Origin of the sequence: Thalassolituus sp. UBA3500 (assembly GCF_002377545.1) — a bacterium.
Classification (GTDB): domain Bacteria; phylum Pseudomonadota; class Gammaproteobacteria; order Pseudomonadales; family Oceanobacteraceae; genus Thalassolituus.
Window position 1 is genome coordinate 86,030 of record NZ_DFQB01000058.1, and the last position, 54,525, is coordinate 140,554.

Here is a 54,525-nt window from a genome sequence, read left to right on the forward strand (position 1 = left end):
CACCCAAAGCTCATGGCCACAAGGCTCGTAAGCGCTTTGGCCAGAACTTTCTGCATGACCAACACGTAATCGGGAAAATCGTCAAAGCGATCAGCCCGAAAACAACCGACTGTCTGGTCGAAATCGGCCCCGGTATGGGGGCAATTACTGAACCTTTGCTCGAAGCCTCTGGTAAGTTGGATGTGGTTGAGCTGGACCGGGATCTGATTCCGATTCTGCGCACTAAGTTTTTTAATTATCCCGACTTTCGCATTCACGAAGGCGATGCACTTAAATTCGACTTCAATACGATCCTTGAGCCGGGCCAGCGCCTGCGTATTGTCGGCAACCTGCCGTACAACATTTCAACGCCACTGATCTTCCACTTTCTGAGCCACCACAAGATGGTTCAGGACATGCATTTTATGCTGCAGAAGGAAGTCGTTGAACGCCTCGGGGCCGTCCCCGGCACAGGTGACTACGGTCGTCTGAGTATCATGGCGCAGTACTACTGCAAGGTAGAACCTCTGTTTATCGTCGGGCCCGGCGCATTTAATCCGCCGCCCAAAGTAGAGTCCGCCATTGTGCGCATGGAACCCTACGAAGAATTACCCTTCCCTGCCAAAGACCATAAGGTACTTGAACGCGTGGTGCGTGAAGCCTTCAGTATGCGCCGAAAAACTGTCCGCAATACATTGAAAAACCTGATCGATAGCGCCACCCTTGAAAGTATTGGTATCGATACTGGCCTGCGACCGGAGAATCTGACGCTGGAGCAATACGTCACCATTGCAGATAAGGTTGCAGAGCTACTGAAGGAGTCATCAGATGAAGCTTGAAGACACCGTCAATGTTGAGGTGGAAACAGAGTACCTTGAAGAGCAGTCATTGCCCGAAGATGATCGCTTCGTCTTTGCCTATCACATTCGCATCACCAACCGCGGCGACCAGGGGGCAACACTGCGCACGCGCCATTGGTTTATTGCTGACGGCAATGCCGACGTCCAGGAAGTCAAAGGCGAAGGCGTGATTGGTGAGCAACCGACCATTGAGCCCGGAGAGACCTATCGTTATTCATCAGGATCTGTCCTTCAGACCCGGGTTGGCAGCATGCGTGGCTACTACGTTATGGAAGCCGACGACGGCACCCTGTTTCACGCAAACATTCCTGTATTCACACTGGCTTTACCCAACGCACTGAACTGATGGCTACCTACGCAATAGGCGACTTACAGGGCTGCTTCGAGCCACTACAGCGCTTACTCAGTGAGATCCGCTTCGATCGCAATAGCGACCACCTGTGGTTCGCAGGCGATCTGGTAAACCGCGGCCCGGAGTCGCTTGAATGCCTGCGCTTTATTCAACAACTGGGCCACAGAGCCACCGTTGTACTCGGCAATCACGACTTACACATGCTGGCCTGCTACTACAGTGATCGCAAAACCAAAGGTGGCGATACACTAAAACACGTATTCGAGGCCCCCGATGCTGGTTATCTGATGGACTGGCTACGGCACCAGCCTCTGGTTCACTACGATGCTGCGCGCAATTGGTGCATGACGCACGCCGGCCTGCCACCCATGTGGTCAGCACGCAAAGCGCGGCGCCTGTCACAGGAAGTTGAGTACATACTTCAGAACGACTGCAAAACCTTCTTTCAAGGCATGTACGGCAATCAGCCCGACCTGTGGGACAAAAACCTGACAGGCATTGACAGAATGCGCCTGATCGTCAATTACTTAACACGCATGCGCTTTGTCGATAAGGATGGTCGCCTCGACCTGAAAACTAAAGAAGGGGCGGGAAGCTCTCCTCACGGGTTCCTGCCCTGGTTCCAGCATCCGCACCGCGAGTCCGAAGATACACGGCTTCTGTTCGGGCATTGGGCAGCACTTGAAGGGAATGCCAACGTGCGCAACGTCTGGGCTCTCGACACCGGTTGTGTCTGGGGAGGAGCCCTGACAGCATTGCGTCTTGATGATCAAAAACGATTCAGCGTGCCTGCACAAGCTGACAGCTAAGAGAGACCTCTATGACCTTTGAACGAATCAATATCGCAGAAGCCAAATCGCTACTTGATGAAGCTGATGTCCGGGTAGCCGACATCCGCGATGCCCAGAGTTTCAACGAGAATCATATTAAGGGTGCGGTGAACGTCGATAATGACAATCTGCCTGAATTTATGCAAAACACCCCGAAAGACGCGCCGCTGATTGTGTGCTGCTACCACGGCAACTCCAGTCAGGGAGCGGCACAGTTTTTTGCCGCTCAGGGCTACTCCCGCGTGTTCAGTCTTGATGGTGGTTTCGAGATGTGGAAACTGGCCGTTCCCGAATTATGCGCTCACTGAGCGCATTCTCTTTTTCCTTACTTACCGCTCTCCCCCTCTTCCAGCGACTTGCAAAAGCCGTAGACCGTTTTCAAAAGCTTGTGCATTTTTATCTGGCTTTTCTGTCAAATCGTGTCTTTGATCACATTGGTCAGCTAATAATGCTGCATGCCGGCACAAGCTGTGCATACTGAATATACGACGTCAAAGAAATATAAATTCTCTGGCCAACAACAATGAATAAGGGACATACTGGTCCCAGACATACCAATATTTTTACAGGGTTTTATGTAACGGAAACATTTATTCGGACAGACCGATAAGGGGTGAACCATGAGCGTATTCAGTCGTTTCCAGGAGCGCTATCGCGACACGCAGGAAGAGGTAATGAGCCTTCAGGACTACCTTGAACTGTGCAAACAGGATCCCACCGTTTATGCCTCAGCGGCAGAACGAATGTTAATGGCTATTGGTGAGCCAGAAATCATCGACACCTCCCGGGATCTTCGTCTGAGCCGGATTTTTTCCAACAAAGTCATTAAACGCTATCCTGCTTTCTCTGAGTTTTACGGCATGGAAGACGCCGTCGAAAACATCGTCTCCTATTTCCGCCATGCTGCGCAGGGGCTCGAAGAGCGTAAACAGATTCTGTATCTCCTCGGCCCGGTAGGTGGTGGTAAGTCATCACTCGCAGAACGTCTGAAAGAACTCATCCAACGCATTCCTTTCTACGCGATTAAGGGATCACCCGTATTTGAGTCCCCAATGGGGCTGTTTGACCCCAATGAAGATGGAGCGATTCTCGAAGAAGACTACGGAATCCCACGGCGCTATTTAGGCAAGGTCATGTCGCCATGGGCAGTAAAACGTCTGCATGAAATGGGCGGCGACATCAGTAAGTTTGAAGTCGTCAAACTTTATCCATCCATTCTTGATCAGACGGGTGTTGCTAAAACCGAACCCGGTGACGAGAACAACCAGGACATTTCTTCGCTGGTCGGCAAAGTCGATATCCGCAAGCTGGAAGATTACGCTCAGGATGACCCTGACGCCTATTCATACTCAGGTGCATTGTGCCGGGCCAACCAGGGCTTGATGGAGTTCGTCGAAATGTTCAAGGCGCCTATCAAGGTGCTGCATCCATTACTGACAGCGACTCAGGAAGGTAACTACAACGGCACAGAAGGCATGGGCGCGATTCCTTTCGAGGGCGTCATTCTTGCGCACTCGAACGAATCTGAGTGGCAGGCGTTCCGAAACAATAAGAACAATGAGGCCTTCCTCGATCGTGTCTATATTGTGAAGGTTCCCTACTGTCTGCGCGTTGACGAAGAAATAAACATCTACAAGAAACTGCTGGAGCACTCCTCGCTGGCGGAGTCGCCATGTGCGCCAGATACCCTGTCGATGTTGGCTCAGTTCACTGTGCTTTCACGCTTAAAAGTCCCCGAGAATTCCAGCGTTTACTCGAAGATGCGGATCTATAACGGCGAAAACCTGAAAGACACCGACCCAAAAGCTAAGTCGATTCAAGAGTACAAAGATGGCGCGGGCGTCGATGAGGGTATGAGCGGTATATCCACCCGTTTTGCGTTCAAAATTCTGTCTAAGGTATTTAACTTCGACTCTACGGAAGTTGCCGCAAACCCCGTACATCTTATGTACGTTCTGGAGCAGGCCATAGAGCAGGAGCAGTTCCCTGAAGAAACGCAGAACCGTTACCTGAACTACCTCAAAGAATATCTCGCTACCGAGTACGTCAATTTCATCGGCAAAGAAATCCAGACAGCCTATCTGGAATCGTACGCGGAGTATGGACAGAACATATTCGACCGCTATGTGACCTATGCCGATTTCTGGATTCAGGATCAGGAATACCGCGATCCGGAAACAGGCGAAATGCTCGATCGCGTTTCGATCAATGAAGAGCTCGAAAAAATCGAAAAATCCGCTGGCATCAGTAACCCGAAAGATTTCCGCAATGAAATCGTTAACTTCGTACTGCGTGCCCGTGCCAACAATAATGGTAATAACCCCAGCTGGCAGTCCTACGAGAAGATGCGCTCAGTTATCGAGAAGAAAATGTTCTCGAATACTGAAGATCTTCTGCCGGTCATATCCTTCTCAGCAAAATCTTCGAACGAAGATCAGAAGAAGCACGACGACTTCGTCGCACGTATGACCGAGCGCGGCTACACCGAGAAACAGGTTCGCCTGCTCTCTGAGTGGTATCTGCGCGTTCGTAAGTCACAGTAATTGTCTGCGGGCATCTGTTCACTGGGTGCCCGCTGAGAGAGGGTTGAATGTCATATATTATTGACCGACGCTTGAACGGAAAAAATAAAAGTATGGTCAACCGCCAGCGTTTCCTACGACGCTATCGCGGCCATATCAAAGACGCAGTACAGGATGCTGTAAACCGCCGCTCCATCACCGATATGGACCGCGGAGAGCAGATCAGCATCCCTACAAAAAACACCCACGAACCTCGAATTGGCCACGGTCAGGGCGGCCGGCAACACCGTGTATATCCGGGTAATAAAGAATTCAATACCGGTGATGAGCTGGAGAAGCCTCAAGGTGGAGGCGGCGGTCAGGGTAGCGGTCAGGCCAGCAACCAAGGAGAAGGCGAAGAAGACTTTACCTTTGCCATAACCCGCGAAGAATTCCTCAATTATCTGTTTGATGATCTCGCTTTGCCAAACATGGTCAAGCAGTCTTTAGCGCGAACCAAGAACTTCAAAACCCGTCGCGCTGGCTTTGTCTCTGAAGGCACCCCAAACAACCTCTCAGTGATAAAATCCATGCGCAACGCCCACGCCCGCCGCATCGGGATGGGCGCAGGTAAACGTCGTAAGTTAAAAGAGCTTTACGCAGCGTTGGCTGACGCAGAGAGTCGCGGCGATCCTGTTGCGGCTAATACATTGAAAACAGACATCGCAGACCTTGAGCGTCGCCTCAAGAAAATTCCTTTCCTGGACGATATCGACCTGCGCTACCGCAATCAGGTGAAAGTGCCCATGCCCACCAGCAAGGCCGTCATGTTTTGTCTGATGGATGTTTCCGGATCGATGACGCAAGACGTCAAAGACATGGCTAAGCGTTTTTATCTGCTGCTGTACCTCTTTCTGGAGCGCAATTACGAGCAGATTGAAATCGTATTTATTCGCCACCACACCAGTGCCAAAGAAGTGACCGAGGAAGAGTTTTTCTACTCACGGGAAACCGGCGGTACCATCGTCTCGAGTGCACTGAAACTGATGAACGAAATTGTGCAGTCACGCTACGACGAGAACGAATGGAATATCTACGCAGCCCAGGCATCTGATGGTGATAACTGGGACGACGACTCCCCTCAATGCGCTGAGATTCTGCGCAACGAACTGCTGCCGGTAGTTCAGTACTTTTCTTACATTGAGATTACGCCACACAATCACCAGGCACTGTGGGAAGCGTACCAGCAGGTAGGCAGTGAGTTTAAAAGCAGCTTCGCTATGGCGCAGATCCGGGGGCCGGAAGATATATTCCCGGTATTCCGTGAACTGTTCTCGAAAGAGCAGTATGAGGAGGCGATATGAGCAACTACATTTCCACCGATTCGGACTGGACCTTTGCTCTTCTGGAGGAGTACGACAGTGAAATAGCACGCGTCGCAGCCCACTATCGTCTTGATACCTACCCCAACCAGATCGAAGTTATCAGTGCTGAACAGATGATGGATGCATACTCATCCGTCGGTATGCCAATTGGCTACAATCACTGGTCATACGGCAAACAATTTCTAGCGACCCAGAAAGGCTATCAGCGCGGCCAGATGGGGCTGGCGTACGAGATTGTGATTAATTCGAATCCTTGTATTGCCTACCTGATGGAAGAAAACACACTGCCGATGCAGGCGCTGGTGATAGCGCACGCCTGCTACGGACATAATTCATTCTTCAAAAACAATTACTTGTTCCGCACCTGGACTGACGCCAGCTCTATCATTGATTATCTGGTATTCGCAAAAAACTATGTTCGCAAGTGCGAAGAGCGCTATGGTCAGGACGAGGTTGAACAGGTTCTGGATGCCTGCCACGCCCTCCAGAACTACGGCGTTGACCGCTACCGCAGACCAAAGCCGATCTCTGCAGCCGAAGAACGGATGCGACAGGAAGAACGTGAAGAAATCCGTCAGCAGCAGCTAAACGACCTGTGGCGAACATTACCTACCAAAAAGCAGAATGGCGATGCAGCCCAGAAGAAACGAAAATTTCCTTCAGAACCGCAAGAAAACATTCTGTACTTTATCGAAAAAAATGCGCCTTTATTACAGCCATGGCAGCGTGAGCTGGTTCGCATTGTCCGTAAAATATCTCAGTACTTCTATCCCCAACGCCAGACTCAGGTAATGAATGAAGGCTGGGCAACCTTCTGGCACTACACGCTGCTGAACCATCTTTACGACGAGGGGAAAGTTAACGATGGTTTTATGATGGAGTTTCTGACTTCACACACCAACGTGGTCTATCAGCCAGGATTTGACTCGCCCTATTTCAACGGTATTAACCCTTATGCACTGGGATTTAATATGTTCCAGGACATCAAGCGTATTTGCGAAGATCCTACCGATGAAGATCGTGAATGGTTCCCGGATATTGCCGGTAAAGACTGGCTTGATACATTGCACTTTGCGATGCGCGACTTTAAAGATGAGAGTTTTATTCAGCAATTCCTGTCACCTAAGCTGATGAGGGAGTTTCACTTATTCTCTATTTATGATGATGAAGCAGCCGACCATTATCGGGTTGATGCTATTCATAACGACAATGGCTTCCGCCGTATCCGGGAAACACTCGCCCGCCAGTACGATCTTTCGGTACGCGAACCGAATATCCAGATTACAAATGTTGATGTTGAAGGTGATCGCTCAGTTACCCTCCGGCACACACAACAGGATGGAATGCCTCTCGCGGGAGATACATACGAAGTCCTGAAACACATTCATTTACTGTGGGGCTTTGATGTTCATCTTGAAAGTTGGGATGGCGATAAGATGCTGAAACGGATGAGCTGCCCGTCGATATCAGTAGAACTTTGACTTAGCGCTTTGATTACGCGCTTTACTTCATTGTGCCGACTCGTCAGCCGATCATGTGAACGGGGAACGTATGAGGTAGCGGCTGTTGTTTACTCAACAGCCGAGATCATCACCTACCAGGCAATCACCATATCATCACGCTGAATCGCTAAACGTTCTGCGGGGCTACCCAGCTCTGCAATGACAAACTGTGGTTGCACCTGCTTCACAACCGCCTCGGCCGCCATGTCGGTCAACTCAGTGCGAGGCTCCAGGTCCAGGTTATACAGCGTGCCAGTACGATATACTTTCAGCGTATCTCCAGGCCGAAGACCCGCAGCGGCGCTTGCCTCTATGTGCAAACGGTTTCCACGGGCCCTGACGATGCGGGCCATAAAAGGCTGACAACGTAGCATCTCATCGACATCGCCAGCAGCCCGTTTCAGAATATCTGCGACTTCGTTACCGTAAGAGGTCGCCCAGAACTGCGGCGTAGCAAAACCCGTTTTTTCATTTCTTGGCGCTTCCCACTGCCCCTCTGTGCGGTAAGAGCGCTGAAACAGCATGGCACCACTAAGGCCATCATGCACAAAGACATCCATCACGAAATCACGCGTCGGCGCTGAAGAGAACCCCATCAGTCGACTGGCAAATCCGGTTTTCTGTGGCGTGTGCAATGCCAGGTCGCGTACGACACCCGACACGACATACTGAGCACCCAGTTGCGTCGCCAGAGCAACGGATGTAGTCAGCCGCTGTTGAGCGGTCTCCGCCGATGGTGCGCGGCGGGGATCTTGATAAAGGCTGATCCGGGTTGCGTCGAGCGCATGTACTCCGCCCCCTGAATTAAGTTCAGCAGCGAGCCAGCGCGGTAAGCCCTGCTCAATGTTTTCTAATCGGCCCAACGTAGCCTGCTGCGGCTGTGCCAGTCCAAAACCGGCCACAGCCACGGCTTTGCGATAGCTCTGAACCGATGCTGGGCATAAAGCCGCCTCATCGACATCAGCACGAATTGTCACTTCGTACATACCGTTGACTGTATCTTCACGCAGAATCTCAACATCGCTGACCTGCGACCGGGTTGATACACGCACGGTATCGGTACTGACGACGCCTTTCTCCATCAACTGCATGCCGCTGATCTGTGCACCTGCCTGTAAGCTGGCCTGATGCAGCGCATCTTCCATTGCCTGTTCACGAGCATAAGACAGCGCGCCTTCAACCGGGGCACGCCCAGTCACCTGCACAACTTCTGCCTGCGCCTGGACGAACGGCAGAATCAGCAAACCAACGAACAACGAAGATAAACGAAAGCGTCTCATAGCAAAGTCCCTTACTCGATAAAGTAGAAGCCGCTCTCGGGCACTGAAGCTTCGCCCTGAACACGGTTACGCTGGCTAGCGGCAAACTGCTGAGCGTTGCGCCCACCCAGTGGCACCCGGCAATCCACATTGAAACGCTGGTTATCCATCGTCTGCAGACAGTTACGGAAGCCCTGATCAATGATCATCTCCAGAACGGTTTCTGCACTGCCGTCCGGCATCAGATCAGTTGAGACAACGCGTGCACCATGCATATAAGTCTCGACATAGCTGCGGAACCGGTCGTTCTGTACGACCATATCGCGCACGGTAGTGCTGCCCTGAACCGAAGTTCCGTATACCCGTTCCGCCATGGCCCTGTAAGCATCCATTTTGGATGCACGAATGGCCATCAGACGCTTCTGAACCGACGACTGCTTAGCGCCATCATCAACCGCACCATAACCCACAACACGAAGCACCATAGGTGCAACAGGGTCTATTTCCTGCTCAACAGGCTTAAAGAATTGCTCAGGTGGTGCACTGGCATTGCCCTGATCCAGAACAGGTCCGGCGCAGGCGGTTAACAATCCTACAGAAAGCACCAGGGCGCCTGCGGTTACACATTTCAGCTTCATATCTGACTCCATACCAGCAGTGGATGGCACTTCGACCACCCCTGACTTGTTTTGCTATAAGACGGCTATCGGCCGATATGAAGAAAAGTTAAGACGATTGACGCTCACTTTTTTGTACTGACTTTGTAACCGCAGGATAACGACCAGCCACAAGAGTTCTTAACCAACGATCAGGAGAGCGGTGCCATTGATAAACGGCTAACGATGCGAGGAGAATCCCAGCCCCGGCAAAACTCTCCCACTGCAGGCGTTCATCACGTAACAAGTAGCCCCAGAAAATTGCGAGAGCGGGAGCAACCAGAGTGATCAGCGTCACTCTGGAAGTCGGTAACTGGCGCAAAATATAAAAATAGAGAACAAAGGCCAGCAACGAACCACAGGTAATCAGGTAACCCAGCGCGGCAAAGGACACCACGTCTTTTTCTTGCGGAATATGCACCCCAAAGAAAGGCACAGTAAGAAGATACAGTATTCCTGAAACCCAGAGTGTGCCGCTGGTCTGGACCATAGGGTGGATGCCGGCTCCGACCTGTTTGACCCAAACCGCACTGCCTGCAAAACACAGGACCGAGACGACACTACCTACAATTCCGCGCCACGCCAGACCATCAACTGAAATGCGTGCGGATACCACCAGAGCAAGCCCGGCCAACGCCATCACCAGCGCAAATGACCGCACAGGAGTCAACTCCCGCTCGCGCAGAACCACGTATGCCAACGCACCAGACAGCATGGGGGAGAGCCCATAAATCACCGAAATCAAACCGGATGGAATATGCGCCGCGCCCCAGTACACCGACATCATCGCGCCATAGATACCAAGACTGCCGCCAAGGTAACTCAAAATAGCCTGCTTACTGAAAACGAGGCGCTGGCGCATCAACCAGACCAATGGTAAGGACAACAAAGCGCTGATCCACATACGAAGACTGACGGCCGTAAAAAAGTCGAGCCCGTTCTGACTGAATTGAATTGCCACGGGCGTGGTGGACCAGATCAGTACCACCAGAAGATACGCCACTATAATTTTCATACATCACCTGTGCTTGCCGGGCTCTCCCTTGAGCCCTGTGTATGTTTTGGCAACACAGCGACCAGAAACAAAAAAGGCCGCATAACGTGCGGCCTTTTGAGAATAATCCGTTATCAGTTAACTATTCCCCGGCCTCACTACTCGCACAATGGCGACACAACGCGCACGCACGACCATTCGCAGCGCTACTGGCGCCGCGAACATCTTCGCTGAGAAATGTGTCAATTGTGAAAACACGAGAGTTATTCCGAAAAATAATTAGCTGTTACGAAAGATTACGCACGACTTTTACGATTCGCAACCGATTTCTGAAATTGCATCTAGTATTAATTGCATCCGTACTCACGTATTCCTGAGGATGCCCACATGTTAAAACGCTCTCTTCTTGGCAGTGCCGTATTGCTGGCCAGCAGCTACGCCACAGCCACCCCTTTTATGCCGATGGATGCTCGTGGTCTGGCCATGGGTAATACCGGTGTTGCCAGTGCCAAGCTCGCACACGCCCCGGCTTATAACCCTTCACTGTTGTCACAGGCAGAAAGCAGCGATGATTTCGCGCTGCTCTTCCCGCAAATTGGGGTGAACGTGGCGGATGAAGCAGGCCTCGAAGATGAAGCCTCACGACTGGACGATGACATTATTCCGCGAATTGATGCTGCCTTCGAAGAGCGCGGTGCCGGCGATCCGGTGAACTTTAATAAAGCCGTTGAAAATATGACTGCCGCAGCTGAACAGCTGGGTGTTCAGATTGATTCAATGGATGATGTCGACGGCCGTACCAACGCTGAAAAAGCAGCCGACCTGCGCACCGACAACCAGGCGTTTGGTGATAGCATCGCAGCAACAAACACCGAACTTCAGGAAGTTGAATCTGCCACTGACGACATGATCGATAGCTTACGTACTATCTCCGGCGACCCTCTACGCGGACGCCTGGGTATTGGTGGCGCGGTCGCTATTCCGGGTAAAAAACTGGCAGCTGCCGTCAGCTTTAAAGCTGATGTAAACGCCTCTGCCCGTATTCTGTTCAGTGGCAACGACGCGAACCTGCTAGGCGCCTATGTGCCTGCTGCATCCGGCTATCTCGATGCTTCAAATGGTATTACTGACAGTGTGGATAGCCTGGCCGACGAGGTAGAAAGCGGCACAGCAACAACTGCAGATCTGAATAACACCAAGAGCGCCGTGGATGAAGTAAATACCTATACCTCCGACCCGGTACAAACCGCTGGCGGTAACATCAGCATCTTCGATAACGGTGAGATTTCGAATGCGGCATCCGACCCATCGTTTGACTCTCAATATGAAATCGTCGCCATTGGGATCGCCGAAGTGGGCCTGAGCCTGTCGCGTGAGTTTGTGATCGCCGACAAGCCTGTTGCCATTGGTATTACACCTAAGCTTCAGCAAGTGGCGACTTACCACTACGTTGGCCAGGTCGATGAAGAAGACAACGCACCGGACGTTGAACTGGAAGACTCTGAGCGCACCTCCAACCACATCAATCTGGATATCGGTACGTCTTTCTACGTTGATCCACAGGAGCGACTGCGTGTCGGTATCGTTATTCAGGATCTGATCAGTAAAGACTTTGAATACGCTGAGGTTGCAGTCGATGGCGATGCTGACGGTGAAGTAGCGGCTGGCGGTAAAGTAAGCCTGAAACCGAAACTGCGCGCCGGTGTTGCCTATACCCGTGACTGGTACAACCTGGCGGCAGACCTCGACCTGACAGAAAACGAAGCTCTGGCATTTGAAGATCCAACCCAGTACCTGTCAGTGGGCGGCGAAGTAGATCTGGCAGGCTGGGCTCAGCTGCGCGCCGGTTTACGCACAAACCTCGCCGGTGAAAGTAACGTCGTGTCGCTGGGTGCCGGTGTATCACCGTTTGGTATTCACTTTGACCTTGCCGCCATGATGGATGTATCTGACCCTGAAAAAGAACTGGGTCTGGCTCTGGAAACTGGCTTCTACTTCTAACACCAGCGACATCCCGGTACACTCAAAGGCCATCATATTCGATGGCCTTTTTTATTTTCTGAGTACGTTATGCAGACCTATCTTGTCGGCGGTGCAGTCCGCGATCATCTTCTCAATCGCCCGGTAAAAGACAATGACTGGGTGGTGGTGGGTGCCACTCCAGAAGAGATGATCAGTAAAGGTTACGAACAGGTTGGTGCCGATTTTCCGGTATTTCTGCATCCTGATACGAAAGAAGAATACGCACTCGCACGTACGGAAAGAAAAAGCGGAAAAGGTTATCAGGGGTTCGTCTGTGACTTCTCATCAGCAGTGACTCTGGAAGAAGATTTACTGCGCCGTGACCTGACCATCAATGCCATGGCCCAAAACAGCGACGGCAAAATCATCGACCCTTATAACGGCGCGACAGACCTACAGAATCGGATACTGCGTCATGTTTCGCCTGCCTTTCAGGAAGATCCTTTACGAGTCTTGCGTGTCGCACGCTTTGCGGCTCGCTTTGCTGGTCTGGGCTTTCGCATTGCTGACGAAACCATGACTCTGATGAAGCAGATGGTCGAAGACAACGAACTTGATCATCTGGTCGCTGAGCGGGTCTGGACAGAAACTCAGAGATCACTGGGTGAAAACAGCCCTGATACCTATTTTCGTGTACTCCGCGAATGCGGGGCACTCAAGGTTTGGTTTGGCGAGCTCGACGCTCTGTTCGGAGTGCCTCAGCCAGAAAAGTACCACCCTGAAATAGATACCGGCGAGCATGCTCTGCTCTGCCTGCAAGCAGCGCAAAAACTCAGTGACTCTACCGCTGTGCGCTGGGCTGCTCTAATTCATGACCTGGGAAAAGGCCGCACACCAGAAAGTGAATGGCCACGCCACTTTGGTCATGAGAAAAAAGGTCTGTCTCCGGTAAAACAACTCTGCAATCGTTTAAAAGCACCGAATGACGCTAAAACACTGGCGCTGCTGAGTAGCGAATTTCATACTCATGTTCATCGCGCACTTGAGTTGCGACCAGAAACTCTGCTGAAATTATTCGATCAGGTAGATGCCTGGCGTCGGCCGGAACGATTTGAAGATTTTCTGCTGGTTTGTGTTGCGGATGCTCGGGGCAGAACCGGGCTGGAAGAATGCGACTATCCGCAGGCAGAATACTGCCGCAATGCATTGCAAGAAGCTCTTACAATCACTGCGCAGGATATTATTGCAACGGGCGTTCAGGGGGCGGAAATTCGCACGGCTCTGACCAATGCCCGAGCCGCACATCTTAAGAAATGGAAGTCGACTCAGTCGATTTAACGCTAACTAACGTCGCGCCCGCAATCTCGACTTTTTCCAGTGCCTGATCACTCACATGTGGCCAGTAATCTTTTAGCGGTGTCTTATTTTTAGGGCAAATTCCAGCTGGCCATAAATCCAATAACGGGCGTAATACAAACGCGTAACGCCAGACATCGATGCGCGGCAGCGATATTCCATCGACATCACCACTTAATTCATCGACGACAAGAATATCGATATCCAGAGCGCGATCTGAATATTTTTTGGCACCCGGCTCACGGCCAAATTCGGTCTCAATAGCTTTTAACCGGGTATTTAATTCCGCCACGGTACAATCAGTGTGAGCTTCAACCACCAGGTTGATAAAGGCCGGGCCACTGAAGCCCACTGCCTCAGAGCGATAACAGGGAGAAATCGCGACAATATCTACATCGTGCGCCAAACGCTTAAGACCCAAAGGAATATTCTGCTCGGGTGAAAGGTTGGCGCCAACGCCTAAAAATACATGCGCCATCAGCTGATACCACGCTCAATCATCAGCCCGACAGCACGTGCCTGCGGCACCACCGCGGGTTTCTCAACACGAATACTTAACCACGACATACCGAACTCCTGCAGCAAGCCATCGGCCAGGCGCTCCAACAGCGACTCCAGTAACTGAAAGTGCTGTTCACGCACGAAGCGCTCAATATATTCAGTCACCGCCTGATAATCGAGCGCATGCATTAAATCGTCAGTCTGTGCCGCGACACGGATATCCCACGCCATCTCCAGATCAAACACCAGCGGCTGACGTACCTGCTTTTCCCAGTCGTAGACCCCGATGACTGCATCCACTTTTAATTCGCTGATAAAGACCTTATCCATACTCAGCTCCTTAATTACCTGACGCCAGAGGCTTCAGTTCGGTCATTGGCCAGCGCGGCACACACGACACGGCGATATCGGATACTTCGCCCGCTTTCAGACGCTGAGCTCCGGCGTAGGCAATCATGGCACCGTTGTCTGTACAAAGCGCCGGACGCGGATAGTACACACGCCCTTTAAGCTGCTCAGCGGTCTCCTTTAACTGCTCTCGCAACATACGGTTCGCCCCCACACCGCCAGCGATAATCAGGCGATTCACACCCGTCTGTTTCATTGCGCGCTTACACTTGATGGCCAGCGTATCAACCACGGCAGCCTGAAAGCCCGCGGAGATATCTTTTTTATCCTGCTCAGCAAGAACGCCGTCTACGGCACAATTAAGAATAGTCGTGCGGGTAAATGTCTTCAGACCACTGAAGCTGAAATCCAGACCGGGACGGTCTGTCATCGGACGAGGGAAACTGAAGCGGGCTGCATCACCTTCATCAGCCAGCTTACTCAGGGCCGGACCACCCGGATACGACAGCCCCATCATCTTAGCGGCCTTATCAAAGGCTTCACCAGCCGCGTCATCGAGCGACTCGCCAAGCAGCTCGTATTCACCAATGCCTTCTACTTTAACCAACTGTGTGTGGCCGCCAGACACCAGCAGAGCGATAAAGGGAAACTCGGGTACATCATCCTCTAGCATAGGGGCAAGCAGGTGCCCTTCCATGTGATGAACACCCACGGCCGGGATACCCAGAGACCACGCCAGAGAACGCCCAAGACAGGCACCGACGAGTAGCGCGCCTACAAGGCCGGGGCCGCTGGTGTAAGCTATACCTTCCAGATCCTGCAGGGTATGCCCAGCCTCTTCCATAACCTCACGTATCAGTGGCAGACCTTTTCTTACGTGGTCGCGGGAGGCTAACTCAGGAACAACACCACCGTACTCAGCATGAACGGCAATCTGCGAATACACTCTGTGCGCCAACAGCCCGCGCTCGGTGTCATACAACGCGACCCCAGTCTCATCACAGGAGGTTTCTAACCCCAATACCAGCATAACTAACCTCTGTTCCGCTCTCTGTAAGCACAGGCTAACCGCCTGTTCCGACCCTAAACCGCGCATGATACTGCTAGCTAACGGCACACGCCACTCGCACACCACAACACGGCTACCAGATGCATTAAAAACCCCTTTGCATTCCGCGGGCAAAGTCTATAGAATGCCCGCCCTCTGACTGGGACTACTGTGTCCCCACTATACCGAATTGACAAACATGTAGGTGATTGGATGCCAGCTGTAAAAGTTAAAGAAAACGAACCGTTTGACGTTGCACTGCGTCGCTTCAAGCGTTCATGCGAAAAAGCAGGCGTACTGTCTGAAGTACGTCGTCGCGAGCACTACGAGAAGCCAACCTGGGTTCGTAAGCGTAAAGCCGCTGCTGCTGTTAAGCGCCACCTGAAGAAGGTTCAGCGCGAACAGCGTAAGATGACTCGCCTGTACTGATACACGCGACATCTGTTGAGGACTGACACATGAGCCTGACCGCAACCGTTAAAGATGCTGTAAAAGCAGCAATGCGTGCCAAAGAAAAAGAGCGCCTTAGCGCACTTCGTCTGATCACTGCAGAATTTAAAAAGGTTGAAGTCGACGAGCGTATCGAAGTTGATGACGCACGAGCTCTACAGATTCTCGACAAAATGTGTAAGCAACGCCGCGACAGCATCAAGCAGTATTCCGATGCTGGCCGTGACGAGCTGGCCGCTGTTGAACAGGCAGAAATCGATGTTATCAGCGAATTTCTGCCAGAAGCGATCAGTGATGAAGAGCTGTCCCAGATGGTCTCAGATGCAATTGCACAGTCCGGTGCTGCAGGCATGCAGGACATGGGGAAAGTGATGGGCATCCTCAAACCCAAAGTGCAGGGCCGTGCCGACATGGGCCAGGTCAGCCAGATGGTGAAGTCCCAGCTCTGATTCATCGCACACGCGTTGATACAGCTAAGCGCCAATAGCTCATGCTACTGGCGCTTTTCGCGTTTCTGAAGATAATAACTTTGAGACTGATTGCGGAAACACACCTGAATGGCCGGCCGGATACCCCAAAGCTTTATTGATGAACTTCTCGCCCGTGTCGATGTTATCGACGTGGTCGACAGTCGTGTAAAGCTTAAAAAAACTGGCAAAAACTACTCCGCCTGCTGCCCGTTCCATAACGAAAATACGCCCTCCTTTACGGTCAGCCCTGATAAACAGTTTTACTACTGCTTCGGTTGCGGAGCATCGGGAACAGCCCTGCGCTTCGTTATGGAGTTCGATGGACTGAGTTTTCCTGATGCCGTTGAAAAACTCGCTGACCAGATGAATATGGCCGTCCCGCGAGAAGCCGCGAGCCAACGTGAAGTTCAGCAAGAGCAAGAACATCAGTCACTGTTCAAACGAATGGAAGCGGCCAGCCAGTTCTTTGAACGACAGCTACGGGAACACGACAAGCGGGACAGGGCCGTTCAGTACCTGAAAGGTCGCGGGCTTTCCGGCAAGGCCGCTAAGTTTTTTGGAATCGGTTATGCACCGCCCGGCTGGGATAACCTTCAGGAAACCCTGGGCACCGACAAAACTGCCATACGGGAACTGATCACCAGCGGTATGTTGATCGAAAAAGAAGACGGCCGTACCTATGACCGCTTCCGTGATCGCATTATGTTCCCGATCCGCGATGCCCGCGGGCGATATATCGCTTTCGGGGGGCGCGTACTGGGCGATGAGAAACCTAAGTACCTGAACTCACCTGAAACACCGATATTCCAGAAGAATCGCGAACTGTATGGGCTCTACGAAGCACGAAAAATACGCCAGAAGCTGACCCGGTTTGTTATCGTCGAAGGCTATATGGACGTTGTTGCTCTGGCAGAGTTCGGGATTCACTACGCCGTTGCAACCCTGGGCACCGCCACCAGCGAGCACCACCTGCGGCGCTTGTTTAAAATCGTTCCTGAAGTAATTTTCTGCTTCGATGGCGATAACGCCGGACGCACTGCAGCGGCACGCGCCATGGAAACTGCCCTGCCCGTACTCAGCGACGGCGTACAGGCGCGTTTCTTATTTTTACCTGACGGAGAAGACCCGGATACTCTGGTCAGGCAAGAAGGTCGCGACGGCTTTGAAAAACGTCTCAATGAGTCTCTGCATCTGCCCGAATTTCTGTTCGAACAGCTTAAACAGCAAGTCGATTTTGATACCTTAGATGGCAAGGCTCGCCTGGATAAAATGGCGGCCCCGCTGATCGGCAAACTCCCGAAAGGCACACTAAGAAGCCTGATGGAAAAACGCCTCGAAGACATGATCGGCACCCGCAGTGCCGCGATGGCCGCGGTGAATGAAACCGCTCCAGAGCCAGAACCCGAGATTGATGACGGCGTATCCATGCCGGACATTATTACCGAGCCGGTTCCGCCCAGTCATGCACCAGACATTGAAGACCCACTCGCGCCCATGGTGCACAGAGCCATCTCCAGTCTCGTTCGCTTTCCGGCGCTGGCGCAGGAGCTGAGCATTCCTGACACCGAAGCTGAAACTGAATACGAACGCCTGCTATTCGAAATTCTTAAGCGACTGCACCAGTCTCCTCAGCAGGAAAGCATCGGCCTGCTGATTCAGTGGATAGGCAGCCCATACGAACCAGAATTAAAAGCGCTCGCCGACCATCCCGAGGGCGACAAAATCCGCCCAGTCGCCGCCGAGGTCAGAGTCGTGCTGGAAAGAATGATGGCCCGCAAAGACGACCGCGCCCTGGAAGAGCTCGAAGCCAAGTTTCATCGTGGCGAAAAGCTGACTCCCGAAGAGCGATCGCAACTGCACGAACTCAAGAAACAACGTAAACAAAGAAACCACAAACGAACAGGTATATATCATCGCCACTGACTTGAAAATTGCCCGCTTCAACCCAAACTTACTAACAACGCAGCCACCCCGCTACGGCCAGCCAGCCGCTGGGGAACAATCTCTGCCAAGTCTGGCCTAAACAGTCGTCTAATCACTGGCTTAAGCTGAGGTTAAGCGATATACTTCGCGGTTTTCTTCCGCCTTAAAAATTCGGAACACAGGGCTTCTATGTCGACCAGTACGCAACAATCCCGTCTCAAAGAACTTATCGCCAAAGGTAAAGAGCAGGGTTACCTCACCTATGCACAGGTGAACGACCACCTGCCAGACGATATTGCAAACCCGGATCAGGTTGAAGATATCATCCGTATGATTAATGACATCGGTATTCCTGTGTCAGAAGTTGCCCCGGATGGCGAATCCCTGTTCATGTCTGAGACTGCCGACGACGCTGCCGCAGAAGAAGCTGCCGCTGCTCTCGCATCTGTAGAATCCGACGTGGGTCGCACCACCGACCCAGTGCGGATGTACATGCGCGAAATGGGTACCGTTGAACTTCTGACCCGCGAAGGCGAAATCGTTATCGCCAAACGCATCGAAGAAGGCATCCGTGAAGTGATGTCCGCTCTGGCGTATTTCCCGGGTGCAGTACAGCGCATCATGACCGCATTCCAGGAAGCCGAAGAAGATCCGAACCGCGTTGGCGATATTTTCAGCGGTTTCATTGATCCGACCCCAGATGGCGAAATCACCCCTCCTGGCCCTTCTGCCGCTCAGAAAGCGGAAGAAAAAGAAGCCAGCGATGACGATGACGACGACTCTGAAGAAGACAGCGGCATCGACATGGCTGAAGTGGTACGACGCTTCACCGAAATCAATGACGCTAATATCGCTGTAAACAAAGCCATCGAGAAGCACGGTCGCGCCAGCAAGCAAGCCGAAAAAGCGATCTTAGCGCTGGCAGAACTGTTCGCTCCGATCAAGCTGACGCCGAAGCACTTCGACGTACTGGTAAGCGATGCTCGCGCCGCACTCGACGCAATTCGTGCTCAGGAACGTCAGATCATGGTTCTGATGACCCGTAAAAGCGGCATGAATCGCAAAGAATTCATCGGTGGATTCCCAGGTAACGAAGTGAACAACGAATGGGTTGAAGAGCTGATTGCAGCAGGCAAGCCTTATTCAGACAAACTCGACACCTATAAGCTTGAGATCTTCCGTTGTCAGAAGAAAATCAAAGCCGTCGCCGACAGCGTTGGCCTGAGCATTCCGGAAATTAAAGAAGTTAACCGTCGCGTTTCTATCGGCGAAGCACGTGCACGCCGCGCCAAGAAAGAAATGGTAGAAGCTAACCTGCGTCTGGTTATCTCGATTGCTAAAAAATACACCAACCGTGGCCTGCAATTCCTCGACCTGATTCAGGAAGGCAACATTGGTCTGATGAAAGCCGTCGACAAGTTCGAATACCGTCGCGGCTATAAGTTCTCGACCTACGCCACATGGTGGATTCGTCAGGCGATCACCCGTTCGATCGCTGACCAGGCGCGTACCATCCGTATTCCGGTTCACATGATTGAAACCATCAACAAACTGAACCGTATTTCTCGTCAGATGCTTCAGGAAATGGGCCGTGAGCCAACCCCTGAAGAACTGGCAGAACGCATGGAAATGCCAGAAGACAAAATCCGTAAAGTCCTCAAGATCGCCAAAGAGCCGATCTCCATGGAAACGCCAATCGGTGATGACGAAGATTCACACCTCGGTGACTTCATTGAAGACACCCAGTCTTCTTCACCACTGGATACAGCCACCAACGACGGCCTCACAGAAGCCACCCGTTCGGTACTGTCTGGCCTGACTGCACGTGAGTCGAAAGTACTGCGTATGCGTTTCGGTATCGACATGAACACTGACCACACTCTGGAAGAGGTGGGTAAGCAGTTCGACGTAACCCGTGAGCGTATCCGTCAGATCGAAGCAAAAGCACTGCGCAAGCTGCGTCACCCAACGCGCTCTGAGCACCTGCGTAGCTTTATCGACGAGTAAGGTACTCCCTACTCTGCGACCCCAAAATAACCCGGCCAACGCCGGGTTATTTTTTGCTCAAATTCCCAGAAAAATCAAAGCACTGGCACTCACCGGTAATGGTGCTTATAATGCTGCGCTAGTCATATCTGATGACTGCTCTACAAGGGCATCGCACGAGGTCTTTGTAGGAGGGGATCTTATCCCCAAGCGGTAACATACCGCTGCCATTGTAGGAGGGGATCTCATCCCCGACCCGCTCTGCAAGTGCTGACAAGACGTACCGGTTTGGGCCGGAACAACGCAGTCAAAACGAAGCAGACGAAGTAAATGGGCCTTTAGCTCAGTTGGTTAGAGCATCCGACTCATAATCGGCAGGTCCCCAGTTCAAGTCTGGGAAGGCCCACCATTTTTACTTCTATCACCGCTAGACTATGCGGCAATGGTCGATCGCTCCCCCTAAAGCGCAACGCTAAACAAAACCACTGCGTCTGCCAGCAAAATTTCAACTTCAACTCACAAAAAACGACTTTAAAGCCAATCCGTGGTAGCCTCTTTCACTATTACGAAAATCAATAATTAGAGTCTTTCACATGATCCGTTGCCATCTAGCCCGCATGATGGGCGAGCACAAGATGCGTATTGCCGACGTTGCCAGAGAGACCGGATTAAGCCGTGTCACCGTGACCCTGCTTTATAAAGAAACGGCTCAGAAAGTGGATCTGGAAGCCATTGAGAAACTCTGCCTGCTGTTTGAGTGCCAGGTAGGCGATTTACTTGAGTTAAAACATCAGTAAACAGGGAATGTTATGAAGTTCAATGAAGACACCCGCGTAAAAATTCCCACCATCCTTCATTTGATGAAGCTGGGCTATAAGTACCTGTCGTTAAAAGGTCAAAGCTGGGATCTGGATACCAATATATTCCCTGAGCTGTTCGCCGCAGCGATCCTCAAAATCAATCCTGGCATTGAGCCTGATGATGTGAGTCGCTTGCTCGAAGATATTAAGCTGGAGCTCGACAACGAAGATCTTGGTCGAGCCTTCTTTGAGCGCCTGACAGATCGCTCGAACACCAAGCTGATCGACTTTGAAAACTTCAACAACAACAGCTTTCATGTCGTCACCGAGCTGACCTGCCAGAACGGTGATGAGGAATTCCGCCCAGACATTACCCTGTTGATCAATGGTATGCCGCTGGTCTTTATTGAGGTGAAAAAGCCCAATAACCGCGAAGGTATTCTGGCCGAGCGTGATCGCATCAACAAACGTTTTCAGAACCCGAAATTCAAACGTTTCGCCAACATCACCCAGTTCATGATCTTCTCCAACAACATGGAGTATGACGACGGTGACCCAGAACCCGTGCAAGGAGCATTCTACGCCAGCAGTTCCTATCACAAGCCGGTATTCAACTACTTTCGAGAAGAAGAGATACTGAACCTGACTGCGCTTCTGAAGCCAGTATCGGATGAACAAGAGTTAAAGGTACTGAAAGACAACAACCTGGAAGTCATTCGCAGCAATCCGGAGTTTCAGACCAATAAGCAGCCAGAACGTCCGACAAATCGTATCTGTACATCTTTGGTTAGCCGTGACCGCCTGTCATTCATCCTGCGCTATGCGCTGGCCTATGTGGCTGAGACCGATGGCCTGCAAAAGCACATCATGCGCTACCCTCAGATGTTTGCCACCAAAGCCATTGAGCGCAAGCTTGGTGAAGGCGTAAAGAAAGGCATCATCTGGCACACCCAGGGCAGTGGCAAAACGGCGCTGACCTATTACAACGTGCGCTTTCTAACGGACTATTTCCAAAAGCAGCAGGTCATTCCCAAGTTCTATTTCATCGTAGACAGACTTGACCTGCTACAGCAATCCCAGCGGGAATTCACAGCGCGTGGGTTAACGGTACACACCATTAACTCCCGCGATGCCTTTGCCAAAGACATTAAGGCCACACAGGTGATTCATAACCATTCCGGCAAGCCGGAAATCACTGTGGTAAACATCCAGAAATTTCAGGATGACCCGGAGGTCTTGTCGACCAAAGACTATGACATCAACATCCAGCGAATATTCGTTCTGGACGAAGCGCACCGAAGCTATAACCCCAAAGGCAGCTTTCTGGCCAACCTGTATCAGTCCGATCCCAACGCCATTAAGATCGCGCTAACGGGCACACCACTGATCGTTGACGAAGATAAAGCCAGAAAGAGTCCGGACTTCAAAGCTATCAGCTCCAAACAGATCTTTGGCGACTATATCCACAAGTACTACTACAACGCCTCGATCGCCGATGGTTACACATTGCGCCTTATTCGCGAAGAGATCGCCACCAACTACAAAATGGTGCTGCAACAGGCCTTGGAAGATGTAGAAGTGCAAATGGGGGATGTCGATCGCAAGCTCATCTATGCCCATCCGAGCTTTGTGGAGCCTATGTTGAATTACATCGTCACCGATTTTGAGAAAAGTCGCGGCGCCCTCAATGATGCCAGCATCGGCGGCATGGTCATTTGTGATAGCTCAGACCAGGCCAAAGAGATGTTCAGGCTCTTCGGTGAAAAATACGCAGAAAATGAGCTACCCGGTGCGGCTGTAAACGACGACAACAATCCGGGTTACGGCCTTCCGATGGTGGCGGAAGACTCCCCGGAATATAACGTTTCGGGCGCAGTACCCGGTAGTGAGCCAAACGCCGATCGGAAAAAATCCAACGAGAATAAAGTAACCAATGAAAGAAAGGTTAAAAGTGCAGTATTGATCCTGCACGACATCGGTACCAAAGAGGAGCGCAAAGACTGGGTAGAAGACTTCAAAGCAGGCAAGATCGACTTCCTCTTTGTCTACAACATGCTGCTCACGGGCTTTGATGCCAAACGCCTGAAAAAGCTCTATCTCGGCCGGGTAATCCGCAAACACAACCTGCTCCAGGCACTCACACGGGTCAACCGCACCTATAAGGACTTCCGCTACGGTTACGTAGTGGACTTTGCCGACATTCGCAAAGAGTTTGATGCTACTAACAAAGCCTACTTCGACGAGCTTCAGTCGGAGCTGGGCGATGAAATGGAGCACTACTCCAACCTGTTCAAATCACAGGAAGAGATCGCGGCAGAGATAGATCATATCAAAGACGTGCTGTTCCGCTTTGATACCGACAACGCCGAAATCTTCACCGATCAGATCAGCCAGATTCAGGACCGTGAAACTGTACTCGCTCTGAAGAAAGCCTTGGAAAACGCCAAAAGCCTATACAACCTGATCCGTTTGCAAGGCGACTACGAGTTACTGGAACAGCTGGATTTTGCCAAACTCAATATCCTCTATCGTGAAACCTGCAACCACCTCGATATGCTCAACCTGAAAGAGAGCATCGAACAAGGCACCGACACCGCCAATCTGCTGAATGTCGCCCTTGAAGATGTGGTGTTCCGCTTTATCAAGGTAGGCGAAGAAGAGCTGTTATTGGCTGATCAGTTAAAGAACACCTTGCGCCAAACCCGCGAAGCCCTGGCCAGCAACTTTGATCAGCAAGACCCGAAATTTGTCAGCCTGAAAGAAGAGCTGGAAAGGCTGTTCAAGAAAAAGAACCTCAGTGAGGTCACGCAGGATGAAATGGTGGCCAATATCGACGCGCTCAATAAGATTCACGATCGCGTAAAAGAACTGAACCGCCAGAATAATCAACTGCGACAGAAGTACCTGGGCGATGCCAAATACACCCGTATTCACAAGCGCTTGCAGGAGCGCCAAGAGAATAAGAGCGATATATCAGAGAACGAACGCAAGATTTTTGAAGCCCTGACCGGCGTAAAACAAGATGCCGACGAACAGGTGCTGAACAACAGCCAGATACTGGATAACGAAAGCTACTTTGAACGCCAGATGATGCCTTTAGTCATTCGACGTTTCAAAGGTGAGCAAAACATACCACTCAACGCCGACGCCTCAAGATTCATCAATCACCTGGTGGTCGCAGAGTACCTGAAAGAATTCAATACCGGCAACCGAGCGTGGTAATGCTTAGGCAAGAATGTTGGTAAACCATAAGAGCCGTAAAAAATGGTAGAGCTAGAATTTCAACAAAAAACCAAAGCGCTGATCGACAGCCTGAAGAACATCTGCGCCAACTATGGATTGGGGAACGATGGTAATGAATTCAAAATCATTACCCAGACTTTCCTCTATAAGTTTCTGAACGACAAATTCGCCTATGAGGCAAAGCAGATAGACGAAAAGGTCGCCAGCTCGGAGAAATGGGAAGAAGCCCTGGTCGCCATGAGCGAAGACGAGTTGGAAATGCTGCAACTGCAAATGGGCGGCGATACGGCTCGCTTAAAGCCCCATCACTTTATCAGCTACCTGTTTAGCCAACAGAACGCGCCGGACTTTGCCAAGCTGTTTGACGACACCCTGCGCGATATTGCCCAAACCAACAACGACGTATTTGCCGTAAAGACCGATGGTGGCGCCAAGGTGGTTCTGTTTGATCGCGTCAGTGAATACATTGCTGATGAATCCAAGCGCGATGCTTTCTGCCGCGCCATCATCAACAAGCTGGTCGAATTCAGTTTCGAGCGTATTTTTACGCAAAAATTCGACTTCTACGCCACCATCTTTGAATACCTGATCAAAGACTACAACAGCAACTCCGGTGGCAAATACGCCGAGTACTACACACCCCATGCGGTGGCACGCATTATGGCGGCGATTCTGGTGCCTGCCGAACAGCAAGGCAAAGTGAAGAACGTCAGCTGTTACGATCCTTCAGCAGGTTCCGGCACGCTGTTAATGAACGTGGCCCATGCAATTGGTGAGAACCGATGCAGCATATACACCCAGGACATCTCGCAAAAATCCTCCAACTTACTTCGCCTTAACCTGATCCTTAACAATCTGGTCCACTCTATTCCTAATGTGATCCAGGGTAATACCGTATTACATCCGTATCACCGGGATGGCAAAGACCTGAAGAAGTTTGACTACATCGTTTCCAATCCACCATTCAAGATGGATTTCAGCGACTTCCGCGATGAGCTGAACAGCAAAGAGAACAAAGAGCGCTTCTTTGCAGGTATCCCGACAATACCAAAAAAAGAAAAAGAAAAGATGAAAATCTATTCTCTTTTCCTTCAGCATATAATTTCCTCTCTTAAGCAAGGCGGCAAAGCTGCAGTGGTAGTACCCACCGGATTTATAACCGCTAAAACAGGGATTGATAACAAAATCCTTGGGCATATAGTTAAGAATAAGCTTGTTTCTGGCGTGGTTTCTATGCCATCGAATATTTTTGCCACCACAGGTACCAACGTCTCCATTCTGTTTATGGATGACAGCAACAAAGACAAGGTGGTACTGATTGACGCTTCCAACCTCGGCGAAAAAATTAAAGACGGTAAGAACCAGAAAACCGTACTTAGCGCGGATGAAGAACAACGCATTATCGATACCTTTAATGCCAAAAAGGCGGTAGAAGATTTTTCCGTTGTGGTCAGCTATGAGGAGATCGAAAGCAAAAATTACTCGCTAAGTGCAGGCCAGTATTTTGATGTGAAAATTGAATACGTGGATATTACCCCGGAGCAGTTTTCTGAAAAAATACAGGTATTTACCAGCAACCTAGATAGTCTATTCAGCCAGTCTCGCGAGTTGGAAGCTGAGATTAAAAAGCAGTTGGCAGGGTTGAAGCATGAGTAAATGGCCTGTTTCTAGCCTAAAAGGTAAGATCAATATTAAACATGGGTTTCCGTTTAAGAGTGAGTTCTTCTCAGATGAGGAGACAGACTTCATTGTACTAACACCCGGAAACTTTTATGAAGAGGGTGGTTTTAAGAGGCAGGCAGGAAAAGAGAAATTTTATACTGGAGATATTCAGGAAGAGTATCTACATAAGGCTGGCGACCTAATTGTCGCAATGACCGAACAAGCAGCTGGGTTGTTGGGTAGTTGTGCCAGAGTTCCAGAATCAGGCATTTACTTACACAACCAGCGGTTAGGACTAATCACTACAGACTCGAAGCAGATACTGAGAGATTATGTATATCACCTATTCAAAACGAAGACCGTACGAGAGCAAATCCGCCTCACTTCATCTGGCTCAAAGGTTAAGCACACATCTCCTGAAAGGATATATGACGTAAGGGCCCCTCTCCCAACTGTTTCCGAACAACAGAATATCGTTGATTTGCTTGATTCGATCGAAACAAAAATCGAACTTAACAACCGCATCAACACCGAACTGGAAGCCATGGCCAAAACCCTGTACGACTACTGGTTTGTACAGTTCGACTTCCCCGACGACTCTTCACAAGGTCAAGGAAAACCCTACAAAACCTCCGGCGGCAAAATGGTCTACAACCCAACCCTAAAGCGTGAAATACCGGAGGGATGGATCGATTGCTTGCTTGGAGATCACGTAACCTTTAAACGCGGAATTTCGTATAAAAGCGGCGATATCCAAGATACAGGTGTACCATTTATAAATTTGAATTCATTCTCTTTATCCGGAGATTTCAAGCTTGAAGGCACGAAATACTACAATGGGAAATTCAAACCTGAAAGTAAGCTAAATCCAGGGGAGCTGGTAATTGCCATTACTGACGTTACCAGAAATGCGGATATTATCGGTAAGTCATTCGTTATCCCGGATATATTCGATGAAACGCCGTTAATGTCCTGCGATGTCGCGAGTGTATCTTCGAGAAAATTTTGCAATGCCTATTTAGAACAGCTTTTCAATTCAGAGAGTTATCACAAGTATATTAAATACTATGCTTCTGGAACTCTGGTTCTACATTTGGATTTGAATGGTGTGAAGTGGTTTAAAACTTACCTGCCACCGCAAAAGTTGCTGGAAGAATATAGCCAGCATTGCGCCTCATTGTTCAAACAGCGCGATATAGTCCTTAAAGAAAACGTATATCTCGAATCACTGCGCGATTGGCTTCTCCCAATGCTAATGAACGGCCAAGTAACGGTGGGCGCTGAAAACTGATGATTAACTTAAAAGATAAAAAGCAGGTCGGTTCTATCAATCGATCCAAAGCCACCCAACAAGGAGGCAATAATGAAGTTTAATTTCGAAAATTTAGGCGGAATTGACCAGGGTTCGATTGCACTGGGTGATTTGACCATTATTTGCGGCCCTAACAATGTTGGCAAAACGTACATTAGCTACGCCATCTACGGACTTTTACGCCATTTCAAGCAGTGGATTGATTTGTCGGTGTCGCGTGAGCGTTTAACGCAACTGCGCGACGAAGGCACCTTGTTGATTGAATTGACCGACTATCAAGCGAAATTAGCGAGCTACCTTAAAAGCGCCTCTTCAGAATTTTCTGAAAACTTGCCGCACTATTTTAATGTGCCGGAAGATTTTTTTAACGGCGCGAAAGCCGAGTTTAGCCACGGCCAGCTAGTGTTTGATTTTACCAATGAATTTAAACAGTCGGTGAATTTTGGGCAGTCAGAGCAGTTAAGTTTTTATAAGGCCGAAAATGAAACCGTGTTATCAATTACTTTCCAAACAAAAAGTGGTGGCCGTGTACCGAATCAGATTTTGGATGATGTAATCAGCGATCATATTGCTGATTGTTTGTTTGCTGATTTGTTGCCACGCCCTTTTGTGGTGACATCAGAACGCACTGGTATTGCCTTGTTCTACAAAGAGCTAGATACCAGTAAAAACGCTATCATCGAGCATATTACCAGCGGCGATAAATTAAATCCTATTGATCTTTTAAACAGCATGCGCGCGCGTTATGCTCGTCCGATCCATGACAACATTACCGTAGTACGCGAATACGAAAACTACAGTAAACAAAAAAGTTATATTCGCGTAGAAGATGAATGCAAGCCAATCCGTGATTCACTGCAAGAGTTATTGGGTGGTTCATTTAAAGTTTTAAATAAACAACTAGTGTACATGCCCAAAAAAGAGCGTGGTCGCGATAAAGTTGTTATCCCGTTTTATGTAGCATCCTCTTCGATTAAATCGCTGTTTTTGATTGACCTCTACATCAACTCGCTGGCCGAGAAAAACGGCATGTTAATCATCGACGAGCCAGAGCTGAACCTGCACCCAGATAACCAGCGTAAAATGGCGGGTTTGCTAGCGCGTTTAGTCAATTCTGGCGTAAAGGTGCTGGTGACAACTCATAGCGATTATTTAATTCGCGAACTCAACAACCGCGTGATGCTTAACCTTGATGTCGAAAACAAAGGGCAGATTATGAAATCAGCCAAAATGACCGATTTAGATCTGTTGCAACCTGAACAAATCAAAGCCTACAGCCTAAAAGATGATCACCAGATACATGCCGTAGAAGTAGACAAGTACGGCATCAATATGGAAGTATTTGACAACTTAATCGCCGATGCCAACGAGCTGGCCGATAAAATTTACTACGGTATCAAGGAGTGATCCATGCTGGCAGCGATGAAGGAAATCATCAACCCTGATGTGGTTATCCATTACGATACCGCCAATAAACAGTTAAAACTGAAAGAAGATGGTGCTGACAGTAAGGTGGCGACGCTGTATATCGAGCATATACCCGACAATGCCCTCGCCTTTACTTTGGATTATCAGCCCAGAAAAGATAAACAGAAATATAAACAGCTTTCACTCTATGTAAACTCGACTAACGATGTAGGCGTGAATAAAGGCTGTGACCTGATTATTTTATGGCAAGATACCGAACAAAAGCGGGCTTTAGTATTCGATCTTAAATCCGATAGGCTCAAGCCTAAGGATAATCAGAAGCAACTGGATAACTCGGAGTTGTTCTTAAAATACCTACTGAGCATGGCAGAAGTCCATTACGAAATAGATGCCAACGGTATTGAAATTGATAAAGCCATCGTGACCACAAATGTCAGAAACGTACGCAAAAGAACCACATATCAGCCGAACGCCGGGGCTCCGTTGGTCGGTAATTACAAAGTTGTAAGTGTGTTGGCTAACTCCTCAAGAACAGCCAGTATTTCCTTTCGGCAATTGACCAGAGGCGCTGCAAATGGCTAAAGACCTAACCGCATCATCACATGATCGCCAGAATATCCTCAACAACCGCTACGCCCTGCAGCAGGCCGAGCAGCACTTGGCCTTGGGCGGGGTTGAGTTTGAGGGAAAAACCGTATTCACAAAGGCCCAAGTGGTCACCTTATACGATGTCAGCGACAGTACCATTGAGAAGTACCTGGTCAGCCATGCTGAGGAACTTAAGTCGAACGGATATCAAGTCTTAAAAGGCAAAAAACTAAAGGATTTCAAAGGGTTAGCAGATGGTACCGTAATAGATTACGGTACCAAAACCAGTGTTCTGGGGGTGTTTAATTTTCGATCAGTCCTAAATATCGGCATGCTACTCACCGAGAGCGAACCCGCGCGCCTGCTGCGCTCTCGCCTACTGGACATTGTATTGGATGTCATGGCCGAAAGGGCCGGGGGCCATACCAAGTTTATTAATCAGCGCGATGAAAACTATCTGGTTTCCGCACTTCAAGAGGAAAACTACCGCCGCCAGTTCACTGATGCCTTGGATAACTATGTGGAAGGCAACCACTGGAAATACGCTCGCTTTACCAACCTGATCTATCAAAGCATTTTCCATGAAAACGCCACCGAATATAAAAAGGTGTTGAAGCTTGCCGCCAAGACCAATATTCGCGAAACCCTGTATTCCGAAGTGCTGAACCTGATTGCCAGTTACGAGTCAGGCATTGCCCATGAACTGGAACAGGCGAGTTCTGCTCAAGGCCGCAAGCTGACCCAAAAGGAGGCCGAGAGCCTGTTTGCCAGTTTCGAAAAGCATCCGTTGTTCAAACCGCTTATATTGGATGCACGAACCAAGATGGCCAGCCGTGATTTGTGCTTCCGTGATGCCCTGCATGAAAAGCTGGAAGCCTATGTACAATCGGTACCCGAAGCCGATTTTGAACGCTTTCTGGGTGAAAAGAGTCGCTCTTTGGAAGAGCAGCTCAGTGATCCAGAAACCCTGGCGGTGCTCAAGCGCCTGAAAGACCGCTAGCCAAAGGACGGCATCAATGAATAACTCTGATGGCCCGGAAATCCGATTTTTCTATTTCAACGCGGCACACGCGGTCAGCGTGCACGACTGGATCATCGACCATTCAGGCGGATTGGCCGGAACCAAAGACATTGGCCAACTTGAGAGCCCCCTCGAACATATCCAGAATGACTGGTACTACCCTGAGATGGAAGACAAGCTGACGCATTTGGTTTTCTCTATTAACAAAAATCATGCGTTTAATGATGGCAATAAACGTTCATCACTGGTCTTAGGCGCCTACTTCCTTGAGCTGAACGGCTTCGATTATGTGGTAAAGCGCTTTGTTAAAGAGATGGAAAATATCGTCGTTTGGGTCGCCGATAATGTGATCGACAAAGATTTACTTCATCAGATAATCAGCTCGGTCATATACGAAGACGAATATTCAGAAACCATAAAGCTGGCTATCGTAGAGGCCGTTGAGGCAGCCAAGCAATTAAATCAGGGATAGGTATTATGATCTACCGTGCATCGTTCAATGGCTGGGACAACCTTACAATAGAAGACCTTCTTGTTGCATACCGAAAAGCAAAAGCGGACTGTTTCTTCGAAAACACCTTCCCCATTGCCATCAAATTTGCGGAGTACGAACAAGATCTGTTAGCCAACCGAAACGGTCTGCCAGGCCAATTGAAGAGCAACTCAGGCTTTGAAGCCGATAAGGATCTGCTTGGAGATTTTCGATTACTACCACGGAAGCTATCTACTGATAGAAAGCCAAGCTTCTAGTCAGCACGAGGCAAAGATCAATAAGCTGTTGGTGCCTCCGCTGAATAACCAAGCAAGGATCTAGAAAGAAGATGCACATCTACCGCATAGAGCCGATGTCTGACAAGTTCGGTATGCTGGAACTCAGTTCTAAAGCACTCATTGAAGCCTACGGCGACCTCGGATATGAGGATATACGCGAAGCGGAGACTAGTTTGGCTGATTCCTGGCCCGAGTGTGGCGCCGCGCTCTATGACTATCACTCAACTAACGTTAGCGAGTTACACGCAATACCGGATATCTATACCTGGAACGGCTGCTTTCTGGTATTGAGCGAGCAGGCCAAATGCGACCTTGAAGATATTCTGGCTCCGCTAGGAGAGTTTTTACCCTTCACATTAGATAGCCAGCCTTACCACCTTCTTTCTCTTCACAACGTTGTAACTCCAACGCCCGACCTGACTGAAGAGCTGATTGAAAGTGGAGTACCTACAGGTATCAAGTCTCTCGCTTTCGACTTGCCAGATATTGGCGCACCAGCGGCCTTTAAGACCGCTTTCGATTACTTCAATCATGTTTACTGCACAGAGCAATTGAAAAAACGCGTGATGTCTAGCGACCTTGATGTGGGAGTGACGTTTGTTTCTGAGTTAGCTTACCGTCGACCGTGAACCAGGCTTAAGCTCCGAAGTTCATCCAACATTCTCCACTGCACCTCTACTTTCAACTCTTTGGCATCTGAAAGTCTGCCACTTACAAAACGGCGCTTGCCATAGCCATTCCCAGTTATGTTATATTATAACCATTGAGATTTCCGATGGCGCAGTTGATATCTGTGACCATGACACTTACCAATGAAGGATTTATGACCATGGCTTCGTTTTTTGAAAGTGAGCTGAGCAAATCACTATTAGTGCTGGCAATGGCAGGCACCCTGGCAGCTTGTGGTGGTTCAGATAATAACTCTGACAACGATGCAGACGATCACAATGATGAAGAGCATCATGACGATGAGCATGCTCATACAGGCGGTCGTCTGATTTATTCTGTGTCGGATGACTCTGGTCTGAATATGTACGACCAGACTGCAGAAGAAGCCGATGCCTTTTCTACCGATGTCGTAACTACATCTGCAACAGGCGCAACGTTGGTTCTGGCCAAAAATGGCCTGACCGCTGCCATGCTGGACAATGGCGCAGTTTCTATCGTTGACGCTGGTCTTGAGCACCTTGCTGAGGAAGATGGCCACACACATGACGTTTCATCAGAGCCAACCACTCTGACGTCAGGCATCACCAAGGTCGTTGCAACTCACGAATATTTCTCAGCGTTTGACGGCATGGGAAGCACCTTGATCGATGCCGAAGATGGCACGGTCGTTACCGCACCAACGTCTGACGCATACCCTACTCTGGCCCTCACTGGCGGCCACTTCCTGACCTTTATGGACGGCATCGACGGCGCTACTGACCTGGAAGTCGTAGAAGCGAACGGTGACTCTCTGGTAACTCCCGTTACTCTCAACTGCGCATCAGGCGGTATCACAGCCAGCGCTCAGACTGAGCATCTGACTCAGGTGCTTTGTGGTAACGGTACCCTGCTGACTCTGATCGCAGAAGACGGTGAAACAGAGACGGCTTTCTACCCTGACTCTGATGCAGAATCTGGTTTCGACAACCTGACTGCAACCTTCTCTGAGAATGATGTGATTGCTGCGTGGAACTCAGAAACCGGTGCGTTGACGCTGACCAAGGCTCACGGCGATCACCCGCACAGCACAGATATGTCTGAGAACATCAGCTCTGATGCCATTCTGGCAGTCGCTGCACCGAGTGACGAAGACACCGAAGTCGTCGGTATTCTTGGTACCGACGGTGTATTCACTGCCCTCTTTTATGCCGCTGAAGATCACAGCGTAGCCTTCGTATCGAAAGATACCTTCGTTATCGACAGCGAAGTGACTTGGGCTGCTGGCGACGCGCTGCTCGCCGGCTCTACCGCCTTCCTTGCTGCCAACACAGGCAACAATGCTCTGTACTACATGGATGCTCACGATGGCAGTGACTATCACGTTCATGGCAGTGCTATCAGTAATGAAGACCTGGGTAATATCGCCAGCGCTGTATTCGCCCACCCACAAGAAGCTCATGAGCACGACCATGATGAGGAAGACGGTGAATCAGACCACGACCACTGATTCCTGACGTTACTCCTCGCATGGAAGCCCGGCCCTCAGGTGCCCGGGCTTTCTTTGTTTTCTGATATTATGCGCGTCTGATTTTTATAGGTTCCGGTATGAATTTTCGTCTTTCTGTTGTGACTCTGAGTCTGCTTGCAGCCACCTCCTATGCAGCCCCTGCCAATGAAAAAACGCTGGATACGATCGTGGTTACGGGCGGTGGTGACCGCTCCGTATATGATACGGCACAGCCTGTTTCTGTGTTAGATACCGACGATATTCATAAAAATGCTGGTGACAATTTAGGCACCCTGCTGGAGTCTCTGCCGGGCGTTGCCAACGCCTCTTTTGGCGCTGGAGTCGGACGTCCGGTGATCCGCGGCATGAGCGGCAGTCGCGTAAAAATCCTGCAGAACGGCACCGACACTTCGGATTTATCGGCCATGAGTTCAGACCACAGCCCCATGGCTGAGCCGAGCGCAGGTGAACAAATTGAAATTGTATATGGGCCATCGACGCTGCTATACGGTGGCGGTGCGATTGGTGGCGTGGTTAACGTGATTGATGGTCGCATCCACGAAATTATTGTTCCGGGCATTCGCGGTCAGGTTTCAGCGAAATACTCTTCTATCGATGAGGGCCAGCATCTCGAAGGTATGCTCGACCTCGGCAAAGGTAACTGGAATCTGCATCTCGATGGTTTTAGCCGGGATGCTTCTGACTACTCCAGCGGCGAGCAAGGCGATATTCCCACCGGCAATAATTCAGGCGAGATTGAAAACAGCGACACCTCAGGCAGTGGTGGTGCCATTGGTTTGAGCTGGGTCGATAGCCAATATGGTTTTATAGGCGGGTCTGTCAGTACTCTCGAATACGACTACGCAGTGCCAAACCTGGATGAAGAAAGCTTCCGGGTCACACCGGAGCAGGTCCGCTATGACCTTAAAGGTGCCTGGACACCCATGACAGGCATCATCGAAGAGTGGCGCACCGAAATTACCTTTAATGACTACGAGCATGCCGAAACTGGTCATCGTAATGACGATACTAGTGCACCCTTTGTAGATATCGGTTTATTTGATAAAGAAACCTGGGAGTTTGTTACCCGCATCAAGCATTCGGAAATTGCCGGCTGGCATGGTCATGCTGGAATTCAATACAACCAGCAGGATCTGGAACTTTGTCATGATCACGGCGGCTGCGAAGGTATTCCTTCATTTGACGAATCAGGTGGCGATGCAATCGGGTTTAACCTGGCGAATAGCGAGCGTGGTGGAGACCTCTACGGCCACGACACACCAATGCCAATCACCCGCACAGAGCAGGTAGGTATCTTCCTCGTTGAGCACCGTGATACTGGATTTGGCTCACTGGAGTTAGGGGCACGGATAGATCAGGTTACGATCTCTTCCGATCCTTCTTCGATTGATCCTGTATGGCGTCAGGCTGACAGTTATTACGATGACTACACCTTTACGCCAGTCACTTTGTCTGCGGCCAGCACCTGGTTACTGGATGATTATCAGCGTATCGGTTTGAGCCTCGCACGCGCGCAACGAGCACCGGAAGCGCCGGAATTATTCTGGAACGGTGATCACCACGCCACCTTTGCTTTCCAGCTCGACAACCCTGACCTCGACATTGAAACCGCGCATACCATCGACCTGAACTGGATCTGGAAGTCGGATAACAATGAAATCCGCCTGGCCACTTATTACTATCAGTTCGATGACTACATCTATAACGATCTGAAATCAGAGACTGATCCTTTTCACGGTAATGATGTGTACCGCCATGAACAGGAGGACGCCAGCTTCACAGGCGCAGAAGCCAGCTGGTCACATATAGTAACCATGAACTGGTCGTTTGATTTAAGTGCTGATGTCGTTAACGCAAAACTTGACGATGGCCGGCACCTTCCACGTACACCACCAGCGAGTTTTCTGGCCGGTCTTGAGTGGGGAAATCAGAGTTGGGAAGCACGCACTGAATTACGCGCCGTTGCTGAGCAATCAAACACCGCTGACAATGAAACCACGTCTGACGGATATCTGATGCTTAATGCGTCTGTGGGTTATCAGTTTCTGCTCAATAACTCTGAGCTGACGCTGAGACTCGATGGACGCAACCTGACCGACCAGTATGCGGTTAATCATGTATCGTATCTCAAGCGCGCAGCACCACTACCCGGGCGTGACATCCGCTTCGGCGTCCGCTGGGCATTCTGATACATTCGATTCTGACATCAGGTCACGGACGCCGTGCCCTGATGTACATCGCCAACGCTGGGAGTGCTCCGGTCAACAGAGCACTGCCTGCGACGATCAAAGACAATACCAGCGTATTCAGTGTGAAGATATCAGCGCTGATATTAATTCCGAAAGCACCCGCCAGATAGCCCTGCCCTAACGCAAACGCCAGCCAGACAAATAGCAAAGACGCACAAAGACCGGCTAAGGTTATCAGCAACACCTCTAGCTCACTCAGTAAAAAAAGATAGAGAGGAGAAGCGCCCGCCATCCTTAACAATTGAATCTCATGGCGACGTTCGCGCACCGAACTGAGTAACATGGCGCTCAACCCAAGTAATGCAGACATAAGAACCAACACACCAATAAAGCGCAGTGTCTGTTCGAGTATCCCCATCATCTGCCATAGCTCACTGAGCGCAACCCCCGGCAAGATAGCCATGACAGGTTCCGCCTTATAATTATTGACCGTTCGCTGGAGGGAAAAAACTCCGATTCGCGACTTAAGGGCAACCATAAAAGCCGTAATACTCTCTGGATCACCACCGTACTGAGCGCTGTTATGAATGGCTTTCAGCCCCTGCAGGCTGACGTGCACGGTCTGATCAACGGGAGTTCCCGTGGGTTCCAGAATACCAACCACAGTAAAGGGAGAGCCTTTATGCAGGTTAAAGTCAGCCGAAGAAATTCCGTGAGAAAGCAGTATTTCCGCCCCTTGCGAATACCCCAGAGAACGAGCTACCGCAGAGCCAAGAACAACCTCAAACGCATCCGAAAACTCGCGACCCTGTGCAAAAACCAGAGGATGCTTTGCGCCGTAGCTGAAGTAGCGAAAATAATCCTGATTAGTCCCAAGTACCCGGTAGCCTCTGTGTGAATCGCCTAACGAAAGTGGAATCGCCCACTTCACTTCGTCAGAACCAGAGATATTTTTATACGTCGACCAGGAAATATTATTGGTGGGTGCTCCCACCCGAAATACCGAATAAAGAAGAAGATTCAAACTGCCGGTCCGCGCACCAATGATCAGATCAGTGCCCGATACTGTGCTGGCAAAGCTTTCTTTAGTCTGAACACGGATATGCTCGACGCTGAGTAAGAGACTGATACTGACAATTAAAGCCATGAGTGTCATGAATACTGAAACCTTTCGGTCGACCAGGCTCTTGTAGGCAATTTTCAGAAACATGATTACGCCCCCGCCTTATTTATATCGCCTAAAACATCGATACGGTCAAAATCGCTGGCGAGTGTAGGGTCATGGCTGACAAAAATAAGGGTGCTTTGATACGCATCACAAAGATCCATCAGGATCTCCATGAATGCCTTGCGGTTCTTCTGATCCAGTGCAGAAGTAGGCTCATCCGCCAGAATCAGACGTGGTGAATTAAACAGTGCCCGAGCAATTGCGACACGTTGTTGCTGACCAATACTCAGACTCTGACCGGGTAACCGCCAGACCGACTCGGGCAACTGAAGTTGCTCAAGTAGCTCCTGTGCTCGGGCGAATCCGTTACCCGTAACCTTATTGCTGAACTCTTGTGCTAAAAGAATGTTGTCGATCGCATTGAGATACGGAATGAGGTTGAACTGCTGAAAGATGTAACCAATATTGCCAGCTCTGAAGCGATCGCGCTGACGCTGATTTAATCGCTCTAAGCGCTCACCTAATAAAGCAATTTGGCCCGACGTCGGCGGCAGTATCCCCGCAATCAGATTGAGTAGGGTTGATTTTCCGGAACCCGACTCCCCCTCCAGGAAGACCTTTTCACCGGAAGCAACTTCCCATCGCGGAATATTCAGTAAGGTGTCATCTTCATGATGAGAAAATATAAGATCTTGCAGAATAACCGACATGGAACGATCCTGTAGACAGCAACTCAGAGGTGGATGCGAGCAGCAATATTGCTATAACATAACACAAGTATATTTAAGCTCAATGTCAGTTCTGCTGCTTTACAGTCACGGTAAATTTTATTCAGGCTTTAACGATGAACCCAATATTCAGACTGCTCGCGCTGAGCATCTTCAGCATTTTGCTCACCGCTTGCGCGGAGAGCTCCGCGCCCGGTAATACAGGTACTACGACAAATAGCAGCGCTAATGCGGCAACTGAGCAGACAGAAGCTACGCAAGCCGGAATGAATCAGGCGCAAGCCGTGCGGGCACCCGAGCCTCTTCCCGTACTTCCGAAAGATTCTTTTACCTCCGTTGACTGGACCGATCTTATTCCTGAAATGGACCTGATAGCCCTGAAAAATCCACCTGAAGCCTTGATGAATATCGAAGACGGGTCAGAAGAAGACGTCATAGGCGGCAAACTAAACAACACGCCAGACAGCGACGTATATGGAGACAGCTCAGATCTTGCCAACTCTGCATTTCAACGGGCTTTAGTTTCTACCAATACAGTGAGTGAAATGCAGGGGAAGCACATTAAACTGCCGGGCTTTATCGTCCCTCTGGACTTCGATGATAACCAGACCATCACTGAATTCTTTCTGGTTCCTTACTTTGGTGCTTGCCTGCACTTGCCACCACCACCGCCTAACCAGATCATTTATGTGTCTCACCCGGATGGGATTCAGGTCGATGCGTTATACGATCCGTTCTGGTTATACGGTACGCTGGATACCGGCATTATTGAAAACACAACGGCAAAATCGGCCTACCGTATGAGGCTCCACCATATCGAACCTTACTACGAATAGGCCGGGCTGTTATCTGAATGTGATGACGTGATCTTGCGCCGTTAACTCTTTGATTCCCTGGCTGCTCTCGGTCAGCCAGACCGCTTTCAGTACCTTCAGGTCAGGAAACTCTGTCGACAATTCGACCGCCATGGATTCTGGCAAGTTTCCGTCGGCACACTCAAAGGTGTACTCGGCGATGACATCCGATGCTTCGCCGTCAGAAGCCGGAACTTCAACCCCAGACCCCGGACGCACCTGACAGTCAGCACCACTGAAGCGAAACATTGCCGCCGCATCGTTCAGTTTACTGCGCGCCGATTCAGCTATCTCACGCTCCTCTTCGGTTTCAGCGACGTGTTCGAAACCAATAATATCGGCTGCCGGAGTTTGCAGATAAATAGTCACAACCTCGTTTTCAATCGCTATATTCAGGTGTCCGACACCGTGAATGTGTGCGCCGTGATGCTCACCGCCATGGTGGTCATGAGCGTGATTGTGGTCGGTATCGGGCTGATGACCATTGTCATCATGAGAGCTGTGATCATGCTCATCGTGGTGATCATGAAGCTCAGCAACAGCCACACCAGCTCCCGTACATACTGCGAGCAATACAGATAGTCGGGTCGCGTAGTTTAAAGTTCGTTTCAGTCTCATACGTTCTCCGTCTCGGGCTCGGTCAATGTCTCTGCGCTTTGATCATTATCGTCGCTTCGCTCCCACGATGGAAATGGGTCCGGCAAAGTCAACCAGAATGACTTACCGGCAAGTAGCTCTTCATCGCTCAACAAGCAGCGATCTAACGCGTCGGTAAAGGCTTGCTGATTCAGGTTCTGGCCAATAAATACCAGCTCCTGACGCATATCGCCAAACGGCTCAACCCATTGCGCTTTAATCGCCTCTAAGTAATCTGGGTCCGTCGGCCAGCGCTCTTCAGGAACCGCCTTCCAGAACATGCCTGCAAAACCATAACGCGCGATGCCTCCGGCCTGACTCCATTGTCCGGCAAACTCAGGACGGGTAGCCAGCCAGAAATACCCTTTTGAGCGAATTAATTTACCGTAATCTTTAGTATTGTGCAGAAAATCGTAGAACTTCTCTGGGTGAAACGGACGTCGGGCGGTGTAGGTAAAACTGCCAATGCCGTACTCTTCGGTTTCCGGAATATGCTCGCCACGCATTTCTTTCAGCCAGCCCGGCGCCTGTTGTGCCCGGTCGAAGTCAAACAGCCCGGTGCCCAGCACTTTACCCAGATCAACGCGCCCTTCACTGATCGGCAGAATGCGCGCCTCGGTGTTCAGCGTTTTAATAATCGCCGTCAGGCGCTGAATATCCTCAGGGGCTGCCAGATCAGTTTTGCTGATCAGAATCACATCGGCAAATTCGACCTGATCAACAAGCAGGTCACTGACACTGCGTTCGTCTTCTTCACCCAGCGATTCACTGGTTTCACTCAGTGCTTTTGCTTCGTCGTAGTCGCGTAAAAAGTTCACTGCATCAACCACAGTCACCATGGTATCCAGGGTCGCAACATCCGAGAGAGAAATGCCATCTTCATCGGCAAACGTGAATGTTTCAGCCACCGGCAGAGGCTCAGAAATACCGGTCGATTCAATCACCAGATAATCGAAGTTACCTTCTTTCGCCAGCTTGCTGACTTCAATTAACAGATCTTCACGCAGAGTGCAGCAGATACAGCCGTTACTCATCTCGACCAGCTTTTCCTCGCTGCGGTTAAGCGTAACTTCGTTACGCACAATGGCCGAATCAATGTTGATTTCACTCATGTCATTGACGATAACCGCCACCCGGCTCCCTTCGCGGTTATTGAGAATATGGCTGAGCACGGTGGTTTTTCCGGCCCCCAGAAATCCTGACAAGACGGTCACGGGCAGTTTAGCGGCAGTAGTCGGATGCATAGCGTCTCTCTGATGGGGTTTTCGCATCAATGTTATACTATAACATACCATTAACTCCCCAACGTATTCAATCATCCGTCCTTTCAAATACCCACACTCAAGCACCTGAACCCCAGCCAGCAACCTGCTACCATCGACCACCACATACAACTAAAACGTTACTCCCAACAGCGCTCATAACCGAAAGGAGCACGCTTATGAAACTCGAATCTCTTGCACTGCACGAAGGCTACGAACCAGAGCCAACCACCAAGTCGGCAGCCGTGCCGATTTACCAGACGACGTCTTATACCTTCGATAACACCCAACACGGTGCCGACCTGTTTGACCTGAAAGTGCCGGGCAATATCTACACCCGCATCATGAACCCGACCAACGATGTGCTGGAAAAACGCATCGCAGCCATGGAAGGCGGCATCGGTGCGTTGTGTGTTGCCTCAGGAATGGCTGCCATTACCTATGCCCTGCAATGCATCTGTGAAGCCGGTGACAATATCGTCAGCACCAGCCAGCTGTACGGCGGTACCTTCAATCTGTTCGCTCACACACTGCCGCGTCAAGGCATTGAAGCGCGCATGGTGTCGTATAACGATTTTGATGGTTTTGAGGCCGCGATTGATGAGCGCACCCGTGCGGTGTTCTGCGAATCCATCGGAAACCCGGCGGGTAACGTGGTGGATATTGAGAAACTCGCAGAAATCGCTCACCGTCATGGCGTACCTTTGATTGTCGATAACACCGTGGCGACGCCTTTCCTGTGTCGTCCGTTTGAACTCGGTGCCGACATCGTAGTGCATTCATTAACGAAGTACATTGGTGGCCACGGAACGACCGTCGGTGGTGCGATTGTGGATTCCGGCAAGTTCGACTGGGCCGCCAATAAAGAACGCTTCAAAGTGCTGAACGAACCAGACCCGTCGTATCACGGCGTGGTGTATACCGAAGCACTCGGCCCAGCGGCCTACATCGGACGCTGCCGCGTCGTGCCTCTGCGTAATACAGGGGCGGCGCTGTCGCCGACGAACGCTTTCCAGATCATGCAAGGCCTAGAAACCCTGGGCCTGCGTATGGAACGTCACTGTGAAAACGCAGAAAAACTGGCTACGTTTTTACAGAACCATCCGAAAGTAGACTGGGTAAACTACGCGGCGCTGCCTGACAGCAAATACCACACTGAATGTCAGAAAATTACCGGCGGTAAAGCCTCCGGTATTCTTAGCTTTGGTATTAAAGGCGGCATCGAACCATGCACCCGCTTTATCGATTCACTGGAGATGATTCTACGTCTGGTTAATATTGGTGATGCTAAGTCTCTGGCCTGCCATCCGGCATCAACCACACACCGTCAGCTGAATGACGAAGAACTGGCGTCTGCCGGCGTCAGCAAGGATCTGATCCGTATCTCGGTGGGTATTGAACACATCGACGATATTATTGCTGATGTGTCTCAGGCGTTGGATAAAGCCTGAAACCTGAAAGGTAGAAACGTAGAAAGATAAAAAATCAGGGAGTGGATGAGCCATTGTCATCCACTCCCTTTTCTATTTCTAGCGATAGTTTTTATTTCTAGCGATAGTGCTCTGAACGCATCGCTCTGAATTCTCCGGGCGTCATCCGTGTCCACTGTTTAAAGGCTCGATAAAAAACAGCCGTATCTTTAAACCCTAATAAAAATGCAATATCGTCGAGACTCAATTCATTGGCCAAGAGATACTCTTTCGCTTTAGTGAGACGCACATCGGCGAGTAATTCACGACAACTGGTCCCCTCATCGGCCAATCTGCGCTGTAATGTTCTTGGCGTAACGGCAAGAAGTTCAGCCAACAGTATTTTGGTCGGTTCTCCGTAACTCAATAAAAGCTCCAGGAGCAACCGGCAACGTTGTGTCCAGCTCTCTTCATTTACCTGCTGACGGTGAGCAACTTCAAGGGCCTGAATATCACGAAACGCCTGCGCACTCAGAGAGGGAGAAGCTTCAAAATCGCAGATTTCATTCGCACAGGTAAAGGTGACCTGGGTGAATGACTGATCAAACTCTGGGCAACAGCCGAGTACACACTGATAGTCCTCTGGAGCGATGGCATCAGGCGTTGTGAAACGTATGGATGAAGGTGTCAGTCCATAGCAGTCCAGTACTGCATCGCACAAGGATGATACGACGCCCTCTATCTGATGACGACTGACATAAACATCCGGATGAGGATGAAAGGTAAGCGTTAATTCGCCAGCGCTGCGCTCAACCCCCACACTGAACACGTCCGTTGTAATGGTCAGGTGGCGCTTTAGCATACAGCAGTAATCAAACAGGGTCAGATGACTCTGCTTAAAGAAGAACTCCAGACGCGGGTGCTGACGACTCGAAAACGGACCAAGTCGTAATCCCAGAGCATCCTCACCCAGCCAGTCTGAGATAAGATCGAGATTGCGGCCAACGGGTTCGGCCGAGACCCTACACTGCCCAGCAAACGATTCCATTAAGCCTTCTACCATACGCTGAACGGAAAAATACTCACTTTCTCTGTTTACACTTACCAGGAAATCTTCAAGCGCTCTCAGGTGCGACAAAACGGTATCTGCAGCAACGGTCGGTTCGACAGCAAAGACAGGTTTCTCAGAGCGAAGGGCAACCATAGGCATGCCCTTAACGGATTGAAAGCTCACTTCGGTTTCCATATTGAAATCCCCTTTTGTCTCTTATGAAGCCAACAACATCCGCATTGGCTTTATCCACTACGTTTTCTACAAAGCGTTACAAAATACGCCGCACTATCCCGCGTCGGAATCCAATTTGTCTCAATTCGTTATACGGGCCTTCTGTGGTTGAGCGCTAGGCTAAAAACCACAACTCATTCACCAACTAACAATAATCACAGGTGTCCCATGAACACATTATATTCCGACAAGCGGTGCGTTAAGCTGACCAACGCACTCAGGTCTGCTTTGCTATTTGTATTAGTTCTTACCAGTCAATACGCCAAAGCAACGACCACCACTGCTATTGCTATGGAAGGTTATATCTATGGTTTCCCCATCGTTCTGATGGATGAAACCCGCAAAGGTATGACAGGCCCTGAGCGCTCTTGTACGTTCGGTGCAGACATTAACACCTTCAAGCACGTCTTCGACTTGCCTGACACCGACTTTAAAGCCGTGGTTCGACCAAATGTCGACACGCTTTATTCTTCAGCCATGCTCGACCTGTCTGAGAGTCCTGTCATTCTTACCCTTCCGGAGGTTTCAGACAGATACGTACTGATGGCCCTTTTGGATGCATGGTCGAATAACTTTGCCGGAATTGATACATCCGGAGGCAACACACTCGCTGGCCAATATCTGATTACCGGCCCGGAGTGGCGTGGCCGGATTCCGAATGAAGTGACTCATATCCCTGCTCCGACCAATCTTGTGTGGATCATTGGTCGTACAGAACTGCTGGCAGACAACGACCTGGACGCCGTTAATCGGATACAGCGACAGTACCGCCTAAAAACATACCGTCCCTCCCGAAACAGACAAAACAACCAGGCGGTGAATTGTCTGGAGGACCATGAAAAAGAACCGCCGATTGATGTTGTTCTGAAAATGGATGGTGAAGAGTTCTTCACGCGCTTGTCTGACGTTATGAAAGAAAATCCACCGCCGGCAGACCAGAAAGGCATGGAATGGTTACTCGGCCAGATAAACACCGGGCGCTATGCAAAAGGTGGCGTCAGTGACTTACCCCGCCATAAAAAATGGGCGCTCGATGAGGGAGTCCGCCTGGGGCAAGGCAGTATCGACGGCGCGAAGAAACTGCTCGGTATCGGCGGCTGGGGGCCAAACCCTAAGCTGATCCCACTGGGTGATTACGGTAAACGCTACTTTATTCGAGCCGTGGTTGCTCAGGTAGGTTTCGGAGCCAATCAGAATAAATACGCCGTCTACCAAAACGCTGAAAGAGACAGTCAGCTACAAAAAATGCATGGCAGTAACGACTATACATTCACCTTGAAGGCAGACGATATGCCAGATGTGGGCGCCTTCTGGTCAATCACGGTTTATGGTGATGATGGGTTTCTGAAGAATAATGCGCACGCTGCCGCGGTCGGAATCGAGCGCTATGCACTGAGCAGTAATACGCCTTTAGCAACCGATGAAAATGGTGATATCACTCTGTATATTTCTTCACAGCCACCACAGGGAGCACCGCTGAGTAACTGGTTACCGGCTCCTGATGAGTATTTTCAGTTAACTCTGCGTTTTTATGATCCAGACCAGGATATTCTGAATGCTGAGTGGCAAGCACCTGCTGTCGAAAAACAATAATCCAAACCAAGGCGTGGGCCGTATCAAATACAGATGCGGTCCCGTCCTTCATTCTTAGCTTGGTACAGTTTTTCGTCAGCTCGTTTCAACAGGGTGTAGTAAGAGTTTTCTTTATTCGGCATGGTCGCAGCAATTCCGATACTGATGGTTAGCCGTACGGTTTGTTGTTTCATCACAACAGGTTCGGATCGCATTGCAGTCCATATCTGTCGTGCCAGTATATGAGCTGCAGAGGCCTCAGTATCTGGCAGAAGAATGACGAATTCCTCTCCCCCGTAGCGGAATGCCATATCGGCTGGGCGGTTCAGCACGTCCTGAATACGCAAAGCAGTCTGACGTAATGCTTCATCACCAAATGTATGTCCTTGCGAATCATTCAGGTTTTTAAAGTAGTCGAGGTCGAGCATAATAAGAGACAACGACTTACCTTCTCTCGCGCCGCGTTCATATTCCCGCTCCAGAACTTCATCAAAATGACGTCGGTTATACAGGCCGGTCAGAGAGTCGGTTGTGCTTATTTTCTCAAGTCGCGCGTTCGCTTCGCGTAGTTCCTGGGTACGGGCTTTTACCTCTTGGTCGAGGCGCATGTTCTGCTCACGCTCTGTTTCAAGTAACAGCGCCTGGGCATGAGCCGTATCACGTTGAGCACGTTCTCTGAGTTCTTTATCCATCGCCATTCTTACAGACAAGGCAAAGGCGAAGAGCAGCACCTGCAGTAATTGCCCCAGAGCCAGAGCGTTATCGAGCAATAAACTATTATTAAAGACCCCTAATTTGCCGAGAATGTACGAAGCGCTACCCAAGGTGTACATGAGCCCGGCAACAAAGACTGCGAACGCTGGCGGGTACCCTCGCCGCATTCTGACAATGACTATGGTTGCACCGGTAATAAAAGTCATCATAGACAACAAAAGAGTTGGATAAATAACATCTGCGTAAGGGAGGTATAGGCTTAAACCAACCATTACCGCGGAGGTTATCGCCAGCGTCATTGCTGCGATATTGATCCAGCGATGGCTTTCACAGATCTTCACGACTTTGGCGATATAAAGCACACCAAAGAAATTTGACGCATTGATCAGTACACTGACCGCGATGTCATTCCAACCTGGCGATTCTGGCCAGAGAAACTGATAACTACGCCCCCACAATGTGGCCTGAATAAGAGCCATGGTCAGCGACAGTCCACCAAAATAAAGATAACTACGGTCACCCGACGATAGAAAAATAAGTATGTGATACAACCCCAGCATCACCATAGCGCCAAAGAAAAGCCCCTGAATCCAGGCGCTACTTTCCATAGTCTGCCGTAGCACGACATCTTCTGAAATAGTCATTGGGACTTCCAGAGACGATCCTGACTGTACTCTCAGGTATACAGATATGGGGGACTCAGATGCTGGTAGAGGTACGGTAAATTCAGGGCGAAGCAGTACGCGCTCAATAAAATTCAGCCTGTCTCCTAACGGATAAGCGCTAAGCAGATTCTGATGTTCATCAAGGATAAAAATCTGTACATCATCGAGCATTGGATAATTAACACTCAGCCAGACGATATCCCCCGGATTTCTGTACTTGAACGTTAGCCAGACGGCTGCATCGGTATAACCGAATTGCGGTGGATACTCCCGCACTTTCTCGAACGAACGTTTAAGAACATCATCAAGGGAGGTATCGCCGGACGGATCAAGAAAATAAGACACATCAGGCACGATCTGGCCAAACCCCGGTGGCAGCCTGTGTTCATACAGCACCGTTGACGCTATTGCTGTGGTGCTGAGGAGTAGAGTGCTAAAGAACAGCGCACTGACAAATAAAGCACCAAGTAATGAAGTACCGAAAGGTAACACTGCAACGAGTGCCTGCACTTTGCGCATCGGCTGCTCCTAAATATTCAGGAGTTCAGTGTATGTAAAATATTCCTTATATCCTGTGAGATTTGGTTAATTTTATAAGGCATTCCACAACGATATGTCTGTTTTTAGTTGTTATGTGATCTTACGCACAGAGTCATAACTGACCACATTCACAAGGTTGTTGTCAGCCATGACTCATCGGTCTGCGGTGTTTCAATACAGGTGGCGTTTATGTACCAGGTAATAGACCGCTGGCACCACCAATAGGGTCAGTACCAATGCGCTGATCATTCCGCCCACCATAGGCGCGGCAATACGACTCATGATCTCAGAACCGGTGCCTGTTCCCACCAGCACGGGCAGCAAGCCGACAATAATGGCCGCTGCAGTCATCGCTTTCGGGCGAACCCTGAGCGCTCCCCCCTCCATGACTGCCTGGCGGAGGTCTTCAAGCGACAGCTTTCTGCCCTCCTGTTCAGCCAGCTGTCTTTTCTGCTCCAGACACTGATTCAGAAACACCAACATAATCACCGACAGCTCAGTCGCAACACCGGCCAATGCAATGAAACCGACACCTGCAGCAACCGAGATGTGGTACCCAAGGATATACATCAACCATACCGAGCCGACTAATGCTAATGGCAGACTGGCGATAATAATGGCGACGTCTGAAAAACGACGGAAATTCATTGCCAACAGCAGAACAATCAGAGCCAGCGTCAACGGCACGATATACGTCAGCTTCTTTTTCGCCCGCTGCATGTACTCATATTGCCCGGCCCAGGTGAGCGAGTACCCCGGCGGTAACTCCAGCTGCGAATTAAGGCGATCTCTGGCCTGCTCTATGTAGGTTGCAAAGTCGACATCATCGACGTCAATGTATGTCCAGCCACTGGGGCGACCATTTTCGCTTTTGATTGCAGGAGGGCCGCTTTCAACCCGAACCTCAGCAATGTCTCCGAGACGGATATGTACACCGGATTCAGTGACAACCGGTAATGCCTCCAACGCTTCTGGGGAATCCCGGTAGGATTGCGGATAACGCACATTCACCGGATAACGCTCCAGCCCTTCGACAGTCGTCGCCAACGTCTGGCCGCCGACAGAAGACGCGATAATGTCATGTACATCTGCCATATTCAGACCGTAACGGGCTGCGGCCCAACGATCCGGCTCAATCGTAATATACCGACCAGCGGAGACCCGTTCTGAATAAACCGAGCGTGTGCCTTTCAGGTCGCCGAGTAATTCTTCGAGCGCTCTGCCAAGCGACTCAATCTGGTCAAGATCAGGGCCGGAGATCTTAATCCCCAGAGGCGTTTTAATGCCCGTGGATAGCATATCGATCCGGGTTTTGATGGGCATCACCCAGGCATTGGTCAGGCCAGGAAACTTCACCAGCGCATCCAGCTCTGCCTTGAGCTTGTCGGTCGTCATGCCGTCGCGCCATTCGCTTTTCGGGTGCAGCTGGATGAAGGTTTCAATCATGGTCAGTGGCGCTGGGTCAGTGGCGGTATCAGCACGACCGACTTTACCGAAAACGCTCTTTACCTCTGGAACGGTGGCAATCAGCTTATCCGTCTGCTGTAACAGCTCCCGTGCTTTACCCACCGACAATCCGGCATACGTCGTCGGCATATACATGAGGTCACCTTCATCAAGCTCCGGCATAAACTCACTGCCCAGCTTCTGTGCTGGCCATAACGTCAACAACACAAGAATCAGTGCCGCAACAATAACCGCCACCGGATAACGCAAAACTCCTTTTAACAGCGGCTGATACAGGCCAACGAGAACTCGGTTTACCGGATTACTGGATTCACTGCGGATATTTCCTCGTACGAAATAGCCCATTAATACCGGCACCAATGTAATCGCAAGCGCCGCACTGGCCGCCATCGCGTACGTTTTGGTGAAGGCTAAGGGCGCAAACATCCGTCCTTCCTGAGCTTCAAGGGTAAAGACCGGAATAAAGCTGATGGTAATAATTAACAGGCTGAAAAACAGCGCCGGGCCGACCTCAGACGCTGAGCGGATAACAATCTGCCAGCGATTATCATTTGTGACTTTGGTGCGCTCCATATGCTTATGCATATTTTCAATCATAACGATCGCACCATCGATCATGGCGCCGATAGCAATGGCGATACCGCCGAGCGACATGATATTTGCGTTAAGCCCCTGTAATTTCATCACCAGAAACGCTGTCAGAATACCGACTGGCAAGCTGATCAGTGCGACAAAACCCGAACGGATATGAAACAGGAATAGCAGACACACCAGAATCACCACGATGAATTCTTCGGCCAGTTTTTCCCAAAGATTATCGACGGCACGATCAATTAACGCGGAGCGATCATACACAGGAATGATTTCAACGCCATCAGGTAAACCTGGCGTTAATTCTTCGAGCCGTGCTTTCACTGAATTAATAGTATTCGCAGCGTTTTCACCGTAGCGCATCACCACAATCCCGCCGACGACTTCACCCTTACCATTGAGTTCGGCAATACCACGACGCATCTGCGGGCCCACCTCAACACGCGCAACGTCTTTAAGGAGCAGTGGTGTACCAAACTCTGACAGACCCAGAGGAATCTGCTCAATATCTTCGCGACTTTCAAGATATCCCGTGGCGCGAATCATGTACTCGGCCTCGGCCATTTCGATTACTGAGGCACCGCTTTCCTGATTCGCTCGTTTTACCGCATTGCGGATATGCGCCAGAGGGAGATCAAATGCACGTAAGGCTTCAGGGTCAACGACGATCTGATACTGACGCACCATACCGCCAAGGCTCGCTACTTCTGAAACGCCTTCAACCGACTGCAACTCATATTTCAGAAACCAGTCCTGCAGCGTGCGCAACTCGCTGAGGTCGAGATTGCCTGTCGGGTCTGTCAGAGCATAGATATAGACCCAACCGACACCGGTGGCGTCCGGGCCAAGCTGTGGCGTTGCCTGCTCAGGTAACTGAGGCGCTATCTGTGACAGGTATTCCAGCACCCGCGAGCGCGCCCAGTACATATCGGTATCGTCATCAAAAATAACGTAGACGTAAGAGTCGCCGAAGAAAGAATAACCACGCACGGTCGTTGCCCCCGGCACCGACATCATGGCAGTACTCAATGGATAGGTGACCTGATTTTCAACGACTTCAGGAGACTGGCCGGGATAACTGGTTTTAATAATGACCTGAACATCGGATAAATCCGGAATGGCATCAACGGGGGTATTTTTTACTGACCAAAGGCCCGCTCCCGCCAGCATGATGGTGACCAGCAACACCATCAGACGATTATTCACCGACCAACGAATGATCGCTTCAATCATGATCGTGACCCTCACTCATATCCGCTGACATATCCATATCCGCCGACATATCCATACCCGCCGACTCATTCGTGCCCGTCGCATTGCCCATATCACCAGTCATCGGTGGATGGACGCTTATCACAGTGAATTCACCCTGATCGACTTTAAATACAAAGTGAATACGGTCACCTTCATTCAGGTCGGACAAATCAAGCTCGTCAGATAAACGGAAATCCATAGTGGCGGCCGGACGGTTCCACTTCTCAATCGGCCCACGACTGATATTGGCAACCCTGGCTGTTTTATCTAGACGGTTAACCACACCATCTGCCATTGCCTTGGGTGCTTCAGAATCCCGCTCTGCCATATTCATGTCGTGTTCAAAACGGCTTAAATCGGCTTTTTTCGCAGACTCAGAATCAATCATAAATTGTGCGGAAATAACAACCTCATCACCCGCTTCCAGACCCCGGTATATTTCTACTGAATCAGCATCTGAGCGACCGCTTTCTACCGGTACTGAGCGGTATTTACCGCTGCCCGTTTTTAAAACCACTCGCGTGCTGTTATCGATGCGGATAAGCGCATCACGGGGGATCAGCAGGGCTTCTTTCCCCTCGGGAGTTATGACCACACGGGTGTACATCCCCGGCATCAAGGATTCCGCCGGGCTGGTCAGGCGAATACGTACCTGTGCCGTACGTGTTTTCGTATTCAGGGCCGGATAGAGATAGTCAACTACGCCAGTCCACGACTTTCCCGGTGACGCCTCACTGCGTATCTCAGCAGTTTCGCCACCTTTGATAAAACTCAGATCGTCAGTAAATACATCGCTCGTTATCCAGACCTGTGATGCCTGCGCCAGTGTCAGTACTTCTGTACCCGGAGCGACGTACATCCCCTGTCGTACATTTAACTGATCAACAACGCCCGACTGCGGTGCCCGCATTGTCAGTGTCTGACTGACACGGCGTTTTTTTTCAATTTCGCGAATACTGTCTTCAGGCACCTGCAATGCCTGTAATCTTAAGCGTGATGCCGAAGCGAGTTGCTCATTACCACGACGTAAGGCAAGTAAATACTCTTCCTGTGCATTGACCAAGGTGGGTGAATAAATATCGTACAGTGGCGCGCCTTTTTCGACCGGATCACCTTCTGAGCGGACATGCAGTTTCTCAATCCAGCCTTCGGTGCGAGGATGAATATGCAAGACATAATCATCGTTATATTCAACATAGCCCGCCGAACGAACGACAGGATTGAGAATCCCGCGCCTGACTTCGGCGGTGCGCACCCCAAAACTATGCTCGAGTGCAGGGGCAACAAGAACGGTGCCGGCAGCGTCTTCCTGAGAGTTCTCCTCATAGACAGGCACCAGATCCATTCCCATGGGCGACTTGCCCGGCCCATCGCGACGATAGTCCGGGTCCATCGGAGCAACCCAGTAAAGCGGCTCGTTATTTTTCTGAGCATTACCACTGTTTTCAGAACTGCCATCAGAAAACTGACCAGCACTCCAGTAAACGAAAAGACCGACGGCAACCCCTGCAGCAAATATCACTGAATTATTTTTCATTTTTTAATTCCCCTGAAGATGAAGAGCCTGACGTTGGCGATTCGGTTGATGACAAAGCCGTCGCAGATAAATAGCGAATATCCGCCAGTGTGCGATGCAGGCTGGTTTCTATTTTTAGTCGCGCAAGGCGTGTATTCAGTACAGACGTACGGACTTTCACCACAGAGGGGAAATCACCACGATCAGAGTGATACGCAGACAACGCAGCGGATGCCTGCTCCTGCACCTGAGGCAATAACTGCTGCTGATAGAAGGTTTTGCGTTCATACAGATAGGCATATTCAGTCATCGCCGCCGAAAGCTCACTGCGCATCCGGCGCAATAGCAGTGTCTTATCCGTACGCAGAGCTTCCGTATCGGCTACTGCAGCACTGACTTCCCGATCCTGACGGTTGCCAGTAAATAACGGCAGATCAAATGTCACTCCGACCGACATCAGATCCGCACGGTTATTGCCCATCAGATCATCATCGCGGTACCCGTATTTTGCTGTCAGCCCCCAGGCCGGGCGATAAGACTGACGCGCCAACGCCTCGCCGGTTTCACTCGACTGGATACGACGTTCAAATGCCAGTACCTGTGGATGCTGGATGACGGTTTCTGCGGTGGGGAGCTGATCTGGTGTCGGCCCTTTGGATAACCCGACAAATTGCCCTGACTCAAAAACCTCCCCGGACTCACTCAGCCACTCGCCCAGTTGTTGACGGGTAACCGCTAATGCTTGCCTGAGTTCGGCAAGACGATCTTCAAGGCGAATCAGCTCGACGTTGGCCTCAACCACATCCTGCTGGCGGGTGTTATTTAGTCCCGATGCATAACCTGCCCGGGCGGCATCGACCAACTGACGAAGCAGATCACGCTCCTGCTCCATCAGCTTGATGCTTTCCTGAGCCTCATAACCTTGCAACCAAAGACGAGTGACTGCCTGCTCGACTTTGAGGGAACGATCCTGTCGTAATAAGGGTTGCTGCGAAGATAGCTCACGGTTCTTCTGTGCACTCAGAGCACGACTGTCCCCGCGGGGGAACATCTGCGTCACCGCAACACTTAACTGCGTCATCGGCTCCTGCTGGATATCAAAGGTATCCACAGGGAAGTTTCCCGCAGTCAGTGTGACTGACGGGTCTGGCAATGAGCCACTTGATTCAGCCCGGTCAATCAGAGCCTGCTCGCGCCGCGCACTGCTGGTTTGCCACAGGTCCTGTTCAAGCGCCTGCTCGATAGCCTGATTGAGTGTCAGCTCAGCAGAAAACACCTGACCTGATAACGTCAGCGCGACAAGACCTAACCACCGCGCACTGGATAATTTTAACGACATAACAAAGCGTCTCTGGCTTTCGCCTCTAAAGAGAAAAACTTAAAAAATAGCTATAAATGAGGCGTGCAAACCCGTATTCCGGGCGCACTTATCCTGGGTCAGGCCAGAATGGGTGGGCGGTAGAGAGAATCCGCAACAGAAGGATGATCTTGAGCGACCATCGAAGAGATTGAGCTTGTAATATTGATGACAGGAATCGACACGCTGAGCCCCGTCAGCCCCATAATATGCACAGAGCATTCAGGCATATCACACGTGCCACTGTCGCAGCAGTTATGGCTGTTCGGTTCGGAAGCTTTACTGATGTCATTCCCATGATGCTCATGCATCGAATGGTCATGCGCCATCTACGTACTAACTATGTCGGATGAACCACCATGACCCAGGCTGCACAACGACCCGGCAGCCAACACCGGCTGAGCCAGAATAGCCAGCAACATAAGCAATACACCGGAAAATCGGAAACGTCGCGACATCAGCACTCTGAAGAAACCATATAAGACACTCATAGGTTAAATCTCCAGGCGCGCGGCGTCAATTTTCCCCACGTTACCCCACGCAACCCCACGCAAATTCCACGGAATCTGATTCAGATGAAGAGGCCAGTATGGTAACCTCCTGCCACATTGAATTCATACAGGGATGTATGCACTCGAAGAATACAGCGGACTCACGCTGTAAGACCTCTGACGTGCCTCCCTGACATGGGAGAGCCACCAATAATGTACATCCGCGCCATCAGCAGAGCCGCCCTGCTCTGTAGCACTATCCTGTCCTTCAACGCTTTCGCCGCTGCTGACCGGGTCGATTACGACCTTGATGACGACGGCCTGATCGAAATTAACGACCTTGCCGACCTGAATGAAATCCGTAATCACCTTGATGGCGCAGCTCTGTATGGAGACAGCACAGGCTGCCCGGAAGGTGGCTGTAATGGCTTTGAGCTAACGACGGATCTGGACTTCGATACCAACGGCGATGGCCAGATGAATGAACAGGACACTTACTGGAATGATGGCGAGGGCTGGGAGCCGATCGGCTCTTCTTTATCGAACACCTTCAGCGCGGATTTTAATGGAAACGGCCACCTGATACGGAACCTCTATATCGATAGAAGCGGCAATGCTGGACTATTTGGTTACATCGAAGGCACGTCCACCCGTCCCTCCACAATAACCAAATTAGCCATTACCGGTCTAATGACATCCATTACCGGTCGCTATGAGACCGGCGTACTCGCAGGTCGTATTAACTATGCTGAAGTTGATCGCATTTTTGTCTCCGGGACCATCAGCTCCCAATGGGACGCTGGCGGCCTTGCAGGCGATGTATCCAACAGCAATATAAATAACGTTTTCTCCAGCGCAGCTACCCTGACGGGTCGAACTCAGGGAGGGCTAGTCGGTCGTATTACTAACAGTGCTCTCTCTAACAATCTGTCGACGGGATACGTTGAAAACGGTTACGGCCTGTTGGGCTATAGCTACAACAGTACCAATGCGAACCTGCACTGGGCGACCGATACAAGCGGCCAGGAAACAAGCCGAGGCACTAACGCTTCCTACTTTGGTGCACTTTTGAGTGAACTTCAGTGCCCGACGTTATCAGACAACAATACCTGTACAGATAGAGGTACTTTGTTCGAAAGCTGGAGCAGTGAAGTATGGGACTTTGGAACAGGCCAGCAGTTACCCGGACTGATCATGGGCGATCGTATTTACCGTGACAGCGACGGCGATGGTTCCCTGGACGAGGACGATGCTTACCCAGGTACGTTTGCGGCGTCACTGGATACCGATGAAGACGGCTATATTGATAGTTTTACCCCTGGCTGCGATGCCAGCTGCCGCATTAATAGCGGTCTGATTCTCGACGCCTTCCCATCATCCGCCGCGGCATACCTGGATGCCGATCTGGATGGTCTGGTTGATAAGTGGACCGACGGCTGTGACACAACCTGCCAGACTAGCAGC

The 54,525-nt window shown here is 50.4% G+C and carries 45 protein-coding genes, 1 tRNA gene and 1 pseudogene (1 of these 47 running past the window's edge); 30 read left to right on the top strand and 17 right to left on the bottom strand.

Annotation, left to right across the window (positions count from 1 at the left end; all coding sequences use genetic code 11):
- The 7 genes from rsmA to B2R29_RS14215 form a co-directional block, all read left to right on the top strand.
- Positions 1 to 818: the 3' portion of a 16S rRNA (adenine(1518)-N(6)/adenine(1519)-N(6))-dimethyltransferase RsmA gene (rsmA, locus tag B2R29_RS14185; RefSeq protein ID WP_301181668.1), read on the top strand. It extends 13 nt beyond the left edge of the window; the window shows 818 of its 831 coding nt (coding positions 14-831); its start codon lies off the left edge, out of view; the stop codon is at positions 816 to 818.
- A complete protein-coding gene (gene apaG / locus B2R29_RS14190) occupies positions 808 to 1,185 on the top strand; it encodes a Co2+/Mg2+ efflux protein ApaG (RefSeq protein ID WP_301181669.1) in 378 nt (125 codons plus the stop codon). Before rsmA ends, apaG begins: the two co-directional genes overlap by 11 nt.
- Entirely contained in the window at positions 1,185 to 2,000 is an 816-nt protein-coding gene (locus tag B2R29_RS14195; RefSeq protein ID WP_301181670.1) for a symmetrical bis(5'-nucleosyl)-tetraphosphatase, read from the top strand. The genes apaG and B2R29_RS14195 overlap by 1 nt, the downstream gene beginning before the upstream one ends.
- 11 nt (positions 2,001 to 2,011) lie before the next feature.
- The gene (gene glpE, locus B2R29_RS14200) at positions 2,012 to 2,329 is read left to right on the top strand and encodes a thiosulfate sulfurtransferase GlpE (protein ID WP_301181671.1); all 318 of its coding nucleotides are present in this window, start codon (positions 2,012 to 2,014) and stop codon (positions 2,327 to 2,329) included.
- A 312-nt stretch (positions 2,330 to 2,641) separates the two neighbouring features.
- Positions 2,642 to 4,564 (top strand): PrkA family serine protein kinase, encoded by a 1,923-nt coding sequence (locus B2R29_RS14205; protein ID WP_301181672.1) that lies wholly within the window; start codon positions 2,642 to 2,644, stop codon positions 4,562 to 4,564.
- Positions 4,565 to 4,611: 47 nt separating this feature from the next.
- Complete coding sequence (locus tag B2R29_RS14210) at positions 4,612 to 5,886, top strand: YeaH/YhbH family protein (RefSeq protein WP_301181673.1); 1,275 nt, start codon at positions 4,612 to 4,614, stop codon at positions 5,884 to 5,886.
- Positions 5,883 to 7,388 carry a SpoVR family protein gene (locus B2R29_RS14215; RefSeq protein WP_301181674.1) on the top strand — a complete coding sequence of 502 codons (1,506 nt, stop codon included), beginning with the start codon at positions 5,883 to 5,885 and terminating at the stop codon, positions 7,386 to 7,388. Before B2R29_RS14210 ends, B2R29_RS14215 begins: the two co-directional genes overlap by 4 nt.
- 113 nt (positions 7,389 to 7,501) lie before the next feature.
- Here B2R29_RS14215 and B2R29_RS14220 read toward each other — a convergent pair whose 3' ends face one another.
- The 3 genes from B2R29_RS14220 to B2R29_RS14230 form a co-directional block, all read right to left on the bottom strand.
- Positions 7,502 to 8,689: a flagellar assembly protein FlgT gene (locus B2R29_RS14220; protein WP_301181675.1), complete on the bottom strand. Its 1,188-nt coding sequence runs from the start codon at positions 8,687 to 8,689 to the stop codon at positions 7,502 to 7,504.
- An 11-nt stretch (positions 8,690 to 8,700) separates the two neighbouring features.
- Positions 8,701 to 9,306, bottom strand: a complete 606-nt coding sequence (locus tag B2R29_RS14225) for an LPP20 family lipoprotein (RefSeq protein WP_301181676.1) — start codon at positions 9,304 to 9,306, stop codon at positions 8,701 to 8,703.
- Between the two features lie 88 nt (positions 9,307 to 9,394).
- Positions 9,395 to 10,339 carry a DMT family transporter gene (locus B2R29_RS14230; protein ID WP_301181677.1) on the bottom strand — a complete coding sequence of 315 codons (945 nt, stop codon included), beginning with the start codon at positions 10,337 to 10,339 and terminating at the stop codon, positions 9,395 to 9,397.
- 366 nt (positions 10,340 to 10,705) lie between these two features.
- Between B2R29_RS14230 and traF the strand changes: the two genes are divergently transcribed.
- Both traF and B2R29_RS14240 read left to right on the top strand, forming a co-directional pair.
- On the top strand, positions 10,706 to 12,319 hold the full coding sequence (traF, locus tag B2R29_RS14235; protein WP_301181678.1) for a conjugal transfer protein TraF: 1,614 nt from the start codon (positions 10,706 to 10,708) through the stop codon (positions 12,317 to 12,319).
- A 69-nt stretch (positions 12,320 to 12,388) separates the two neighbouring features.
- Positions 12,389 to 13,618: a multifunctional CCA addition/repair protein gene (locus B2R29_RS14240; RefSeq protein WP_301181679.1), complete on the top strand. Its 1,230-nt coding sequence runs from the start codon at positions 12,389 to 12,391 to the stop codon at positions 13,616 to 13,618.
- Here B2R29_RS14240 and folK read toward each other — a convergent pair.
- From folK to tsaD, 3 genes are read right to left on the bottom strand one after another with little or no spacing between them, the layout of a single operon-like run.
- On the bottom strand, positions 13,587 to 14,114 hold the full coding sequence (gene folK, locus B2R29_RS14245; protein ID WP_301181680.1) for a 2-amino-4-hydroxy-6-hydroxymethyldihydropteridine diphosphokinase: 528 nt from the start codon (positions 14,112 to 14,114) through the stop codon (positions 13,587 to 13,589). The two genes, B2R29_RS14240 and folK, sit on opposite strands and share 32 nt — an antisense overlap.
- Positions 14,114 to 14,467, bottom strand: coding sequence for a dihydroneopterin aldolase (gene folB, locus B2R29_RS14250; RefSeq protein WP_301181681.1), 354 nt, complete (start codon positions 14,465 to 14,467; stop codon positions 14,114 to 14,116). Before folB ends, folK begins: the two co-directional genes overlap by 1 nt.
- Before the next feature lie 10 nt (positions 14,468 to 14,477).
- Positions 14,478 to 15,515, bottom strand: coding sequence for a tRNA (adenosine(37)-N6)-threonylcarbamoyltransferase complex transferase subunit TsaD (gene tsaD / locus B2R29_RS14255; RefSeq protein WP_301181682.1), 1,038 nt, complete (start codon positions 15,513 to 15,515; stop codon positions 14,478 to 14,480).
- A 231-nt stretch (positions 15,516 to 15,746) separates the two neighbouring features.
- Here tsaD and rpsU point away from each other — a divergent pair, with 231 nt between their 5' ends.
- From rpsU to B2R29_RS14340, 17 genes are all read left to right on the top strand, one after another.
- Entirely contained in the window at positions 15,747 to 15,962 is a 216-nt protein-coding gene (gene rpsU, locus B2R29_RS14260; RefSeq protein ID WP_068441605.1) for a 30S ribosomal protein S21, read from the top strand.
- A gap of 29 nt (positions 15,963 to 15,991) precedes the next feature.
- The gene (locus B2R29_RS14265; RefSeq protein ID WP_301181683.1) at positions 15,992 to 16,432 is read left to right on the top strand and encodes a GatB/YqeY domain-containing protein; all 441 of its coding nucleotides are present in this window, start codon (positions 15,992 to 15,994) and stop codon (positions 16,430 to 16,432) included.
- Positions 16,433 to 16,540: 108 nt separating this feature from the next.
- On the top strand, positions 16,541 to 18,376 hold the full coding sequence (gene dnaG / locus B2R29_RS14270; protein ID WP_301181684.1) for a DNA primase: 1,836 nt from the start codon (positions 16,541 to 16,543) through the stop codon (positions 18,374 to 18,376).
- Positions 18,377 to 18,565: 189 nt separating this feature from the next.
- Positions 18,566 to 20,383 (top strand): RNA polymerase sigma factor RpoD, encoded by a 1,818-nt coding sequence (gene rpoD / locus B2R29_RS14275; protein WP_374047320.1) that lies wholly within the window; start codon positions 18,566 to 18,568, stop codon positions 20,381 to 20,383.
- Between the two features lie 311 nt (positions 20,384 to 20,694).
- Positions 20,695 to 20,771, top strand: a tRNA-Ile gene (locus B2R29_RS14280).
- A 184-nt stretch (positions 20,772 to 20,955) separates the two neighbouring features.
- Positions 20,956 to 21,159 carry a helix-turn-helix domain-containing protein gene (locus B2R29_RS14285; protein WP_301181685.1) on the top strand — a complete coding sequence of 68 codons (204 nt, stop codon included), beginning with the start codon at positions 20,956 to 20,958 and terminating at the stop codon, positions 21,157 to 21,159.
- 12 nt (positions 21,160 to 21,171) lie between these two features.
- The gene (locus B2R29_RS14290) at positions 21,172 to 24,384 is read left to right on the top strand and encodes a type I restriction endonuclease subunit R (protein WP_301181686.1); all 3,213 of its coding nucleotides are present in this window, start codon (positions 21,172 to 21,174) and stop codon (positions 24,382 to 24,384) included.
- A gap of 42 nt (positions 24,385 to 24,426) precedes the next feature.
- Positions 24,427 to 26,061, top strand: a complete 1,635-nt coding sequence (locus B2R29_RS14295) for an HsdM family class I SAM-dependent methyltransferase (RefSeq protein WP_301181687.1) — start codon at positions 24,427 to 24,429, stop codon at positions 26,059 to 26,061.
- On the top strand, positions 26,054 to 27,358 hold the full coding sequence (locus tag B2R29_RS14300) for a restriction endonuclease subunit S (RefSeq protein WP_301181688.1): 1,305 nt from the start codon (positions 26,054 to 26,056) through the stop codon (positions 27,356 to 27,358). The genes B2R29_RS14295 and B2R29_RS14300 overlap by 8 nt, the downstream gene beginning before the upstream one ends.
- Positions 27,359 to 27,430: 72 nt before the next feature.
- Positions 27,431 to 28,786, top strand: a complete 1,356-nt coding sequence (locus B2R29_RS14305; RefSeq protein ID WP_301181689.1) for an AAA family ATPase — start codon at positions 27,431 to 27,433, stop codon at positions 28,784 to 28,786.
- Between the two features lie 3 nt (positions 28,787 to 28,789).
- Positions 28,790 to 29,389: a hypothetical protein gene (locus B2R29_RS14310; RefSeq protein ID WP_301181690.1), complete on the top strand. Its 600-nt coding sequence runs from the start codon at positions 28,790 to 28,792 to the stop codon at positions 29,387 to 29,389.
- Positions 29,382 to 30,395, top strand: coding sequence for a DNA-binding protein (locus B2R29_RS14315; protein ID WP_301181691.1), 1,014 nt, complete (start codon positions 29,382 to 29,384; stop codon positions 30,393 to 30,395). The genes B2R29_RS14310 and B2R29_RS14315 overlap by 8 nt, the downstream gene beginning before the upstream one ends.
- Before the next feature lie 16 nt (positions 30,396 to 30,411).
- The gene (locus tag B2R29_RS14320) at positions 30,412 to 30,888 is read left to right on the top strand and encodes a type II toxin-antitoxin system death-on-curing family toxin (protein WP_301181692.1); all 477 of its coding nucleotides are present in this window, start codon (positions 30,412 to 30,414) and stop codon (positions 30,886 to 30,888) included.
- A gap of 5 nt (positions 30,889 to 30,893) precedes the next feature.
- Positions 30,894 to 31,166: a hypothetical protein gene (locus B2R29_RS14325; RefSeq protein ID WP_301181693.1), complete on the top strand. Its 273-nt coding sequence runs from the start codon at positions 30,894 to 30,896 to the stop codon at positions 31,164 to 31,166.
- Positions 31,167 to 31,237: 71 nt separating this feature from the next.
- A complete protein-coding gene (locus tag B2R29_RS14330) occupies positions 31,238 to 31,816 on the top strand; it encodes a hypothetical protein (RefSeq protein ID WP_301181694.1) in 579 nt (192 codons plus the stop codon).
- A gap of 146 nt (positions 31,817 to 31,962) precedes the next feature.
- Positions 31,963 to 33,342: a hypothetical protein gene (locus tag B2R29_RS14335; RefSeq protein ID WP_301181695.1), complete on the top strand. Its 1,380-nt coding sequence runs from the start codon at positions 31,963 to 31,965 to the stop codon at positions 33,340 to 33,342.
- A 98-nt stretch (positions 33,343 to 33,440) separates the two neighbouring features.
- Positions 33,441 to 35,552 (top strand): TonB-dependent receptor, encoded by a 2,112-nt coding sequence (locus B2R29_RS14340; RefSeq protein ID WP_301181696.1) that lies wholly within the window; start codon positions 33,441 to 33,443, stop codon positions 35,550 to 35,552.
- 22 nt (positions 35,553 to 35,574) lie between these two features.
- Here the strand turns inward: B2R29_RS14340 and B2R29_RS14345 are convergent, their stop codons facing one another.
- Entirely contained in the window at positions 35,575 to 36,762 is a 1,188-nt protein-coding gene (locus B2R29_RS14345; RefSeq protein ID WP_301181697.1) for an ABC transporter permease, read from the bottom strand.
- A gap of 2 nt (positions 36,763 to 36,764) precedes the next feature.
- On the bottom strand, positions 36,765 to 37,430 hold the full coding sequence (locus B2R29_RS14350; protein ID WP_301181698.1) for an ABC transporter ATP-binding protein: 666 nt from the start codon (positions 37,428 to 37,430) through the stop codon (positions 36,765 to 36,767).
- A 134-nt stretch (positions 37,431 to 37,564) separates the two neighbouring features.
- On the opposite strand from B2R29_RS14350, the gene B2R29_RS14355 reads away from it, so the two are divergent.
- Positions 37,565 to 38,284 carry a DUF3299 domain-containing protein gene (locus B2R29_RS14355; RefSeq protein ID WP_301181699.1) on the top strand — a complete coding sequence of 240 codons (720 nt, stop codon included), beginning with the start codon at positions 37,565 to 37,567 and terminating at the stop codon, positions 38,282 to 38,284.
- 9 nt (positions 38,285 to 38,293) lie between these two features.
- On the opposite strand, the gene B2R29_RS14360 is transcribed toward B2R29_RS14355, so the two are convergent.
- Positions 38,294 to 38,920 carry a ZrgA family zinc uptake protein gene (locus B2R29_RS14360; protein WP_301181700.1) on the bottom strand — a complete coding sequence of 209 codons (627 nt, stop codon included), beginning with the start codon at positions 38,918 to 38,920 and terminating at the stop codon, positions 38,294 to 38,296.
- Positions 38,917 to 40,182 carry a zinc metallochaperone GTPase ZigA gene (gene zigA, locus B2R29_RS14365; protein WP_301181701.1) on the bottom strand — a complete coding sequence of 422 codons (1,266 nt, stop codon included), beginning with the start codon at positions 40,180 to 40,182 and terminating at the stop codon, positions 38,917 to 38,919. The genes B2R29_RS14360 and zigA overlap by 4 nt, the downstream gene beginning before the upstream one ends.
- A 197-nt stretch (positions 40,183 to 40,379) precedes the next feature.
- Here zigA and B2R29_RS14370 point away from each other — a divergent pair, with 197 nt between their 5' ends.
- Complete coding sequence (locus tag B2R29_RS14370) at positions 40,380 to 41,651, top strand: O-acetylhomoserine aminocarboxypropyltransferase/cysteine synthase family protein (RefSeq protein ID WP_301181702.1); 1,272 nt, start codon at positions 40,380 to 40,382, stop codon at positions 41,649 to 41,651.
- 97 nt (positions 41,652 to 41,748) lie between these two features.
- Here B2R29_RS14370 and B2R29_RS14375 read toward each other — a convergent pair whose 3' ends face one another.
- The gene (locus tag B2R29_RS14375) at positions 41,749 to 42,855 is read right to left on the bottom strand and encodes an AraC family transcriptional regulator (protein WP_301181703.1); all 1,107 of its coding nucleotides are present in this window, start codon (positions 42,853 to 42,855) and stop codon (positions 41,749 to 41,751) included.
- A 207-nt stretch (positions 42,856 to 43,062) separates the two neighbouring features.
- Between B2R29_RS14375 and B2R29_RS14380 the strand changes: the two genes are divergently transcribed.
- A complete protein-coding gene (locus tag B2R29_RS14380; protein WP_301181704.1) occupies positions 43,063 to 44,487 on the top strand; it encodes a DUF1254 domain-containing protein in 1,425 nt (474 codons plus the stop codon).
- A gap of 23 nt (positions 44,488 to 44,510) precedes the next feature.
- On the opposite strand, the gene B2R29_RS14385 is transcribed toward B2R29_RS14380, so the two are convergent.
- From B2R29_RS14385 to B2R29_RS14410, 6 genes are all read right to left on the bottom strand, one after another.
- Complete coding sequence (locus tag B2R29_RS14385) at positions 44,511 to 46,364, bottom strand: sensor domain-containing diguanylate cyclase (protein WP_301181705.1); 1,854 nt, start codon at positions 46,362 to 46,364, stop codon at positions 44,511 to 44,513.
- A 192-nt stretch (positions 46,365 to 46,556) separates the two neighbouring features.
- Positions 46,557 to 49,676: an efflux RND transporter permease subunit gene (locus B2R29_RS14390; protein ID WP_301181706.1), complete on the bottom strand. Its 3,120-nt coding sequence runs from the start codon at positions 49,674 to 49,676 to the stop codon at positions 46,557 to 46,559.
- Positions 49,669 to 51,234, bottom strand: coding sequence for an efflux RND transporter periplasmic adaptor subunit (locus B2R29_RS14395; RefSeq protein WP_301181707.1), 1,566 nt, complete (start codon positions 51,232 to 51,234; stop codon positions 49,669 to 49,671). Before B2R29_RS14395 ends, B2R29_RS14390 begins: the two co-directional genes overlap by 8 nt.
- On the bottom strand, positions 51,224 to 52,552 hold the full coding sequence (locus tag B2R29_RS14400) for a TolC family protein (protein ID WP_301181708.1): 1,329 nt from the start codon (positions 52,550 to 52,552) through the stop codon (positions 51,224 to 51,226). The genes B2R29_RS14395 and B2R29_RS14400 overlap by 11 nt, the downstream gene beginning before the upstream one ends.
- A 98-nt stretch (positions 52,553 to 52,650) precedes the next feature.
- Positions 52,651 to 52,800 carry a hypothetical protein gene (locus B2R29_RS14405; protein WP_301181709.1) on the bottom strand — a complete coding sequence of 50 codons (150 nt, stop codon included), beginning with the start codon at positions 52,798 to 52,800 and terminating at the stop codon, positions 52,651 to 52,653.
- Positions 52,801 to 52,899: 99 nt separating this feature from the next.
- On the bottom strand, positions 52,900 to 53,061 hold the full coding sequence (locus tag B2R29_RS14410) for a hypothetical protein (protein WP_301181710.1): 162 nt from the start codon (positions 53,059 to 53,061) through the stop codon (positions 52,900 to 52,902).
- A gap of 213 nt (positions 53,062 to 53,274) precedes the next feature.
- Here B2R29_RS14410 and B2R29_RS14415 point away from each other — a divergent pair.
- Positions 53,275 to 54,525, top strand: a pseudogene (locus tag B2R29_RS14415) (autotransporter subunit C); the annotation flags it as partial.

Coding starts and splice junctions, on each gene's coding strand:
- apaG (WP_301181669.1), top strand. CDS start 808: ATGAAGCTTGAAGACACCGTCAATGTTGAGGTGGAAACAGAGTACCTT.
- B2R29_RS14195 (WP_301181670.1), top strand. CDS start 1,185: ATGGCTACCTACGCAATAGGCGACTTACAGGGCTGCTTCGAGCCACTA.
- glpE (WP_301181671.1), top strand. CDS start 2,012: ATGACCTTTGAACGAATCAATATCGCAGAAGCCAAATCGCTACTTGAT.
- B2R29_RS14205 (WP_301181672.1), top strand. CDS start 2,642: ATGAGCGTATTCAGTCGTTTCCAGGAGCGCTATCGCGACACGCAGGAA.
- B2R29_RS14210 (WP_301181673.1), top strand. CDS start 4,612: ATGTCATATATTATTGACCGACGCTTGAACGGAAAAAATAAAAGTATG.
- B2R29_RS14215 (WP_301181674.1), top strand. CDS start 5,883: ATGAGCAACTACATTTCCACCGATTCGGACTGGACCTTTGCTCTTCTG.
- B2R29_RS14220 (WP_301181675.1), bottom strand. CDS start 8,689: ATGAGACGCTTTCGTTTATCTTCGTTGTTCGTTGGTTTGCTGATTCTG.
- B2R29_RS14225 (WP_301181676.1), bottom strand. CDS start 9,306: ATGAAGCTGAAATGTGTAACCGCAGGCGCCCTGGTGCTTTCTGTAGGA.
- B2R29_RS14230 (WP_301181677.1), bottom strand. CDS start 10,339: ATGAAAATTATAGTGGCGTATCTTCTGGTGGTACTGATCTGGTCCACC.
- traF (WP_301181678.1), top strand. CDS start 10,706: ATGTTAAAACGCTCTCTTCTTGGCAGTGCCGTATTGCTGGCCAGCAGC.
- B2R29_RS14240 (WP_301181679.1), top strand. CDS start 12,389: ATGCAGACCTATCTTGTCGGCGGTGCAGTCCGCGATCATCTTCTCAAT.
- folK (WP_301181680.1), bottom strand. CDS start 14,114: ATGGCGCATGTATTTTTAGGCGTTGGCGCCAACCTTTCACCCGAGCAG.
- folB (WP_301181681.1), bottom strand. CDS start 14,467: ATGGATAAGGTCTTTATCAGCGAATTAAAAGTGGATGCAGTCATCGGG.
- tsaD (WP_301181682.1), bottom strand. CDS start 15,515: ATGCTGGTATTGGGGTTAGAAACCTCCTGTGATGAGACTGGGGTCGCG.
- rpsU (WP_068441605.1), top strand. CDS start 15,747: ATGCCAGCTGTAAAAGTTAAAGAAAACGAACCGTTTGACGTTGCACTG.
- B2R29_RS14265 (WP_301181683.1), top strand. CDS start 15,992: ATGAGCCTGACCGCAACCGTTAAAGATGCTGTAAAAGCAGCAATGCGT.
- dnaG (WP_301181684.1), top strand. CDS start 16,541: ATGGCCGGCCGGATACCCCAAAGCTTTATTGATGAACTTCTCGCCCGT.
- rpoD (WP_374047320.1), top strand. CDS start 18,566: ATGTCGACCAGTACGCAACAATCCCGTCTCAAAGAACTTATCGCCAAA.
- B2R29_RS14285 (WP_301181685.1), top strand. CDS start 20,956: ATGATCCGTTGCCATCTAGCCCGCATGATGGGCGAGCACAAGATGCGT.
- B2R29_RS14290 (WP_301181686.1), top strand. CDS start 21,172: ATGAAGTTCAATGAAGACACCCGCGTAAAAATTCCCACCATCCTTCAT.
- B2R29_RS14295 (WP_301181687.1), top strand. CDS start 24,427: ATGGTAGAGCTAGAATTTCAACAAAAAACCAAAGCGCTGATCGACAGC.
- B2R29_RS14300 (WP_301181688.1), top strand. CDS start 26,054: ATGAGTAAATGGCCTGTTTCTAGCCTAAAAGGTAAGATCAATATTAAA.
- B2R29_RS14305 (WP_301181689.1), top strand. CDS start 27,431: ATGAAGTTTAATTTCGAAAATTTAGGCGGAATTGACCAGGGTTCGATT.
- B2R29_RS14310 (WP_301181690.1), top strand. CDS start 28,790: ATGCTGGCAGCGATGAAGGAAATCATCAACCCTGATGTGGTTATCCAT.
- B2R29_RS14315 (WP_301181691.1), top strand. CDS start 29,382: ATGGCTAAAGACCTAACCGCATCATCACATGATCGCCAGAATATCCTC.
- B2R29_RS14320 (WP_301181692.1), top strand. CDS start 30,412: ATGAATAACTCTGATGGCCCGGAAATCCGATTTTTCTATTTCAACGCG.
- B2R29_RS14325 (WP_301181693.1), top strand. CDS start 30,894: ATGATCTACCGTGCATCGTTCAATGGCTGGGACAACCTTACAATAGAA.
- B2R29_RS14330 (WP_301181694.1), top strand. CDS start 31,238: ATGCACATCTACCGCATAGAGCCGATGTCTGACAAGTTCGGTATGCTG.
- B2R29_RS14335 (WP_301181695.1), top strand. CDS start 31,963: ATGGCGCAGTTGATATCTGTGACCATGACACTTACCAATGAAGGATTT.
- B2R29_RS14340 (WP_301181696.1), top strand. CDS start 33,441: ATGAATTTTCGTCTTTCTGTTGTGACTCTGAGTCTGCTTGCAGCCACC.
- B2R29_RS14345 (WP_301181697.1), bottom strand. CDS start 36,762: ATGTTTCTGAAAATTGCCTACAAGAGCCTGGTCGACCGAAAGGTTTCA.
- B2R29_RS14350 (WP_301181698.1), bottom strand. CDS start 37,430: ATGTCGGTTATTCTGCAAGATCTTATATTTTCTCATCATGAAGATGAC.
- B2R29_RS14355 (WP_301181699.1), top strand. CDS start 37,565: ATGAACCCAATATTCAGACTGCTCGCGCTGAGCATCTTCAGCATTTTG.
- B2R29_RS14360 (WP_301181700.1), bottom strand. CDS start 38,920: ATGAGACTGAAACGAACTTTAAACTACGCGACCCGACTATCTGTATTG.
- zigA (WP_301181701.1), bottom strand. CDS start 40,182: ATGCATCCGACTACTGCCGCTAAACTGCCCGTGACCGTCTTGTCAGGA.
- B2R29_RS14370 (WP_301181702.1), top strand. CDS start 40,380: ATGAAACTCGAATCTCTTGCACTGCACGAAGGCTACGAACCAGAGCCA.
- B2R29_RS14375 (WP_301181703.1), bottom strand. CDS start 42,855: ATGGAAACCGAAGTGAGCTTTCAATCCGTTAAGGGCATGCCTATGGTT.
- B2R29_RS14380 (WP_301181704.1), top strand. CDS start 43,063: ATGAACACATTATATTCCGACAAGCGGTGCGTTAAGCTGACCAACGCA.
- B2R29_RS14385 (WP_301181705.1), bottom strand. CDS start 46,364: ATGCGCAAAGTGCAGGCACTCGTTGCAGTGTTACCTTTCGGTACTTCA.
- B2R29_RS14390 (WP_301181706.1), bottom strand. CDS start 49,676: ATGATTGAAGCGATCATTCGTTGGTCGGTGAATAATCGTCTGATGGTG.
- B2R29_RS14395 (WP_301181707.1), bottom strand. CDS start 51,234: ATGAAAAATAATTCAGTGATATTTGCTGCAGGGGTTGCCGTCGGTCTT.
- B2R29_RS14400 (WP_301181708.1), bottom strand. CDS start 52,552: ATGTCGTTAAAATTATCCAGTGCGCGGTGGTTAGGTCTTGTCGCGCTG.
- B2R29_RS14405 (WP_301181709.1), bottom strand. CDS start 52,800: ATGCCTGAATGCTCTGTGCATATTATGGGGCTGACGGGGCTCAGCGTG.
- B2R29_RS14410 (WP_301181710.1), bottom strand. CDS start 53,061: ATGAGTGTCTTATATGGTTTCTTCAGAGTGCTGATGTCGCGACGTTTC.